Here is a 53,695-nt window from a genome sequence, read left to right as displayed (position 1 = left end):
GCCCCCGTCTCGGCGGTGTTCTTTTTTGTGTTCGCTCAGGGGGGAGCGCCCTCCGCGGATTTGTTGGGTTTCCCGGAGGGGTTTTTTTTGTCGGACCGGCCGACTTCCCACTCCGCGCCACCCGCGCCCCCGGCCTCAGCGGCCGCCGACCGCCTGCTTGACCAGCGTCCGCCCGAAGTCCCACATCAGCCCGCTCCCCCGGTGGGCCTCGTCCATGATCTCGGTGAAGGCGTCCACGAACCGGTCCACATCGCGCTCGGTGACGATCAGCGGCGGGATCAGCTTGATCACCTCCAGGTGGTCCCCGGACACCTGGGTCAGGATCCGGTGCCGCTGCAGCAGCGGCACGACCACCATCTGCGCGAACAGGCCCTTGCGCGCCGCCTGGAGCGCGGTCCAACCGGTGCGCAGCTTGAGCGACTTGGGCCGGCCGAACTCGATCCCGATCATCAGCCCGCGCCCGCGCACCTCGGCGAGCAGCTCGTACCTGTCGACCAGTGCGGCCAGCCGTTCGCGGAACTGGTCGCCCACCTTGCGCGCGTTCTCCACCACCTGCTCGTCGCGCATCACCTCCAGGGTCGCCAGACCGGCCGCCATGGCCTGGGCGTTGGACCCGAAGCTGGCCGAGTGCACCAGCACCCGGTCCATCGAGGAGTACACCTTCTCGAAAATCCAGCTCTTGCCGAGCGTCGCCCCGACCGGCACGTACCCGCCGGACAGCGCCTTGGCCGCGCAGACCAGGTCGGGCAGTACGCCGTCCTCGTGCTGGTAGGCGAAGAACTCGCCGGTGCGGCCGATGCCGGTCTGCACCTCGTCGCAGATCAGCAGCGCCCGGTGCTCGTGCAGCAGCGCCTGGGCCGCCCGCAGCCAGCCGGGCGGCGGCGCCTGGACGCCCTTGCCCTGGATCGGCTCGACGATCAGCGCCGCGACGTCGCCGCGCTTCAACTCCTTGGCCAGCGCGCCGAGATCGCCGAGTGGGATGGCGGTGTCCGGCAGCAGCGGGTCGAAGCCCTTGCGGAACCCGCTCTCCCCGTTGACCGACAGCGAGCCGGTGGTCAGCCCGTGGAAGGCGTGGTCCGCGTACAGCACCCGCTTGCGCCCGGTGGCATACCGGGCGAACTTGAGCGCGGTCTCCACCGCCTCGGTGCCGCTGTTGCCGAAGAACACCCGCTCCATTCCCGGCGCTTGGGCCAGCAGCCGCTCGGCCAGCAGCCCGGGCAGCGGCGAGCAGTCGAAGCGGACCAGGTCCGGCAGGTCGAGGTCCATCACCTGCTGGATCGCCGCGCGCACCACCGGGTGGTGGCGGCCGAGCGCGAAGATGCCGAAGCCGGCCAGCATGTCGAGGTACTCGTTGCCCTCGGCGTCGTAGAAGTACTGCCCCCGGGCCCGGTCGTAGTACTTGTCGAAGCCGATGGTGTGCAGCATCCGCGGCAGCTGCGGGTTGAGGTAGCGGCTGTGCAACTCGTAGCGCTCGCCGCCGCGTTCGGCGAGCAGCGCGGCGAGGTCGAAGGCGGGGCGGTCTGGTTCAGCCGGCATGGCGCGGGTTCGCTCCTCGGGTCGGTAGCAGGTTCTTGGCGAAGACGGCGGTCTGGGCGGCGACGCCGGTCCCGGTCAGCCCGGCCTCCTCCAGGATCTCCCCGCGCGAGGCGTGGCCGAGGAACTCCTGGGGCAGGCCGAGCACGCGCACCGGTACGCCCACGTCGGCGTCACGCAGCGCCTGGGCGACGGCCGAACCGACGCCCCCGGTACGGCCGTTGTCCTCGACGGTGACCACCAGCCGGTGGGCGGCGGCCAGTTCGGGCAGCACCGGGTCGACCGGCTTGACCCAGCGCGGGTCGACCACGGTCGCGGTGAAGCCCTCGGCGAGCAGCAGCCGGGCCGCGTCCAGGCAGGCGGAGGCGGTGGTGCCGACCGCCACCAGCAGGATCTCCGGCGCCCGGCCGGTGCGCAGCAGCACGTCCACCCCGCCGATCCGCTCGACGGCCGGCACCGCGGGCCCGACGTTCCCCTTCGGGAAGCGCACGACGGTCGGGGCGTCCCCGACCTCGACGGCCTCGCGCAGCTGGGCGCGCAGCTGTTCGGCGTCGCGCGGCGCGGCGAGCCGCAGTCCGGGGACGACCTGGAGGATCGACAGGTCCCACATGCCGTTGTGCGAGGCGCCGTCGGGCCCGGTCACCCCGGAGCGGTCGAGCACGAAGGTGACGCCCAGCCGGTGCAGGGCGACGTCCATCAGCACCTGGTCGAAGGCCCGGTTGAGGAAGGTCGCGTAGACCGCGACCACCGGGTGCAGCCCGCCGGTGGCCAGCCCCGCCGCGCTGGTGACGGCGTGCTGTTCGGCGATCCCGACGTCGAAGGTCCGCTCCGGGTAGGCCTTGGCGAACGGGGCCAGCCCCACCGGCTGGAGCATGGCCGCGGTGATCGCCACCAGGTCCGGCCGCTCGGCCCCGAGGGCGACCAGCTCGTCCCCGAACACCGAGGTCCAGGAGACGCCGCCGCTGGGCGAGATCGGCAGGCAGGTGTACGGGTCGATCGGGTTGACGGCGTGGAAGCGGTCCGCCTCGTCCTGCTCGGCCGGGCGGTAGCCGCGGCCCTTGACCGTCAGGCAGTGCACGATGACCGGCCCGCCGAAGTTGCGGGCCTGGCGCAGCGCCTGTTCCACCGCGCTCAGGTCGTGGCCGTCGATCGGGCCGAGGTACTTGAGGCCGAGGTCCTCGAACATGCCCTGCGGGGCGAAGGCGTCCTTGAACCCCTTCTTCGCGCCGTGCAGCGCGTCGAAGATCGGCTGGCCGACCACCGGGGTGCGCTGGAGCGCGTCCTTGCCCCAGGACAGGAAGCGCTCGTAGCCCCGGGTGGTGCGCAGGGTGGCCAGGTGGTTGGCCAGGCCGCCGACGGTCCTGGCGTAGGAGCGCTCGTTGTCGTTGACGACGATGACCAGCGGCCGGTCGCGCGCCTCGGCGATGTTGTTGAGCGCCTCCCAGGCGAGCCCGCCGGTGAGCGCGCCGTCCCCGATCACCGCGACGGTGTGCCGGTCGTGCTGGCCGAGCAGCTGGGCCGCCTTGGCCAGGCCGTCGGCGTAGGAGAGCGCGGTGGAGGCGTGCGAGTTCTCGACCAGGTCGTGCTCGGACTCGCTCCGCGAGGGGTAGCCGGAGAGCCCGCCGCGCATCCGCAGCCGGCCGAAGTCCTGGCGGCCGGTGAGGAGTTTGTGGACGTAGCTCTGGTGGCCGGTGTCGAAGACGATCCGGTCGTAGGGCGAGTCGAAGACCCGGTGCAGCGCGATGGTCAGCTCCACCACGCCGAGGTTGGGCCCGAGGTGGCCGCCGGTGCGGGTGACGGCTTCGATCAGGAAGTCGCGGATCTCGTCGGCGAGCAACGGGAGTTCGACCGCCGGGAGCTTGCGCAGCTCGGCCGGGGACGTGACGCGGGAGAGCAGTGACATGGGTACACCTCACGACTCGGAGCGGTGCGGTGGTGCCTCCGCGCGGGCCGGGCACGAGGCCCGGCCCGGTTGCGGATTCCGGCCCGGCTCGGGGCCCGGCCCGGTTGCGGGGGCCGGACCCCGGGCCGGGGGTGCCGGCCCGGGGATACCGGCCCGGAGGTACCGACCCTGGGGTGTCGACCCGGGGGCCAACTCCCGGCTCAGCGGCCCTTGTTGCCGCTGACGGTCTCGGTGATGGCGCGCAGCGACTGCTGGAGCGAGCCCATCGTCGCGAGGACGGCGGTCGGCTCGTAGCCGCAGTGCGCCATGCAGTTCTCGCAGCGCGGGTCCCTGCCGCGGCCGTACTTGCTCCAGTCGGTCTTCTCGACCAGTTCGCGGTAGGTCGGCACGTAGCCGTCGGCCATCAGGTAGCAGGGCCGTTGCCAGCCGAACAGCGAGTAGTTGGGGATGCCCCAGGGGGTGCACTCGAAGTCGGCCTTGCCCTCCAGGAAGTCCAGGAAGAGCGGGCTGTGGTTGAGCCGCCAGCGCCTGCGGTTGCCGCCGGCGAAGGCCTTGCGGAAGAGCTCCCTGGTCTGCTCGACGCCGAGGAAGTGCTCCTGGTCGGGGGCCTTCTCGTAGGCGTAGGCCGGCGAGATCATCATCTCGTCCACCTTGAGCTCGTCGTTGAGGTAGTCCAGCACCTCGATGACGGTCTGCGGGGTGTCGGTGTTGAAGAAGGTGCTGTTGGTGGTGACCCGGAAGCCGCGCCGCTTGGCCTCCTTGATCGCGGCCACCGCCTCGTCGAAGGTGCCCTCCTTGGCCACCGACTGGTCGTGCCGCTCGCGCAGGCCGTCGATGTGCACGGCGAAGGTGAAGTACGGCGAGGGCTTGAACTTGTCGATCTTCTTGCGCAGCAGCAGCGCGTTGGTGCACAGGAACACGTACTTGCGGCGCTCGACCAGCTGCCGGACGATCTCGTCGATCTGCGGGTGCATCAGCGGCTCGCCGCCGGCGATCGAGACCATCGGGGCACCCGACTCCAGGACCGCGCCGACCGCCTGGGCTACGGGCATCCGCTGCTTCAGCACGCCCGCCGGGTGCTGGATCTTGCCGCAGCCCTCGCAGGCGAGGTTGCAGGCGAAGAGCGGTTCCAGCTCCACGATCAGCGGGAACTTGTCCCGGCGCTTGAGCAGCTTCTGCTGCATGAGGTAGGTGCCGACCCGCACGGTCTGGCGCAACGGCATGGCCATGGCTAGCTCGCCTCCTGGGGGAGCGTCGAGGATGTGGGGTGGTGCAGGTCCACGGAGCGGGGCGAGCGCTCCTGCCGGTACCAGTCGACGAGGGCCGGGACCGTCGCCCGCAGGGTCCGCCAGGCGCGCACCCCGGCCGGGAGGGTGCCGAAGCGCAGCAGCTCGTGCTCGGGGGTGTCCACCACCACCCGCAGGACGGCCGCCGGCAGCGCGGGCCGCACCTCGCGCAGCGCGGCCAGGACGGCGGCGGCCTCCATGTCGACGGCGAGCGCGCCCTGGACGTGCAGCGCCCGCCGCTCGATGCCGCGCACCACGTGGTCGGCGGTGTGGTGCACCCCGGTGTGCACGGTCAGGCCGCGCTCCTTCAGCACCCGGGTGAGCTCCGTCCCGGAGTCGAGCGGGTACAGGTGGCCCTCGGCGTCGCGCACGCCGTCGGCGGCGACCACGTCGCCGGGCAGCACGCCCGGGCCGAGCGCGGCGCCGAAGCCGGCCACCACCACGGCGCCGTAGCCGGTGGGCGCGGACCCGAGCAGCCGCCGGACGGCCAGCCCGGCGCGCCGCCGGCCGACCCCGGTGCGCACCAGCTCGGGGGGCCCGCCGGCCGCGCCGCGCCAGTCACCGCCGCGCAGGGCCCAGACCTCGGGGCCCAGGGCGCAGAGCACCAGCAGGGGCGCGGTGGTCACCGCGACGCCCCGATCGCCGGGGCGCCGTCGGCCCGGCCCGTGCCCGGGGCGCCCTCGAGGTAGCGGCCGAGCGCCGTGACCGGGAAGACCAGCCGGTACAGGTGGTAGTTGATGGAGAAGTCCCACGGGAAGCCGGTGCCGGTGAACTGCGGCTCGTCCCAGGTGCCCTCGGGCAGCTGGGTGCGCACCAGCCACTGCACGCCGCGCTCGACCGCCGGGTTGGCCCGGCCCTGCGGCCCCTCGCCGGCCGCGAGCAGGGCCATCAGCGCCCACGCGGTCTGCGAGGCGGTGGAGTCGCCGCGCCCGGCCCAGCGCGCCGGGTCGTCGTAGGAGCGCATGTCCTCGCCCCAGCCGCCGTCGGCGTTCTGCCGGTCCTCCAGCCAGCGCACCGCCCGGCGGATCGCCGGGTGCTCGTCCGGGACTCCGGCCGCCACCAGGGCGGGCAGCACCGAGCCGGTGCCGTAGATGTAGTTGGTGCCCCAGCGGCCGAACCAGGAGCCGTCCGCCTCCTGGTTGCGCAGCAGCCACTCGATGCCGCGCCTGGTCCGGGGGGCGCGGGCGCGGCCGGTCTCGGCGAGCATCTCCACCACGTGCGCGGTGACGTCCGCGGACGGCGGGTCGACCACCTCGCCGAAGTCGCAGAACGGCAGCTTGTTGGGCAGCGTGCTGGTGTTGTCCACGTCGAAGGCGCCCCAGGCGCCGTTCTTGGACTGCATGCCGAGGTTCCACAGCACGCCCCGGTCCACCGCCGCGTCGACCTTGGCCGGGTCGGGGTGGGCGACCCTCCGCAGCGCGAGCACCACCTCCGCGGTGTCGTCGATGTCGGGGTAGGTGTCGTTCTCGAACTCGAAGGCCCAGCCGCCGGGGGCGAGCCCGGGCCGCTGGACGGACCAGTCGCCGCGCTTGCGGATCTCCTCGCCGAGCATCCAGTCGACGGCGGAGACCAGCGCCGGGTGGTCGGCCGGCACCCCGGCGTCGACCAGCGCGATGGTGGCCAGGCAGGTGTCCCAGACCGGGGACTGGCAGGCCTCCAGCCAGCGCTTGCCGTCCTCGGTGTGCACGGTGAAGCGGTCGAAGGAGGCGAGCCCGGCCTTCATCACCGGGTGCTCCAGCTCGTAGCCCTCCAGGTGCAGGGCGATCAGCGAGTAGACGGCGGGGGGCTGGATGCCGCCCCAGCAGCCGTCGGCCTCCTGCCGTTCGACGATCCAGCGGCAGGCCTGCGAGACGGCCAGCCGGCGCAGCGGGCGGAAGGCCCGGCGGTGGTAGGCGTGCAGCGCCTTGTCCAGGCGCTCGAACAGGCCGTCCCAGGTGGTGGCGGGGGCGAGCGGCCGCTGGGGGTACGGGTCGTTCGGGTCGGTGTGCAGCTCGGTGAGCGCGAAGGGGGCCGGACGGACCGGGCGGTGCGACGAGACGACGGTCAGCGGGACGATCGTCTGGCGGGCCCAGCAGCCGAAGGCGTAGATGTTCAGCGGCAGCCACTTGGGCAGGAAGATGATCTCGGGCGGCATCTCGGGCAGCCGTTCCCAGGGCCACCAGCCGAACAGGGCGAGCCAGATCCGGGTGAACACCCGGGCGGCCGCGATGCCCCCGGCGGAGCGGACGTAGCGCGCGGCGGACAGCATGTGCGGGGCGTCCGGGTCGTCGCCGGCCAGCTTGAGCGCGACGTACGCCTCGACGGTGGTGGAGAGTTCGGGCGGCCCGCCGTGGAAGGTGGACCAGGTGCCGTCCTCGCGCTGCTGGGAGCGGATCCACTCGGCGGTGGCGCGGGTCTGCTCCTCGGTGCGGATTCCCAGGAACTGGCGGAGCAGGAGGTCCTCGGCGTCCATGGTGACGTTGGTCTCCAGGTCGCCCTTCCACCAGCCCTCGGACGACTGCAGCGAGAGCAGGTGGGTGGTGGCGCGGGCCAGGGCCTCCCGCGCGTCGGCCGGCCGGAGGTCCGCCTCACCGGCCGGCCGTAGCTGGTCGGTGTCCTCGGGCTGCCACCGCCCCGTACCCAGCAGGGCCGGGGGGCGGTCGCCCACCGCGACCGGCTCGGAATCGTACTCAGGGTCGAGCCGGCCGTCCGCGGTTGCTGTCAACGTAACGTCACCTCTCTCGTACCACCACGAATTCGGCGAGTGCGACGAAGTGCTCGCGCACCTCGTCGGCCATGGGCACCTCGTCCAGCGCGGCGAGGGCAGTCGTGTGCTGGCGGCGGGCCTCCTCCTGGGTCCAGGCGCGGCCGCCGGCCTCCTCGATCAGCGCGGCCCGGGCGGCGAGCTCGGGCTCGCTCTCCTCCCCGCGTCCCTTCGGGTCGGCCAGCTGCTCGGCGAGCCGGCGCGAGGCCGCGCCGCCCTCGGCCAGGGCGGCGGCCACCGGGAGGGACTTCTTGCGCTGGCGCAGGTCCCCCCAGTGCGGCTTGCCGGTGACCTCGGTGGCGCCCCAGATGCCAAGCAGGTCGTCCACCGCCTGGAAGGCCAGGCCCAGGTGGTGCCCGTAGCGTTCGAGCGCGTCGGAGACCTTGTCGTCGGCACCGGCCAGGACGGCGCCGATCGCCGAGGCGGCGGCCAGCAGGGCCGCCGTCTTGCCGCCCTCCATCTCCAGGCACTCCGCGACCGTGACGCTGTCGCGCTGTTCGAAGGCGACGTCCCTGGCCTGGCCGTCGATCAGCCGGCGGGTCGCCGTGGTGAGCAGCCGGACGGCGCGCGCGGCGTCGGTGGCGCTCGCACCGCCGGTCACCGCGGCGTCGAGCAGCACCTCCGTGCCGAGCGTCGCCAGGGCGTCACCGACCAGGATCGCCTGGGCCGGCCCGAAGACCGTCCAGGCGGTGGCCCGGTGCCGTCGGGTCTCGTCACCGTCCATCAGATCATCATGGAGGAGGGAGAAGTTGTGCACCAGTTCAACCGCGACCCCGCCGGGCACCCCCACCTCGGCCGCCGCGCCGGTGGCCCGGGCGGACAGCAGCGCCAGCGCCGGGCGCACGGCCTTGCCGCCGTCCCCCGTCACCGGGGTGCCGTCCCGGTCGATCCAGCCGAAGTGGTAGGCGGCGACGGTGTCCATCGGTGCGGCCAAACGGGCGACGGCGGCCCGTAGCGGCGGGGTGCAGAGCGTACGGCTGCGGGCGAGCAGCTCCGGCACCGAGACCGGTTCGGCGTGTGCCGTGCCTCCGACGGCGAAGCCGGTGCGTGACTCCACGTGCGTTCCCTCTCCCTCGTGGTGCCGGACCGCCCGGGGCGTCCGGGTGCTGTCGGTGCGGCTGGGGTCGAATCCAGTGCCGGTGGTGCCGGAGCGGCCGCCCGGGCCGTTCCCGGTGGTCGCGCCGATGCGCTCGACGGTACGCCCGTCGGCTCTGGCGGGCTCTCCGGCGGCGGGGCCCGCCGTCACCGGGGCCACCTCCCGTCGCCGCGGTCCACCGGCACCCGGGTGCCGGCCGCGGCGAGCGCGGCGTCGGCCGCGGCGTGGCCGCTGCGCACGGCCCCCTCCATGGTCGCGGGCCAGCCGGTGGCCGTCCACGAGCCGGCCAGCAGCAGGCCGGGGACCTCGGTGCGGGCCGAGGGGCGCAGTGCCCCGTTGCCCGGCGCCGGGTCGAAGGTCGCGGTGCGCTCCCGGGTGACGAAGAAGTCCAGCACCTCGGCCCGGGCCGCGGCCGGCAGCAGCCGGCCGAGCTCGGGCAGGTAGCGGCGGCGCAGCTCGGCGACCGGCAGGTCGATCTCGTCCTGCGCGGCGGACTGGGACAGCGCCAGGTACTGGGCTCCCGGGTGGGCCCGGCCCAGCGCGGTGGCGGCCAGGCCGGAGTGCGCGGTGCGGTCGAAGACCCACTGGACCGGGGAGCCGAGCGCGGCGAAGAACGGCCGGCGCAGCACCTCGCGGTCGTAGACCACGTGCACGTTGAGGATCGGCGCGGTGCCGAAGCCGGCCAATCGTTCCTGCCCGGGGACCGCGTTCGGCGGCAGCAGCGCGGCCGCGCTGTCCTGGGCGCCGGCCAGCACGACGGTGTCGGCGGTGAGCAACTCCCCGTTCCCCGGCTGGCCGCCCTCCAGCCGGACGGCGTGCTGCGGCGCGGCCGGCTTCAGCTCGGCCACCCGGGCCCGCAGCAGCACCCGGACGCCGGCCCGCTCCAGCTCGGCCAGCGCCCGGTCGTGGTGGATCGTGCCGAGCGGGACGGCGGAGATGCCGATGTCCGAGGCGCCCGGGTCGGAGAGCAGGCCGGTCTTGAACACCATCCCGGCGAGCGCCATCGACACCTGGTCGGCCCGGCCGTTCAGGGTGGCGACGCCGACCAGGTCCCACAGGGCCGCCTGGGTGGCGGCGTTCTGCCCGTTGCGGCGCAGCCACTCGCCGAAGGAGACCCGGTCCAGCGCCGGGTCGGCGAGGTCGAGGCCCCGCAGGGCGAGCGCGCCGCGGACCACCCGGGCGCGGTCGGCCGCGGACAGGTGCGGGTAGCGGGCCAGGCTGCCGGCCAGGTGCAGCGGGACGGGCAGGCCCGCGCGGCGCAGCCGGCCGAGGGTGCGGACCGGGGCCGCCTCGGGCCCGGTGACGGAGAGTACCGGGATGTCGAGGCGGTCCTGGAGGTGGACCAGCCGGGTGGCGCCGAGGCGCTCCAGCAGGCCGCGGTAGGCGGTGCAGCAGCGCAGGTAGACGTGCTGGCCGTTGTCGACGGTCAGGTCGCCGCGCTGGAAGGAGAAGGCCAGGCCGCCGAGCCGGGGCCGCCCCTCGGCGAGGGTGACCCGGTGGCCCGCCTCGGCGAGGCGCAGTGCGGCGGTGATCCCGGCCAGGCCGCCGCCGACGACGACGGCGGCCGGGCGCGCGGCATCGGCTCGCCCGGTCATCGGCGCTCCCCCTCGCAGTCGGTGGACCGCCCGCAGGCGGTCACGGAAGCCGGTACTCGTTCGGTCGACGCGGACCCGCCCGCACGTGATTCCGCGCTGACACAGCGTGACAGAACTGTCGCGAGAATCAAGAACGCCCCCCGGCGAGCCCGGAAAGCGCCACGTACGCCTTCTCCCAGCCCGGAAGCGAGACCCGGCCGCGCAGCACCGACTCCGGGTCGGCGGCGATCCGGCCGAGCAGCCGGTGGTAGATGCCGGCCATCGCGGCGGTGCAGGCGCGGCTGCGGCGGTCGAGCATCGGCAGCAGCCGCAGGCCCTCCTCGAAGGCGGCCTGGGCGCGGGCGGCCTCGAAGGCCACCAGGCCGGTGAAGTCCGCGCCGACCGGCGGCTCGGGCAGCGCGAAGCCCTGCTGGCAGCCGAACCGGACCAGGTCCTCGGCGGGCAGGTAGGTACGGCCGTTCAGGGCGTCCTCGCGCAGGTCGCGCAGGATGTTGGTGAGCTGCAGCGCCAGGCCCAGGGTGTCCGCGTAGCGCGACCCGAGCTCCGGGTCGTCGCAGCCGTAGACGCCCAGCGAGAGCCGGCCGATCGCGCCGGCCACGCAGCGGCAGTAGACCTTCAGCTCCTCGTACGTCTGGTACTCGGCGCCCTTGAGGTCCATCTCGACGCCGTCGATCAGCTCGTCGAAGCCGCCGAGCGGGATCGGGAAGCGCCGGGCCGCGTCGGCCAGGGCGACCTTGATCGGGTCGGTGTCGTCCTCGGCGACCACCCCGGAGCGGACGTCGTCGACCAGTTCCCGGGTGCGCAGCAGCGCCTCGGCCTTGCGGTCGTCCGGGAGGTCGCCGTCGCCGATGTCGTCCACCCGGCGGGCCAGGGCGTACAGGGCCGACATGGCCAGTCGCTTGGGTTCGGGCAGCAGCCGGATGCCGTAGCTGAAGTTGCGCGCCTGCAGTCCGGTGACTGCCTCGCAGTACCGGTACGCCGCCATGACCTGGGCCGACGCCAGTGGTGATGCCGCCACTCGGGCGTTCACCTTCCCTTCGCGAAGATTGCCGCCGCCTTCGCTGCGAGGCGGCGCTTGTCCGGCTTCGCCTGCCGGGCGAGCACGTCGTACCCGGCGTCCTCGACGGCCGCCAGGGCCGCGTAGCCGCCTGCGGTGAATCCCGCCAGGAGCAGTCGAAGCCTCCCCCGAACCGTACCTACCAATGGTGCGCCGCGATCGAGCAGGGTGCGGGCCCGCTCGGCCTCGAAGGCGATCAGCTCGCGCACCGCGCCACTGGCGGAGGGGGCGGCCAGGTCGGCCTCGGTGACGCCGAAGCGGGCCATGTCCTCGGCGGGCAGGTAGATCCGGCCGTGGGCCAGGTCCTCGGCCACGTCCTGGAGGTGTTCGACCACCTGGAGGCCGGTGCAGACGGCGTCCGAGAGCTCGATCCGCTCGGGGGTGGAGACGCCGGCGATGGCGAGCACGAGGCGGCCGACCGGGTCGGCGGAGAGGGTGCAGTAGCCGACCAGGTCGTCGTAGGTGGCGTAGCGGGAGGTGGTCTGGTCCACCCGGTTGGCCTCGATCAGACGGCGGAACGGCTCGGGGGTCAGGCCCCGGCGGTCGACCAGCGGGACGAGGGCGCTCAGCAGCGGGTGGCGGGGGCGGTCGGCACCGGCCCCGGAGCCGCCGGCGGAGCGCAGGGCGGTCTCGAAGACCCGGTCGAGGTCCTGCTCCAGTCCGTCGAGCAGCGCGAGCCGGAAGGCGGTCTCCCGCGCGGTCGGCGGGCCGGGCTGGTCCGAAGGGGTGGCGGGGGGCGGCTGCTCGACCCCGAGCAGCCGGGCGGTGGCGGCCGGGTCGGCCAGGTCGCCGTCCCCGGCGTCGTCGACCAGGCGGGCGAAGCCGTACACCGCCATCAGGTCGTCGCGCCAGGCCGCGGGCAGGAAGAACGGGGCCACGGGGAAGTTCTCCGCGCCCGCCTTCTCCAGGGTCTGTCCTGCGGAATCGTTCACCGGCGTATCTCTGGGCTGGGCCGAAGCCGACACTGCTGTCACTCCCCCGTTCTACACCGCTTGGCACGACCGGCCCGACTCGGACACGCGTCCGAGCCCGGGGGCCACGCACGGCACACCGCCCCCGAGACCACCAGGCTGGCACGCCGGGGCGCGCCGGGAAAGACCGCCCCGCCCGGGGCACCGGGTGCTCACCCGGGCGGACGGCGGCGGGGAAGGCGAAGGGCCGGCCCCGGAAGATCCGGAACCGGCCCCTGCGCGTGTGACGGAGACTACGGTCGCTCGCCGCGCTCGTAGCGGCTCACGACCTCCTCGGTGGGTCCGTCCATGACCAGCTCGCCGGCCTCGATCCATATCGTCCGCTCGCAGACCTCGCGGATCGAGTTGTTGTCGTGGCTGACCAGGAAGACCGTACCGGCGGACTTGCGCAGCTCGTCGATCCGGCGCTTGCTGCGCTGCTGGAAGGCCTGGTCGCCGGTGGCGAGGGCCTCGTCGATCAGCAGCACGTCGTGGGTCTTCGCGGCCGCGATCGAGAAGCGCAGCCGGGCGCCCATGCCGGAGGAGTAGGTGCGCATCGGCAGGGAGATGAAGTCGCCCTTGTCGTTGATGCCGGAGAAGTCGACGATGTCCTGGTAGCGCGCCTTCACCTGGGCCGGGGTCATGCCCATCGCCAGGCAGCCGAGGATGACGTTACGCTCACCGGTGAGCTCGTTCATCAGCGCGGCGTTGACGCCCAGCAGCGAGGGCTGGCCGTTGGTGTAGATGCCGCCCTTCTCGGTCGGCAGCAGGCCGGCGATGGCGGCCAGCATGGTCGACTTGCCGGAGCCGTTGGAGCCGATCAGGCCGATCGCCTCGCCCTTGTACGCGGTGAAGCTGATGCCCTTGACCGCGTGCACCTCGCGCACGCCGGCGGCGCGCTTGCGGCTGATGATGCGGCTCAGCGCCGAGGTGGCGCTGCCCTTGCCGGAGCCGGCGCCGTGCACCTTGTAGACGATGTGCACGTCGTCGACGACGACGGTGGGCTCGCGGGCCACGTCCGCGTCCTGGACGGTGTCGGTGGTGCTCAGGTCGGTGTCAGCCACGGCCGTACTCCTCCTCGGCCTTCCAGAAGAAGACGTATCCGATGACGAACATACCGATGCCCCAGGCGATGCCGTACTCCCACAGGTGCGCCGGGAGCTCCTGGTGCACCGGCTGGTGCGGGTTGTAGATGACCGGCGCGAAGGCGTGCCGGAGCAGGTCCATGTAGACCGACGCCGGGTTGGCCGCCATCAGCGTCTGGATGTAGTCCGGCCAGTGGGTGATCTTGTCCTGGATGCTGAACATCACACCGGACAGGAACATCCAGGCGCGCATCACGAACGGGATCAGCTGGGAGATGTCGCTGGTCCGGGAGCCGATCCGGGCCATCACCAGCGAGATGCCGGTGTTGAAGAGCGTCTGCAGCAGCAGCGCCGGGATGATCAGCAGCCAGGTCCGGCCCGGGGTGATGCCGGCGGCGAGCACCGTGACGACCAGGACCACCATGGAGATCAGCAGCTGCTGGAGCTGGATCACGGTGAAGGCGATCGGGAGGCTGGCCCGGGGGAAGTGCAGCGCCCGGATCAGCCCGAGGTTGTCGGAGATCGCCCGGGTGCCGGACTGCACCGCGTTCTGGGTGAACTGGAAGACGAAGACGCCGATGCAGAGCCAGGCGATGTAGGTGTTGTCCGGGAAGCCCTGCTTGCTGGACAGGATCACGCCGAAGACCAGGTAGAACACCGCGCAGTTGAGCAGCGGGGTCACCACCTGCCAGAGCTGGCCGAGCTTGGCGTTGGTGTACTGGGCCACCAGGCGGGCGGTGGCGAAGGCCCAGATGAAGTGGCGCCGGGCCCAGAGCTGCTTGGAGTAGGCGAACAGGCCGGGACGGGCGCCGCTCACCGCCAGACCGTACTTGTCCGCAAGCTGCTTGGGGGTCAGGCCCGCGTCCGCCCCCCTGGGGGCCGAGAGGCTGACGGGTTCACTCACTGTCGACACATTCGTCCTTCACGCGGGATCGGTCGGGGCGGCCGGTCGGCGGGGTCCGCCGGCGGTGCGCCGAGGGGGATCCACTGGGATCTCGGGGGAGCCGGCCGGTGTGTGGGCACCGGCCGCAGCGATCGATCATTCGATGCGGTTGCCATCGGATGCGATCAGATGATCGGTGGACGGCCCAGCCTGGTCAGTCGCCAGACGGTACGCCACCGCATGGGCCGCCGCGGACCGCAGGGTTCGCGCCAGCCCGCCCGGAATCCGCCCCACCAGGCCTTCAGCGCCTCCGGGGAGGGGCGGCGGGCCAGGGTCAGCAGGAACCAGGTTCCCAGATAGAGAGGCACCAACAGGGCCGGAAGGTTCCGCCTCGCGAGCCAGACCCGGTTGCGGGCCACGTTGTGGAAGTAGCTCGCGTGGCGGGCGGGCGAGGTCGTGGGGTGGTGCAGCACCACGTCCGCCCGGTAGTCGATGGCCCAGCCGGCGTCCAGCGCGCGCCACGCGAGGTCGGTCTCCTCGTGGGCGTAGAAGAACTCGGCGGGCAGCTGCCCGGCCTGCTCGAACACCTTGCAGCGCACCGCGCTCGCGCCGCCCAGGAAGGTGGTCACCCGGGACGAGCGCAGCGGGTCGCTGGCGCGCAGCCGGGGGACGTGCCGGCGCTGGGTGACACCGGTCTCCGGGTCGGCGATCCGGAAGGAGACGATGCCCAGCTCCGGGTCCGCGGTGAAGGCCTCGCGCAGCAGGCGGGCCGAGTCGGTGCGCGGCAGGTTGCCGTCGTCGTCCAGGAACAGGACGGCGTCGACCTCCGCGCCGTCCCGGCCGAACAGCTCGATGCCGACGTTGCGCCCGCCCGGGATGCCGAGGTTCTCCGGCAGCTCGACGCTGCGCACGCCCTCCGGCAGCGGGGGCAGCGCGACGCCCTGGCCGACCACGGCCAGCTCGACCGCCGGGCCCTCCTGGGCGCGGACGGCCTCGATCAGGGCGTTGAGCTCGGCGGGCCGGTTGCCCATGGTGATGATCACGGCGCCGAGGCGGAAGTCCTCCGCGTTGCCCGCCGCGCTCATCGCAGCCTGCTGGAGAGGACGATGCTCAGCAGGTGCAGCACGGTCTGGAGCATGGCGATCGCCGCCAGGACGACCACCGCGAGCTGGGTGAAGAGCAGCCCGCCGTGCACGGCGTCGGCGACGCCGGCGGCCAGGATGAACAGCGAGGCCTCGACCGCGCCGACCAGGCGGTGGAACTTCAGGAAGGAGGCCGCCCGGCGGGCCTTGGCGACGGAGGCCGAGCGCGGCACCGAGGCGCTGTCCTCGACCGCCGTCAGGCCGCTGCGGGCCCGGGCCACGTCCACCAGGTCGGTCTCGGACTTGATCAGGATCGCGCCGAGCGCGGCCAGGGTGCCGAGGAACGCCCACTCCCAGTGCGCGCCGGTGCCCTCGCGGTGCAGCAGGTCGGTGGCGCGCAGGCCGAGGCCGGTCAGCAGGGCCGCCTCGGACATGTAGTGGCCGACCCGGTCCAGGTAGACGCCGGTGAGCGAGGTCTGCCGGCGCCAGCGGGCCACCTCGCCGTCCACGCAGTCCAGCAGCAGGTAGACCTGGATCAGCAGGGCGCCCAGGACGGCGCCCGCGAGGCCCGGCAGGACCAGCGCGGCACCGGCCAGGACGCCGGTGAACATCATCAGGTACGTCAGGCCGTTGGGCGTGATCGCCGTCATGGTGGAGAGCACGCGGGTGATCCGCAGCGAGATCTTCCGCATGTACAGGCGGCCGGCCCAGTGCTCGGCGCTGCGGCGCTGGAGCATCCCCTCCGGGTGGATCACCGCGCGCAGCTCCTCGATCGAGGGCCGGCGGGTCAGGTCCACCGGGGGGCGCCCGGCGCCCGCGGTGGAGGGGTCAGCTGTTGACGGCTTGGACATAGTCGGCGTACGCGTCCCTGATTGCGGAAGGGGAGAGGTCGAGGTGTTCGAGGATGGTGAAGCGCCCCGGGCGGGTGTTCGGAGCGTAGTGCACCGCTTCGGTGAACTCCGCCTCGGTGAAGCCGATCTGAGCCGCGGTCACCGGCAGTCCGTAGCTCGCCAGGCGCTCCACGATCAGACCGGTCAGCTCGCGCTCGCCCCGCAGGAAGCTGGCGAAGGCGGCACCGAGGCCGACCTGCTCGCCGTGCTGGGCGGACCGCTTGGGATACAGCACGTCCAGGGCATGCGAGATCTCGTGGCAGGCACCCGACGAGGGCCGGGTGCTGCCCGCGATGTTCATCGCGATGCCGGACAGTACCAGGGCCTCGGCCAGCGCTGTAAGGAGGTCCTGGTCCTGGGTGCTCCCCGGGTGCCGGAGCAGGTTCTCGCCCGCCGAGCGGGCCATCGCCACGGCCAGCCCGTCCACCGGCTCGCCGGTCACGGCGTGCGACAGCTCCCAGTCCGCGCACGCGGAGATGTTGGAGACGACGTCGCCCACGCCGGCCGCCACGAAGCGCGGCGGGGCCTGCCGGATCACGTCCAGGTCGACCACGATGCCGATCGGGCTGGGCACCCCGTAGGAGCCGCGGCCGGCGTCGTTGTCCAGGGTGGAGACCGGCGAGCAGATGCCGTCGTGGGCCAGGTTGGTGGCGACCGCGACCAGCGGCAGGCCGACCCGGGCCGCGGCGTACTTGGCGGCGTCGATGATCTTGCCGCCGCCGAGGCCGACGATCGCGTCGTAGTGCCCGCCGCGCATCGCCTCGGCCAGCCGTACCGCGCTGTCCAGGCTGCCGTCGTCCACGTTGTACCAGTCGGCGCCGGGCAGGGCCGGCTCCAGGCGGCGGCGCATGGCCGAGCCGGAGCCGTTGCTGATCGCGACCGCGATCCGGCCCGAGGCCGACAGCCGCTGGTCCGCCAGGATGCCGCCGAGCGCGTCCAGCGCGCCCGGGCGGATCTCGACGAACAGCGGCGACGGGACCAGTCGGGTCAGTACCGGCACGCGATCTCCCGCGCCTTCGCCAGGTCGTCGTGGTTGTCGACCTCGACCCAGGAGACCTCGCCGATCGGCTGCACGTCGATCCGCAGGCCGCGGTCGACCATCTCCTGGTAGCCGTCCTCGTAGTACAGCTGCGGGTCGCGCTCGTAGGTGGCGCGCAGCGCGTCGGTCAGGTCGGCGGCGGCGGACGGGTTGATCACGGTGACGCCGATGTACTCGCCGGTCGCCTCGGCCGGCTCCATCAGCTTGGTGATCCGGCGCATGCCGGTGGCCGGGTCGACGACGACCTTCATCTCCTCGTCGGCGAGCTTCTTCACCGTGTCGAGGGCGAGCAGGATGCCGGGGGCGGCGCCGGCCTCGGTCAGGCGCCGGTTGCCCTCCAGCATGGTGCGCTGGACGGAGGCCGGGTGGACGGTGTCGCCGTTGGCGAGCAGCAGGCCCTCGGCGAACAGCTCGCGGGCGCACCAGAGCGAGTAGGCGTTGTTCCACTCCTCGGCCTTGTCGTTCTCGACCAGGTGGAGCTTGACGCCGTACTTGCTCTCCAGCGCGTCCTTGCGGTCGTACACCGCCTCCTTGCGGTAGCCGACGACGATCGCGGCCTCGCGCAGTCCGACCTCGGCGAAGTTGCCGAGGGTGAGGTCCAGGACGGTCCGTTCCCCGTCGACCGGCACCAGCGCCTTGGGCAGGGTGTCGGTGTACGGGCGCAGCCGGCGGCCGGCGCCGGCTGCCAGAACGAGGCCGATCATGCGGGTCTCCTGATCCGTCGTGCTGTGCGCGGGGCCGTGCCGGGGGTCGGCGGCGCCACTGGTGCGCCCGGACCGGTGGTCGGCCGGGCGGGGCGGCGGCGCGCCGGTGCCGGTACGGATCCGGGCACCGTGTCGTATGTGATGGTAGGCGACCGGGGCGACCGGCCAGAACGCGCCCGTGGGGCCGGGGGCGGTGGCCGCGGCGGCGGGCGGGCGGTGGTCCCGGCGGCGGAGCGGCGGCGGGCGGGCGGTGGTGGAGCGGCTCGGGGGCCGTGCCGGGCCCGCCGGGGGGAGGCGGCGGGGCGGTCGAACGGGCTCCGAACGCCCGCCGAACGGTTCTGCGAATTTCGTGACCCTTACGAGGGTTTCCCTGATCCTTCTCCGGCCGGTTTCCGACTCCTCCGGGTCATGATCCGCCCGGTTGTGCGTGGGACCCCTGCCGAGTGCCACCCATACGGCAGACTGGAGCCCGACGCCGGCGCCGGTGCCCCCGCTGTGTCCGCCGCACTCCACCCGGTGCGTCGGAGACACCCGATGCTCCCGTTGCTCCCGCTCCCGAAAGAGGCCCCATGCCCCAGAGTCTGCCGACCGACCCGACGCACTTCGCCGCCGAGATCGACACCGGTCTCGACGTGGAGACCGATGTGTCGGTCGACCCCCGGGCCACCGGATCCGCCCCCGCCGGTGCCGAGATCCTGCTGGAGCTGGTCGACGACGAGGGCGTCACGATCGGCACCGGCGAGAAGCTCTGGGCCCACCAGCAGCCGGGCCGGCTGCACCGGGCGTTCTCGGTCTTCCTGTTCGACCGCCAGGGCCGGCTGCTGCTCCAGCGCCGGGCCCTCGGCAAGTACCACTCCCCCGGCGTCTGGTCGAACACCTGCTGCGGCCACCCGTACCCGGACGAGCCGCCGTTCGTCGCGGCCGCCCGGCGCACCGCCGAGGAGCTGGGCGTCGCACCGGCGCTGCTGTGCGAGGCGGGCACCGTCCGCTACGACCTGCCGGACGAGGCGTCCGGGCTGATCGAGCGGGAGTGGAACCACCTGTTCGTGGGACTGGTCACCGCGAAGGTCGAGCCGGACCCGGAGGAGGTGGACGACTTCGCCTTCGTGACCGCGCAGGAGCTGCGGGAGCTGCGGGCGGAGCGGCCGTTCTCGGTCTGGTTCGAGACGGTCTTCGAGGCCGCGCTGCCGGGCATCCGGGAGATCGCCGGGCGGGACTGGTAGTCCGGCCGCTCTTCCGTCCGGGCCCTTTCCGGTCCGGGCCCTTTCCGGTCCGGGCCCTTTCCGGTCCGGCTCCCGGCCGCTGACCGGTCGGCCGCCGCGCCGGGCCCGACCGGTCAGCGGCCGGGCTCCTGGGGGACGGGCAGCGAGGCCCAGATGACCTTGCCGCCCTCCCCCGTGTGTTCGACGTCGCACACCCCGCCGGCCTGCAGGGTGACGCTCTTCACCAGCAGCAGGCCGCGCCCGCCGGTTCGTCCGGTGTCGTTCTCCAGCGCCTTCGGCCGGTACGGGTCGCCGTCCTCGACCGACACCCGTACCCAGGCCCGGCGCACCGACAGCTCGGTGACCACCTCGGGCGACAGCTCGGCGGCGTGCGTCACCGCGTTGCTCACCAGCTCCGAGACGATCAGCAGCAGGTCGTCCACCAGCTCCTGGTAGCGCACCCCGGTCATCCCCTGGGCCAGCAGGCGGTCGCGCACCGCGTGCCGGGTGAGCGGCACCGAGGCCTCGGTGGCGGGCACCGGGAAGCGCCACACGCCCTCGGCGGGGCCCGCGGCGGCGGTGGCCGCGCCCGGGGTCTCCTTCCGCCTGCCGCGTCTCGGTTCGGCCTTCGCCGCTCCGCTGATCTGCTCCACGTCCAGCCGCCCTTCGTCCGCGACCCGGGAATCAGGCGATCCGCTCATGGCGCCCTCGGTCCACAGAGGCTAGGAGAGCCGTCGGGGCGACCGCGGCACCGTCGACAAGTTGCCCGTGTCGGACCGGTTCCGGCCGCAACCGACCACGGACGGGGCGGAAGTCGACCGTTTCCTTCGCGGACGCCACCGGTTCGGGCCGGATTCGAGCGCGTTCACAGGCCGTACCAACCTGTGCGGACGGGGTGCGGGTGCCGCGCGGGCCCGCTGCGGCGGCCCGGCGGGCCCCGGAAGCCACCTTCGGGAGGTGCCGGCGGCGCGGCTCCGAGGAAGCGCAGGTGAGAAGCACTCCAGAACCCTGGTAATGTTCTCTCTGTCGCCGAGGGGGCGAGGAAAAAGCCCCCGAAGCACACACCCGGTCCGGGTGGCGGAATGGCAGACGCGCTAGCTTGAGGTGCTAGTGCCCTTTATCGGGCGTGGGGGTTCAAGTCCCCCCTCGGACACAGCCGAATTCCCCGTGGGAGCCGAAAGGCAGCCACGGGGAATTTCGTTTTTCGGGCCGCCCCTTTTCCGCGGGCCGGCCCCGGTCGCCGTCCCCGGCACCGCCCGTCGGCGCTGTGGCGCCGGTCTCCTCGCCGGTCCGCATCGGCCCGGACGCCGGACACGAGATGGCAACAATCGGACGGTTTGAGCTTCCTCTGAGGTATTCGCCCGTTTTCGGACCATAGGCTGCTCTCCGTTTGCCCGAAATAGCGATGCAAAATCACACAAACACCGACACCACCCGATGAACCACGAGCGAGAGGACCGATACGTTGAGTGAGCCCGAATCGTCGACGGCATCACACCAGAACTACCGCCGATCGCTCGGCACGATCAGCCTGACGGCGGTCGGACTGGGGTCGATCATCGGCTCCGGGTGGCTGTTCGGTGCCGAGCGGGCGGCCAAGCTCGCCGGCCCCGCCTCGATCCTCGCCTGGGTGATCGGTGCCGCGGTGGCGCTGACCATCGCGCTCACCTACAGCGAGCTGGGCTCGATGTTCCCCAAGGCCGGCGGCATGGTCCGGTACGGCCAGTACTCGCACGGCTCGCTGGCCGGCTACCTCGCCGCCTGGGCCAACTGGATCGCCATCGTCTCGGTCATCCCGGGTGAGGCCACCGCCTCCGTGCAGTACATGAGCTCCTGGCACTTCGGCTGGGCGCAGGGGTTGTACGACGGCAAGGAGCTGACCCTCAGCGGGGTGGCGCTCGCCAGCGTGCTCCTGGTCGTCTACTTCGTCCTCAACTGGTTCGCGATCACGCTGTTCGCCAAGACCAACACCGCGATCACCGTCTTCAAGGTCATCGTCCCGACGGTGACCGCCGGTGCGCTGCTCTTCGCGCACTTCGACTCGGCGCACTTCACCGACCACGGCGGCTTCGCGCCGAACGGCTGGAGCTCGGTGTTCACCGCCGTCGCGGTCTCCGGCATCGTCTGGGCCTTCAACGGCTTCCAGTCCCCGCTCAACCTGGCCGGCGAGGCCCGCAACCCCGGCAAGTCGCTGCCGAAGGCCGTCATCGGCTCGATCCTGATCGCCCTGGTGATCTACGTCGCGCTCCAGATCGCCTTCCTCGGCGCCATCCCGGGCGGCGACCTGGCGAACGGCTGGAGCAACCTCTCCTACACCTCGCCGCTGGCCGACCTGGCCATCGCCTGGGGCCTCAACTGGCTGGCGATCCTGCTCTACGCGGACGCCTTCATCTCGCCGTCCGGCACCGGCATGATCTACGCCGCGACCACCTCGCGCATGATCCACGGCGTGCAGGAGAACGGCCACCTGCCGAAGATCTTCGGCAAGGTCGACGCCAAGACCGGCATCCCGCGCCCGGCGCTGCTGCTCAACCTGGTGGTCGCCTTCCTGTTCCTCGCGGTCTTCCGCGGCTGGGGCTCGCTGGCCGAGATCGTCTCGGTGGCCACCGTGATCTCGTACATCACCGGCCCGGTCGCCGTGATGGCGCTGCGCCGGCTGGCCCCGGACCTGCCCCGGCCGGTCCGGCTGCGCGCCATGCCGGTGATCGCCCCGGTCGCGATGGTCTTCGGCTCGCTGGTGCTCTACTGGGCCCGCTGGCCGCTCACCGGCAAGGTCATCCTGCTGATGGCCGCCGGTCTGCCGATCTGGGCCTGGTACGAGCTGCGCAAGCCCTTCGCCGAGCTGAAGCCGCACCTCAAGGCGGGCGCCTGGATGGTCGCGTACCTGTTCGTGATGGCCGGCGTCTCGTGGGCGGGCAGCGAGGACTTCGGCGGGCAGGGCTACCTGCCGGAGGGCTGGGACCTGCTGATCGTCGCCGCGATCGGGCTGGCGTTCTACCGCTGGGGCGTCGCCAGCGCCTGGGCCAACCCCTCGCTGGCCGAGGTCCGCAAGGAGATGGCGCAGGCCGAGGGCGCCGAGGCGGCCGAGGCCGCGGAGCCCACGCGGGTCTGAGTCCCGTCGCCTGGACGCCCGTCACACGGTGAAGGGCCGGTCGGAATCCTCCTGGGTTCTAGGAGTTGTTGCAACACCCCAGTTCAGGGGATGCATTGGACTTCGAGATCCGTGAGGACCGGACGGCTCAGGGGCCCGTGAGGCTGAGCAGGGAGCGGGCGGCATACTCCCGGCTCATGCAGCAGGGCTACAGCAACGCCGAGGCGTGCCGGATTGTGGGCATCGATCAGCGGACCGGCCGCAAGTGGCGCAATGGCCGCGGCGCCGACCGTCGGCAGAAGGCGGCACCACCGATCCACTCGGTGGTGCCGCCTTCCGGTGTCTCCCGGTACCTGGGCGAGGACGAGCGGATCCACATCGCCGACCGGCTGCGTGAGAAGGCCACGGTCCGACGGATCGCCGCCGAACTGGGCCGCAGTCCCTCCACGATCAGCCGGGAGATCCGCCGCAACCGCACCGACGACACCCGCGGACAGTGGCACTACCGCCCGCACGCCGCCCAGGCCCGCGCCGACGCCCGCCGGCCCCGCCCCAAGCCCCGCAGGATCCTCTCGAATCCGGAGCTGCGGGAGGCGGTCCAGGCGATGCTGGACGAGCGCTGGAGCCCGGAGCAGATATGCCACGCTCTGCGGGTCCAGTTCCCCGACCGGCCGGAGATGCACGTGGTCCACGAGACCGTCTACCAGGCGCTCTACATCCAGGGCCGCGGCGAGCTTCGCCGCGAACTGGCCGGCGCACTGCGCTCCGGACGCGCCCGCCGGATCCCCCACCGGCAGGCCAACTGCCGCAAGCCGCGCTTCATCGACCCGATGGTCATGATCAGCGAACGCCCCGCCGAGGCCGAGGACCGCGCGGTGCCCGGGCACTGGGAAGGCGACCTGATCATCGGCAAGGACGGCGCCTCGGCGATCGGGACCCTGGTCGAGCGCCACACCCGCTACGTGAACGGCCTGCTGCGGCAGTACTTCCCCAAGGGCACCGACCTGTCCACCCACACCGCCGAGTGCCTGACCGCCGTCGCCGATCAGCTCAACCGCCGTCCACGCAAGACGCTTGGCTGGGAAACCCCAGCCGAGCGTCTGCATAAACTCATCGCGGCCTAGACAACCGACCACGTGTTGCAACGACCGTTAGAAACCACCCCGCGGGACCGGCCCTTCGGCGTTCCTGGGGAGCGTGCGCGGTACGCTCCGTTCCCGGTGTGCATCCATTCTGCCGTGGGCGGCGGTGCCGGGTCACCCCCTTCGGGGATGATCTTCGTCGCGGATTCCGGGCCTAGCGTGGTGGCGGGCGGCCCTCGGTGGGAGGGCCCGGGCGCGGAGGAGCGCTGACGACGTGGCGGAAGCACGGCAGGACGGTCGGGCACAGCAGGACGGTCGGGATTCGGCCCTCGCGCGGGAGCTGACCGGGATGATGGCCGAGGACGGCGCGGCCGCCCGGCTGGCGCACAGCGCCGACCTGGCCGAGCAGGCGGTCTGGCGGCGGCTCACCGCCCGGCACGGGGACCGGCTGGCGGAGATCATGGCGGCGCACGGCTGGCCCACCGAGCGCACCGTCGGCCCCGAGGCGGCCCGGGCGGCCTGGCTGGTGGCGCAGCACGCGGACCGGCAGCTGGACGTCCAGCGGCGGGCGGCGGAGCTGATGGGCGAGGCCGTCGCCCGGGGCGAGGCGAGCGCCCGCGACCTGGCCTTCCTCCAGGACCGGCTGGCCGTCAACGAGGGCCGGGAGCAGCGCTACGGGACGCAGATCGGCGCGGTGGCGGACGGCCGCCCGGTGCCGTGGCCGTGCGAGGAGCCGGAGCGGCTGGACGAGCGGCGCGCGGCGGTGGGCATCGAGCCGTTCGACGAGTACACCGCGCGGTTCGCCCCGAAGTAACCGTCAGGCCCACCGGTCCGGATTGGCTCTTGCGCGCGGCCGCCCGCGCCGCATTGACTGACCTTCGACTAGCGCTGCTAGTTAAAGGCGGCTGGACGAGAGGACGACCGGTGGGGCAGTACGCGGAGCACAGCGACCAGTACATCGACGGCGAGTGGCAGCCCTCCGGGGACACCGGGTCGATCACCGTGCTGAACCCGGCGACCGAGCAGGTGCTGGCCACGGTGCCGGCCGGTGGCGCGGGCGACGTCGACGCGGCGGTGACGGCGGCCCGGCGGGCGGCCCGCGGCTGGGGCGCGACCACCCGTGAGGAGCGGCTGGCGCTGCTGACCCGGCTGCGGGACGGGATCGCCGCCGCGCAGAACGAGATCACCGAGACGGTCGTCGCCGAGCTGGGCTCGCCGGTCGGCTTCACCGGGGCCGTGCACGCCGGGCTGCCGCTCGCCGTGGCGACCTCCTACCTGACCCTGCTCGCCGAGCACCCGTTCGAGGAGCGGATCGGCAACTCGGTGGTGCACGCCGAGCCCGCCGGAGTGGTCGCGGCGATCACGCCGTGGAACTACCCGCTGCACCAGATCGTGGCCAAGACCGTCCCCGCGCTGGCGGCCGGCTGCCCGGTGGTCCTCAAGCCGGCCGAGGACACCCCGCTGGTGGCCCGGCTGTTCGCCCGGCTGGTGCACGAGGCCGGGTTCCCGGCGGGCGCCTTCAACCTGGTGACCGGCACCGGCGCGGTGGCGGGTGCGGCGCTCGTCGGGCACCGGGAGGTGGACCTGGTCTCGTTCACCGGTTCCACCACCGTCGGCCGGCTGGTCGCCGAGACGGCCGGCCGGGGGCTGAAGCGGGTCTCCCTGGAGCTGGGCGGCAAGTCGGCCAACGTGGTGCTGCCGGGCGCCGACCTGGCCCGCGCGGTGAAGGCGAACGTCGCCAACGTCTTCGCCAACTCGGGCCAGACCTGCAGCGCGCTGACCCGGCTGCTGGTGCACGAGGACCAGTACGACGAGGCGGTCGCCCGGGCCGAGGAGGTCGCCGCCCAGTACCGGCCGGGTGACCCGACCGACCCGAAGACCCGGATCGGCCCGCTGGTCAACGCCCGGCAGCTGGAGCGGGTGCGCGGCTACATCGACGGCGCGCTGGCCGAGGGCGCCCGGCTGGTCGTCGGCGGCTCGGAGCCGCTCGCCGAGCTGCCCACCGGGTACTACGTCCGCCCGACCGTGCTCGCGGACGTGACCCCGGAGATGACGGTGGCCCAGGAGGAGGTCTTCGGCCCCGTCCTGGCGATCCTCCGCTACCGGGACGAGGACCACGCCGCGGAGCTCGCCAACGGCACCCCGTACGGCCTGGCCGGCGGCGTCTGGGCGCGCGACACGGACACCGCCGCCGCCTTCGCCCGCCGCCTCGACACCGGCCAGGTGGACCTCAACGGCGGCCGCTTCAACCCGCTCGCGCCGTTCGGCGGCTACAAGAGCTCGGGCCTCGGCCGCGAGCTGGGCCGCCACGGGCTGGAGGAGTTCCTCCAGTACAAGTCCCTGCAGTACTAGGGCCGGTGCCGGGGGGCGGGGGCGCGCGGAGGCAGCTGACGGCTGACAGATTTCAGCGAACAGATGACAGATGACAGATTTCGAAATCTGTCATCTGTTCGCTGTCTGCCGTCACCCGTCCGCGCCCCCTGGCCGTCAGGCCAGGTCGACGCCCGGGTAGAGCGGGTACGGGGCGAGCAGGTCGGCGGCGCGCTTGGCGGTGGCGTCGCGGAGGGCCGGGTCCAGGGCGTAGGCGGCCTTGGAGGGGGCGCCCTTGGCGGTGGTGGTGGGGGTGGTGGCGCCCAGGACGGTGTGGATCAGGTCGGCGATCTCGTCCATCTCGGCGGTGCCCAGGCCGCGGGTCGTGAGGGCCGGGGTGCCGAGGCGGATGCCCGAGGTGTACCAGGCGCCGTTCGGGTCCTGCGGGACGGAGTTGCGGTTGGTGACGATGCCCGAGTCGAGCAGCGCCGCCTCGGCCTGGCGGCCGGTCAGGCCGTAGCCCGAGACGTCCGCGAGGACCAGGTGGTTGTCGGTGCCGCCGGTGACCAGCTTGCCGCCGCGGCGCAGCAGGCCCTCGGCGAGCGCCTGGGCGTTGGTGACGACGGCGCGGGCGTAGGCCTGGAACTCGGGGCGGCGGGCCTCGGCGAGGGCGACCGCCTTGGCGGCCATGACGTGCGAGAGCGGGCCGCCGAGCACCAGCGGGCAGCCGCGGTCGACGTGCTCGGCCAGTTCGGACTGGCACAGCACCATGCCGCCGCGCGGGCCGCGCAGGGACTTGTGGGTGGTGGTGGTGACGATGTGGGCGTGCGGGACCGGGTCGTGGTCGCCGGTCAGCACCTTGCCCGCGACCAGGCCGGCGAAGTGCGCCATGTCGACCATGAGGGTCGCGCCGACCTCGTCCGCGATCTCGCGCATCTTGCGGAAGTTCACCAGGCGCGGGTAGGCGGAGTAGCCGGCCACGATGATCAGCGGGCGGAACTCGCGGGCGGTCTCGCGCAGCGCGTCGTAGTCGATCAGGCCGGTGGCCGGGTCGGTGCCGTAGCTGCGCTGCTCGAACATCTTGCCCGAGATGTTGGGCCGGAAGCCGTGGGTGAGGTGGCCGCCGGTGTCCAGCGACATGCCGAGCATCCGCTGGTTGCCGAGCTCCTGGCGCAGCCGCGCCCAGTCCTCCTCGGTGAGGTCGTTGACGTTGCGCACCGCGGCGCGCTCCAGCGCCGGGCTCTCGACCCGCTGGGACAGGACGGCCCAGAAGGCGGTCAGGTTGGCGTCGATGCCGGAGTGCGGCTGGACGTAGGCGTGGTCGGCGCCGAACAGCTCGCGGGCGTGCTCGGCGGCGATGCCCTCGACGGTGTCGACGTTGCGGCAGCCCGCGTAGAAGCGGCGGCCGACGGTGCCCTCGGCGTACTTGTCGCTGAGCCAGTTGCCCATGGTGAGCAGGACGGCCGGGGAGGCGTAGTTCTCGCTGGCGATCAGCTTGAGCGAGGCGCGCTGGTCCGCCAGCTCCTGGCCGATGGCGGCGGCGATCCGCGGTTCGACGCCGGCGACCACGTCGAGGGCGCTGCGGAAGGCGGTGTCGGCCGCGACGGAGGCGGCGGTGTGGGGCTGCTGGGCCATGGCGGTCTCCTGGTGGGGATTTGCGGGGGCCCAGGCGCTCGGCAGACGTGCACGTGAGGATTCACGGGGCCGCTTCCCGATGGTTGATTCCATCCCTACGCGCCAGTCGCGGCCCACCGGGATCGTACCAACACCGGAGGGACTGTGGCGGAGGTCTCAGAATGCGGAACGCGCTGCCCACTACGTCCGCTTATGTCCGTTCTTTTGCAACGCGGATGTTGCGGCGAAATGAAGCCGCCACAATTCCCGAAACAGTCCGGCAGGAATGGCCGGAACGCCCTCCGAAGGTGATTTGCGGAACCTCGGAAGAATCCGGTCCAATGGCGTTCGAACGGCTGCCGGGAAACCCCCGGAGGCCGTACCGGAAATGCACACCAGCGCACCCTCACCCATGGGGCGGCGGAGAATTCGGAGGTTACGCCTCATGGCAGTGGTCGACACCGTCCCAGGCAGCACGGCCGGGCCTGCGGCCGCCGCGAACCCCGGACCGCTCCGCCGGATCCTGCGGGACCGGGTCGGCGCCGCCGCCCTGGCGGTGGTGGTGCTGTTCCTGCTGCTCGCCCTCGGCGCCCCGCTGGTCGCCGCGCTCTACGGGAAGAACCCGGTCGACCACTACGGCCAGAACATCCCGGGCCTGCTCAGCGACGGCGGCCTGCCGATGCTGCCGAACGGCGGGATCTCCGGGGACTTCTGGTTCGGCCTGGAGCCCGGCCTCGGCCGGGACGTGTTCACCCAGCTGCTGTACGGCATCCGCACCTCGCTGCTGATCGCCTTCGCGGCCGCCGCGGTGACCACCACGCTGGGCGTGCTGGCCGGTGTCGCGGTCGGCTACCTGGGCGGGATCGCGGACCGGCTGTTCGGATTCCTCGCGAACGTGCTGCTGGCCTTTCCCACGCTGCTCCTGCTGCTCGCGCTCAGCCCGGTCATTCAGTCCCGGCTGGTCGATCCGGGCACCGCGGAACCGGAGTGGATGCAGTTCCTGGTACTGATCCTGGTTTTCTCGGCGTTCGGCTGGATTCCGCTCGCGCTTTCCCTGCGGGCCACCGTCCGCTCGCTCCGGGAAAGGGATTTCGTGCAGTCCGCGCGGGCCCAGGGCGCGAGCCGGTTCCATGTCGTCGTCCACGAACTCCTGCCGAATGTGCGCTCGCAGCTGCTGGTGCACGCCACCATGGCGGTGCCGACCTTCGTCGCCTCCGAGGCCGCGCTGTCCTTCCTCGGCGTCGGCATCACCGAGCCCGTCCCGGACTGGGGGCGGATGATCGCGCGCGGCTCCGAGGTCTTCCAGGCCGACCCCACCTACATGGTGTTCCCGGGCGTGGCGCTGCTGCTGTTCGTCATCGCCTTCAACCTGCTCGGCGACGCCGTCCGGGACGCGCTGGACCCGCGCGCCGGCACGGCCCGCTGAAACCTTTCGCCCCCTTCTCGTCGGCACCCCGCCGACCCTTCCCCACCATCAACCCGAGCCCGTCCCGGCACGAGCCGCCGGGACAAGGAGAGATCCGCCATGCGCTGGACCAGACCGTCCCTCGCCGTCATCGCCACCGCCCTGCTGGCGACCTCCTGCTCGGCCGGCGCGGGCAGCACCGCCGGCTCCGGCGCCGCCGCCGGGGCCTCCGCCAAGGAGACCTCCCCGCTGACCGCCGTGCTCGGCAGCGAGCAGGAGAGCGCCGGCCCGGCCCCGGCCGTCCAGGGCGCCCGGGCGGGCGGCACCGTGAACGTGTACAACAGCGTCGAGTTCCGCCACCTCGACCCGCAGAAGGTCTACGCCGGCGCCACCTACAACGCCTCGCTGCTCTGGGGCCGCCAGCTGACCCAGTACCAGGTCGTGGACGGCAAGGCCAAGCTGGTCGGCGACCTGGCCACCGACACCGGCACCCCCGCCGACGGCGGGCGCACCTGGACGTACAAGCTCAAGCAGGGCGTCGCCTGGGAGGACGGCCGGCCGATCACCGCCCAGGACGTCAAGTACGGCATCGAGCGCACCTTCGGCAAGGGCTACGAGGTCGGCCCGCCGTACTGGCCGCAGTGGCTCACCGGCGAGGCCAGCTACGAGGCGGCGCGCGCCAAGTACGCGGGCCCGCAGGCCGGCGACCTGGACGCGATCGAGACGCCCGACGAGCGCACCATCGTCTTCCACTTCCCGCAGCCGCAGGCCGACGTCCCGTACATGGCCGCGCAGTCCTCCTCCTCGCCGGTGCGCCGGGACAAGGACACCGGGACGGACTACGACCGCCTGCCGTTCGCCACCGGGCCGTACCGGATCGTCGAGCACGTCCAGAACACCCGCATGGTGCTGGAGCGCAACCCGGCCTGGAAGCCCGAGACCGACCCGATCCGCAACCAGTACCCGGAGAAGTTCGTCTTCACGTACGGCAAGGAGTCGCTCAACCTCAACCAGGAGATCCTCTCCGGACGGGACGGCGGCGCCAACGCCACCACCGCGTCCGACACGCTCTCCGCCGAGCTGTACCAGACCACCGACACCGACCCGAAGGCCAAGGAGCTGGTCGTCTCCGGCCGGCAGGGCGCCTTCGTCACCCAGCTGATGATCAACAACCAGCGGGTGCCGGACGTCGAGGTCCGCAAGGCGCTGCACCTGGCCTATCCGCGCCAGCAGGCCCGCCAGGTCCAGGGCGGCGCCCGGACCGGCGAACTGGCCACCACGCTCAGCTCGCCCGCGCTGATCGACTGGCAGAAGTACGACCTCTACCCGGTCAAGCCCGAGGGCGACCCGGAGGCCGCCAAGGCCCAGCTCGCCAAGGCCAAGCAGGCCCCCGCCAGCCTGACCTACGGCTACCGGAACACCCCGGTCGGGCAGCGCGTCGCCCAGGTGCTGGTCGAGGGCTTCGGCAAGGCGGGGATCACCGTCGTGCCCAAGCCGATCGACCCCAAGGCCTTCCTGGACGAGGTGCACCGCGCCGACTCGCCGTACGACCTGTTCGAGGAGACCAGCTCGGTCGACTGGCCGACCCCGTCCACCCTGATCCCGTTCTCCTTCGACGGCCGGGCCGGCAGCGACATCAACTCCGCGCTCTACCGCAACCCGGAGGTCGACAAGGAGATCGACCGGATCAACCAGATCGGCGAGCCGCGCGCCAAGGCCAAGGAGCTGTACGCGCTGGAGCAGACCGTGATGAAGGACGTGCCGGTGCTGCCGTTCGCCTACCCGACGGTCAACCAGCTGCGCGGCAGCAACGTCGGCGGGGCGTTCATCCACCCGATCTACGGGACCGTCTCGCTGGCCTGGCTGTACCTGAAGTCCTGAGTGCCGGGGCCCGTCCCCCGTTCCCCTCGTCCCCCGGTTCACCGGTGGGACGGGGGGCGGGCCCCTCCCGCCTGCCCTGCCCTGGCGGCCCTGACCTGCCTGCCTGCCTGCCTCCTGCCTGCCTGCCTGCCTGCCTGCCTGCCCCGTAACGCCCTCCCCGTCACGTCGACCCCGGATCGGCCATGCTCTCCTTCGTCCTGCGGCGGACCGCCCAGGCCCTCGCGGTCCTGGTCGCGGTCTCCGCCGCCGCCTTCGCCCTCTTCTACGCCGCGCCCGCCGACCCGGCCCGCGCCGCCTGCGGCCCGCGCTGCGACAGCGGGCAGGTCGCGGCGGTGCGCCAGAGCATGGGCCTGGACCAGCCGCTGCTCACCCAGTACACCGACTACCTGGTCGGGGTCGTCGCCGGGCGGGACATCGGCGACGTGGACGGCTCGACCATCCACTGCGACGCCCCCTGCCTCGGCTACTCCTACCGGCTGCACCAGCCGGTCAGCGAGGCGCTGGCCGACCACCTGCCCGTCACCCTCTCGCTGACCGCCGGAGCGCTCGTCGTCCTGCTGGTGTTCGGCCTCGGCACCGGGTTCGTCTCCGCGCTGCGGCACGGGCGGCGGACCGACCGGCTGCTGTCCGGTTTCACCCTGGTCGGCGCCAGCGTGCAGATCTACTTCCTCGGGTACGTCGCGCAGTGGCTGCTGGTGTACTCCACCGGGCTGCTGCCGCTCCCCTCCTACACCCCGCCGGCCGACGACCCGGTCGCCTGGGCGGGCGGGATGCTGCTCCCCTGGATCGTCCTCGGCTTCGTCAACTCGGCTGTGTTCGCCCGGCTTTCGCGTTCGCAGCTGCTGGAGACGATGAACGAGGAGTACGTCCGCACCGCCCGCGGCAAGGGCCTGGGACGGCTGCGCGCCCACCTGAAGTACACCTCGCGCGGCGCCGCCGGACCGCTGGTGCAGCTGATCGGGCTGGAGGCCGGGGTGCTGCTCGGCGGAGCCGTGATCACCGAGACGGTGTTCGGGCTGAACGGGGTCGGGCGGTTCGCCGCCGAGGCCGTCGGCGGGCAGGATCTGCCCGCCGTGGTCGGCGCGGTGCTGCTGGCCGCCTGCTTCATGGTGCTGTTCGTCGCGCTGGCCGACCTCGCGGTCGCCTGGCTCGACCCGCGTGTGCGGCTGAGCTGATGGGGAGTCCTGCGATGAAGTCCACTGTTCCGGGTGCCGAGGTGAAGGCCGCCGAAGCGCGGGCCACCGAAGCGCCGACCGCCGCCGCGCGCGCCGCCGAAGCGCCGACCGCCGAGCCGGTGTTGAGCGTCCGCGACCTGACCGTCACCTTCGCCGACCCGCGCGGCGGCGCGCCGGTGACCGCCGTCCGGGGCCTCTCCTTCGACCTCGCGCCGGGTGAAGTCCTGGGCCTGGTCGGCGAGTCGGGCTCCGGCAAGTCCACCGTCGGGCTCGCCGTCCTCGGCCTGCACGACCCGCGCACCACCACCGTCACCGGCTCGATCCGGCTGGGCGGGCAGGAAGTGGTCGGCGCCGAGGAGTCCGCGCTGCGCGGGGTGCGGGGCGGGACGGCGGCGCTGGTGTTCCAGGACGCGCTCACCTCGCTCAGCCCCTTCCACGGCGTGGGCGCCCAGCTCGCCGAGATGTACCGGCTGCACCACCCGGGCGCGGGCCGTGCCGAGGCGGGCCGGCGGGCGGCCGATCTGCTCGACCGGGTCGGCATCCCGGCGGCCCGGTCCCGCGACTACCCGCACCAGTTCTCCGGCGGCATGCGCCAGCGCGTGATGATCGCGATGGCGCTGATGAACGACCCCCGGCTGATCATCGCGGACGAGCCGACCACCGCCCTGGACGCCCGCGTCCAGCGGCAGGTCCTCGACCTGCTCGGCGAGTTGCAGCGCGAGCACGGCACGGCGGTGCTACTGGTCAGCCACGACCTGGGCGTGGTCGCCGGGACGACGGACCGCACGCTGGTGCTGCGCGGCGGGGTCGAGATCGAGTCCGCGCCGACCGCCGAGCTGCTGTCCGCACCGCGCGAGCCGTACACCCGGGCGCTGGTGGGCGCGGCACTCCGGCTCGACTCGGTGCCGGGCACCGCCCTGCCGACGGTCGACGAGCCGGAGCCGTCACGGACGTTCCGGCCGCGGACGGTCGAGCGTCCCGAGCGGTGGCTGGTCGAGGTGGACGACCTGTCCGTGCACTTCCCCGGGCGCCGGCGCTTCCCCGGTCTGCGGGCCGAACCGGTCCGGGCGGTCGAGGGCGTCGGCCTGCGGATCGCGCCCGGCGAGACGCTCGGGCTGGTCGGCGAGTCCGGCTCCGGCAAGTCCACCACCTCGCGGGTACTGGCCGGGCTGCAACGGCCCACCGGCGGAACGGTGCGGTACGACGGGCAGGACGTCACCCGGCCGGACCAGGAGCTGCGGAAGCGGCTCAGCCGGGAGATCCAGCTGGTCTTCCAGGACCCGTACGCCTCGCTCAACCCGCGCCGGACCATCGCCCGGACCCTGGACACCCCGCTGCGCCTGCACACCACGCTGGGCCCGGCCGAACGGCGGGAGCGCGCCGCCGAACTGCTGGAGCAGGTCGGGCTGGAGGCCGGGCACCTGGACCGCTACCCGCACGAGTTCTCCGGCGGGCAGCGCCAGCGGATCGGCATCGCCCGGGCGCTGGCCCCGCAGCCGCGCCTGATCATCGCCGACGAGCCGGTCTCCGCGCTCGACGTGTCGGTGCAGGCCCAGGTGCTCAACCTGCTGATGGAGCTGCGCGAACGGCTGGGCGTCGCCTTCCTGTTCGTCTCCCACGACCTCGCCGTCGTCCGGCACTTCTGCGACCGGGTGGCGGTGATGCACCGGGGCCGGCTGGTCGAGTCCACCGACCGGGACCAGCTGTTCGACGCGCCGCACACGGAGTACACCAGGGAGCTGCTGGCGGCGGCGCACTGAGCCAGCGGTGCGCTGAGCCAACGGCGCACCGAGACGGTCGAGGCCCGTCCGGAACGACCGGCCCGGCGGGCGGCGGCGTCGGAGGTCGCGGCGTACGGGTGAAGCGGCAGGTCGTTCGCGGTTCGTTCGGCTGCGCCGGTCAGGCTCGAGGCGCTAGCGTGCAGGCGACGTGACGCAGCAGACCCGGGCAAGGAATCACCAACTGAGGGGGCACAATTGTCGGACGACCTGCTCATCGCAAAGATCAACCACGGTTTCGACCACCTCGACGCCGACGGCGACGACGTGCTCACCGAGCGGGACCACGTCCTGATGGGCCTCTCGGTGGCCCGCTCGCTCGGCCACCAGGAGGGCTCCGACGCGGAGGCCGTGATAGTCCGCGCCTACCTGACGATCTGGCACGACCTGCACCTCGCCCGGCTGCCCGCCGGCACCCAGGCGATCACCCGTGAGCAGTTCGTCGCCTCGACCGGCGCACTCGCCGACGACCCGGAGGCCGCGCGCGAGATCTTCGGCGCGCTCGCGGCGGCCTTCCTCGCCGTCGCCGACACCGACCGCAGCGGGACGGTGGACGCGGGCGAGTTCTTCGTCTTCCAGCGCGGCCACTTCGCCGACCTCTCCCGCGACGACGCCGACGAGGCCTTCCGCCACCTCGACACCGACGGGGACGGCGTGCTCTCCGCGGCCGAGTTCACCGACGCGATCATCGAGTTCTGGACCAGCCGCGACCCGGACGCGCCCGGCAACTGGTGGACGGGCAAGCCGCCGCACAGCTTCTGAGCCGTCACGGCCGACCGAGCCGTCACGTCCAGCGGGCAGCGTGGGCGTAGCGGCAACGTCGGCGTAGCGGCAGCGTGGGCGTAGCGGCAGCGTGGCCACCGGCCGCGGTCCCAACGACAGCGGACGTGCGTGTCCGCGGCCCCGTGGCGGGGATCGTCCCGGTCGGGCGGCCGGGACGATCCGTCCGGACGACGGTTCAGCGCGGTGCCGGCGGCCGCGGCGCGCTCACCTCCGGACGGACGGCGCCTTCGCCGGACTCCCGGCGCGCGACGAGCGGCCCGGGCGTCGGCTGACGCTCACCACCAGACAGACGCCCGCCACCACGATCGCGCCGCCCGCGACGGTCGGGCCGGTCAGCGGCTCGGCCAGGATCAGCCAGCCCAGCAGCACCGCGACCACCGGGTTCACGTACGCGTAGGTGGCCACCAGGGTCAGCGGGGCGGAGCGCAGCAGCCAGGCGTAGGCGGTGAAGGCGAGCAGCGAGCCGAACGCCACCAGGTAGCCGAGGGCCAGCCAGGACCGGCCGGAGATCGCCCCGAGGTCCAGGCCGTGCTGCTCGCCGCGGCCCAGTCCGACCAGCAGGTTGCCGAGGCCGCCGGCCAGCATCTGGTAGGCGCTCGCGGCGAGCACGTTGCCGGGCATCGGGATCTTCTTGCTCACGAAGGAGCCGGTCGCCCAGAGCAGGGTGGCGCCGATGATCAGGATCACGCCGCCCGGCTCGATCGACCCGCCGATGGCGGGGGCCGACAGGACGCCGAGGCCGACCAGTCCGAGCAGCACCCCGGCCAGCTCGGCCGGCCTCGGGCGGTCACCGCCGACGGCCGTCAGCACCACCATCCAGAGCGGGACCGCGGCCACCAGCAGGGCGGCCAGGCCGGAGGGGACGGAGGTCTCGCCCAGGACCACCATGCCGTTGCCGCCGGTCAGCAGCAGCACACCGACCAGGGCGGAGGAGGCCAGCTGCCGCCGGGTCACCTTCAGTCCGGCCGGGCCCTGGCGCACCAGGAGGTAGCCGGCCAGCAGCAGGCCGGCGGTGACGAAGCGGGCGGCGGCGGAGAGGAAGGAGGGCATCGTCTCCACCGCGACCCGGATCGCCAGGTAGGTCGAGCCCCAGACGACGTAGACCACGAGGAGGGCCAGCCAGACCGCGCCGCCGAGGCGGGAGGCGGGGAGGGCGTCGGCCGGCGGGGGCGGGGCAGGGATCGCGTCGGCCGCGGCCTCGGTTCTGGCGTCGGTTTCAGGAGCGGGGGTCGGGGTGTCGGGGGCTGAGCCGGGGACCTCGGCCGGTTGGGACGGTGAAGTGGACCATGTCATGCGTGTCCCCCTTGGACGGTGCTGGCCGAACAACCGACATGAGAGCGCATGGACGGCCCGGTGCGCCAGTCGGTATCAGGAATCGGACCGCAGGACGTACGGTGGGCGCTCCCCAGCGAGGAGGTCGAACCCTTGTCCGCACCCGAGGAGGCGCTGCCGTTCTTCGTGTACGGCACGCTGCGCAGCGGCGGCCGCAATCATGCCGTCCACCTGGCCGGGCGCTGCGCCGACGTCCGGCCGGCGGTACTGGAGGGTGCCGCGCTACACGAGGGCCCCGGCTTCCCGTACGCGGTCCCGGACCCGGCGCCGGGGCGCCGGATCCTGGGCGAGCTCGTCACCGTACGCCCGGGCGCGTACGCCGGAGCCCTGGCGGCGCTGGACCGGCTGGAGGACTGCCGGGCGGACGGGACCGGGCTGTACGTGCGGCGGCGGACGACGGTGCGGACGGCGACCGGCGAGCCGCGGCAGGCCTGGGTCTACTTCGCCGGGCCGCGGGCCGAGGCGCGGTTGCGGGAGCAGCCGGCGCTGATCGAGTCGGGGGTCTGGGAGGAGGAGGGGTGACGGATGACGGGTGACGGGTGACGCCGAAGCGCTCACGGACCGCCAGGTAGGCTGCCCCGGCTAGTCGGTTTTCCCTACACATCGGCCTATCGACTCATGGGCCCATCGAACGACGAGGAGCCACCCGGTGCCCGAGCTGCCACCCCCGATCACCGTCGTCGGGATCGGGGCCGACGGCTGGCCCGGCCTCGCCGTCGGCTCCCGGGCCGCGCTGCGGGCGGCCGAAGTCGTCGTCGGCGGCCCCCGCCAGCTGGACCTGCTCCCCCGCGACGAGGTCGCCGCCGAGCGCGTCCCCTGGCCGTCCCCGCTGCGCCCGGCCGTCCCCGGACTGCTCGCCGCCCACGCCGGCCGCCGCATCGCCGTCCTGGCCAGCGGCGACCCGATGTTCTACGGCATCGGCCGCACCCTCGCCGAGACCGTCGGCGCCGAGCGCCTGCGCGTGCTGCCGCACCCGTCCTCCGTCTCCTACGCCTGCGCCCGGCTCGGCTGGCCGCTGGAGGCCACCGAGGTGGTCAGCCTGGTCGGCCGACCGCTGGACACCCTCTCCCTCGCCCTCCACCCCGGCCGCCGCCTGCTGGTGCTCAGCGCCGACGCGGCCACCCCGGCCGCCGTCGCCGAGCTGCTCACCACGCGCGGCTACGGCACCGCCCGTCTGCGGGTGCTCGAACAGCTCGGCGCCCCGGCCGAACGCCGGCTGGACGGCCCCGCCGACGGCTGGCCGCACCCGCCCGGCGACCCGCTGAACGTCATCGCCGTCGACCTCCGCGACGGCCCCCGCACCTCCCTCGTCCCCGGCCTGCCGGACACCGCGTACGAGAGCGACGGCCAGCTGACCAAGCGCCACGTCCGCGCCGCGACCCTCGCCACCCTGGCCCCCTCCCCCGGCGAACTGCTCTGGGACGTCGGCGGCGGCTCCGGCTCGATCGCCATCGAGTGGCTGCGCGCCCACCGCGACTGCCGGGCCGTCAGCATCGAGCGTGACCCGGTGCGGGCCGGTCGGATCGCCCGCAACGCCGCCGCGCTCGGCGTCCCCCGGCTCCGGGTGGTGACCGGCCCCGCCCCCGCCGCGCTCGCCGAACTCCCCACCCCCGACGCCGTGTTCATCGGCGGCGGCCTCACCGCGCCCGGCCTGCTGGACAGTTGCTGGGCCGCGCTGCGCCCCGGCGGCCGGATCGTCGCCAACACCGTGACGCTGGAGTCCGAGGCGCTGCTCACCGAGTGGTACCGGCGCCACGGCGGGGAGTTGGTCAAACTCGCCGTCGCCCACGCCGTCCCGGTCGGCGGTTTCACCGGGTGGCGCCAGGCCATGCCGGTCACCCAGTGGTCCGCCGTCAAGCCCGCTGTCGATGAGCCGGATGCCGCTACGGTCGGCGCAGGCAAGGCCGACACCCAGAAGTCCGCGACCCCCCAGGAGAACGCCTCGTGACCGTCCACTTCATCGGAGCCGGCCCGGGCGCCGCCGACCTGATCACCCTGCGCGGCCAGCGTATCCTGGCCCGCGCCGAGGTCTGCCTGTACGCGGGCAGCCTGGTCCCGCGCGAGCTGCTGGACGAGTGCCCGCCCGGCGCCCGCCTGATCGACACCGCGCAGCTCAACCTGGACCAGATCACCGCCGAGCTGGTCGCCGCGCACGAGGCCGGCCAGGACGTGGCCCGGCTGCACTCCGGCGACCCGTCCGTCTTCTCCGCCGTCGCCGAGCAGATGCGCCGCCTGGACGCGGCCGGCGTGCCGTACGAGGTCGTCCCCGGCGTGCCCGCCTTCGCCGCCGCCGCGGCCGCGCTGAAGCGGGAGCTGACCGTCCCGACCGTCGGCCAGACCGTCATCCTCACCCGGATCGCCAAGCGCGCCACCCCGATGCCCGAGGGCGAGGACCTCGCCACCCTCGGCCGCAGCGGCGCCCTGCTGGTCCTGCACCTGGCCGCCGGGTACGTGGACGACGTGGTCGAGCAGCTGCTCCCGCACTACGGCGCCGACTGCCCGGCCGCCGTGGTCGCGATGGCCAGCCGCCCGGACGAGCTGGTGCTGCGCGGCACCGTCGGCGACATCGCCGGGCAGGTCAAGGCGGCGGGCGTGGTCCGCACCGCCGTCATCATCGTCGGCCGGACGCTGGCCGCCGACCAGTTCCGCGACAGCCACCTCTACTCGGCGGACCGCGAGCGCCCGCACGAGCCCTGCGGGGCGTGATGCGGCACGTCCTGATCCTCGGCGGGACCACCGAGGGGCGCCTGCTGGCCGCCGAACTCGCCCCCACCGCACTCCGGGTCACCAGTTCGCTGGCCGGCCGGGTCGCCCAGCCCCGGCTGCCCGCCGGGGAGGTGCGGATCGGCGGCTTCGGCGGCCCCGAGGGCCTGGCCGACTGGCTGCGTGCGGAGGGCGTGGACGCGGTGGTGGACGCCACCCACCCGTTCGCCGCCGGCATCTCGCACAACGCCGCGCTCGCGGCCGCCGCCACCGGTGTCCCGCTGCTGGTGCTGCGCCGCCCCGGCTTCACCCGGGTGGACGGGGACCGCTGGCTCCCCGTCCCCTCGCTCGCCGCGGCGGCCGACCTGCTGCCCCGGCGCGGCGAGCGGGTCCTCCTCACCACCGGCCGGCAGAGCGTCGCCGCCTTCGCCCACGTCGACGGGGCGCACTTCATCGCCCGCTCGGTGGACCCGCCCGAGCCGCCGTTCCCGCCGTCCTTCGAAGTCCTGCTGGACCGCGGCCCGTTCACCGTCTCGGGCGAGGACGCGCTGCTGCGCGAGCACGACATCGACGTCCTGATCACCAAGGACAGCGGCGGCGCCGCGACCGCCCCCAAGCTGACCGCCGCCCGGGTGCTCCAACTGCCCGTCATCGTCGTGGAGCGCCCGCCGCTCCCGGAGGGCGTCCCGGTCGCACCCGACGTCCCGGGCGCGCTGCGCTGGCTGGAGCGGCTGGGGTAGGGCGGGCGCCCGGCGGCTACGGCTCCCCGCCGTAGCCGCCGTGACCGCCGCCATGGCCGTGGTGACCGCCGGAACCGTGGTGGCCGTGGTGACCGCCCGCCGCGTCCTCCATGCGGTGCTCCGCCCGCAGCTCCTTGCTCAACTGGCTGTTCAGCTCCCTGACCCCGGTGCTGACCGCCTCGGATATCGCCGCGGCGAGTTCCGCGTCCCCGGGCACCAGCGCCGCCACCGCGCCGAGCGCGAGCGGGGCGCTCTCCGCGAGCCGCGCGAGCCGACGGCGGAGCGGCCGCCGGTGCGGGCCGCGGTAGAGCCGGCGGGACAGGCCCGCGGTGTTCACCAGCGCGGCCAGCGCGTGGTCGGCGGCGGTGCGCTCCGGATCACCGGCCGCCCCGGCCACCCGCCTCCTGAGGTCGGCGCGCCGGGCGCGGTCCAGCAGGGTGATCGGCGCCGGCGACCCGGCGTACCGCTTCGCCCGCCGGTCGACCGTGAGCGCCCCCTGGCCCTCCAGCCGGGACAGGTACGAGAGCGTCGTACCGCGCGAACTCCGCTTCAGCCACTCCCCCACGGTCGGCGCGGGCGAGGCCTCACCGAGCAGGCGGAGCACCGTGTCCAGCCGCCGGTCGGCCGTGGGCGCGGCGCTCTCGACCACGATCCGCGGACGGCCGGAGGTCACCCCGATCCGCCCGGCCAGCAACAGTTCCAGCAACTCCGCGGCCCGCAGCACGAGATCCATCCGCTCGGGCCGGTGGACCCGCCCCGAGCGCGGATGGACGGCGAGCAGCAGCAGATCGTCCCCCAACGTCACGGGGAGGAGCGTACGGCCCGAAGCGGGCCCCGTCGAGCGCCGGTCGACGACTCTCGGCTCGCCGGCACCGGGGGTGGCCCGTGCCGGTACGCCCGGGGAAATCGCGGGCGGGCCGGGCGGATGACGGGCAGGATGGCCCGATGACCGATGACCAGCGCACCCGGACCCCTCGTACCGCCGACGAACGCGCCACGCTGGCGGGCTTCCTGGACCATCAGCGCGACACCCTCGCGATGAAGTGCGCGGGGCTCACCGTGGAACAGCTCCGCGCCCGCGTGCTGGAACCCTCCGGTCTCTCGCTGCTCGGGCTGGTCCGCCACCTCGCCGAGGTGGAGCGCAGCTGGTTCCGCAACGTGCTCAACGGCGAGGACGTGCGGGGCTTCTGGGGGCGTCCCGACGGTTCCTTCGCCGAGTTCGACGTCGAGACCGCCGACCCGGACGAGGCCTTCGCGATCTGGCGCCGCGAGTGCGACCACGCCAGGGAACTCGTGGCCGCCGCCGAGTCGTTGGACGTCCTGGGCCACTACGGCGATGAGGTCTTCTCGCTGCGCTGGATCCTCACCCACATGATCGAGGAGTACGCCCGCCACAACGGCCACGCCGACCTCCTCCGCGAGCACCTCGACGGCACCACCGGCGAGTAGCCCCGGAGACCACCGGACACGGCCGGAGCGGCACCGACAGCGAGGGAGCGAGCAGACCCGTGCGGACCCGCCAGAAGGAACGCGAGACCCCCGGGCCCTCGGAGCCCTGGAACGAGATCGTCCCCGGGCTCTGGATGGGCGGGCACTACTTCACCCCGCCCGGCGGCGAGCTGGAACTCGCGGTCGTGGGCACCGAGTTCGACCTGGTGGTCAGCCTGTTCACGCTCCCCGGGCACGGCCCGGCCCCGGAGGTGGAGCACGTCGTCCGGGAGGTGCCGGACGCCCCGCTCTCCCCCGGCCAGCTGCGCGCCGTCCAGGAGGCGGCCGAAATCACCTCGGCGGCTGCCCGTCGGGGGCGGCGGACGCTGGTGCGGTGCCACTCCGGGTACAACCGCTCGGGCCTGGTGGTGGCACAGGCGCTGGTCGGTCTCGGGTGCGGAAGCGGTGAGGCGGTCCGGCTGGTTCGGCAGCGGCGTTCGCCGTGGGCGCTGAACAACCCGGTGTTCGTGGACTACCTGGACACCGGGCTGGACGTCGCAATGCTGCTGAGCGGCCTCAACGGGTGAGGCCGCTCAGTGACATGACGTTTCGTCAGATGTCGCGGAAGGTCTCGATCCGGGCGCCGATCGAGTTGAGGCGCTCGGCCAGGTCCTCGTAACCGCGGTTGATGACGTAGACGTTGCGCAGGACGGAGGTGCCCTGGGCGGCGAGCATGGCGAGCAGGATGACCACAGCGGGGCGCAGGGCCGGCGGGCACATCATCTCGGCGGCACGCCAGCGGGTGGGGCCCTGGACCAGCACGCGGTGCGGGTCGAGGAGCTTGACGTCGGCGCCGAGACGGGTCAGCTCGGTCAGGTAGATCGCACGGTTGTCGTACACCCAGTCGTGGATCATCGTGGTGCCGTGCGCGGCCGCGGCGATGGCGGCGAAGAACGGCACGTTGTCGATGTTGATGCCGGGGAACGGCATCGGGTGGATGGTGTCGATCGGCGCGGTCAGCTTGGACGGGCGCACGGTGAGGTCGACCAGCCGGGTGTGGCCGTTGTGGGCCGGGTACTCCGGGGTGCGGTCGTAGTCGAGGCCCATCCCCTCCAGCACCGCGAGCTCGATCTCCAGGAACTCGATCGGCACCCGGCGGATGGTCAGCTCGGAGGAGGTGACGACGGCGGCGGCCAGCAGGCTCATCGCCTCCACCGGGTCCTCGGCCGGGGTGTAGTCGACGTCGCAGGTGATCTCCGGGACGCCGTGCACGGTGAGGGTGGTGGTGCCGATGCCCTCGATCCTCACGCCCAGCTTCTCCAGGAAGAAGCAGAGGTCCTGGACCATGTAGTTGGGCGAGGCGTTGCGGATGACGCTGACGCCGTCGTGCCGGGCGGCGGCCAGCAGGGCGTTCTCGGTGACGGTGTCCCCGCGCTCGGTCAGCACGATCGGGCGGTCCAGCGGGGCGCCCGGCTCGACCGAGGCGTGGTAGGCGCCGCCGGTGGTGGCGACCTCCAGGCCGAAGCGGCGCAGCGCGGTCAGGTGCGGCTGCACGGTACGGGTGCCGAGGTCGCAGCCGCCCGCGTACGGGATGGCGAAGTGCTGGGCACGGTGCATCAGCGGGCCGAGGAACATCAGCACGCTGCGGGTGCGGCGGGCCGCCTCGACGTCCATCGCGGCGAGGTCCAGCTCGGCGGGCGGAGTCAGTTCGAGGTCGCGGCCCTCGTTGATCCAGCGGCTCTTGACGCCGATGCTGGTGAGCACCTCGAGGATGCGGTAGACCTCCTCGATCCGGGCGACGCTGCGGATCGTGGTGCGGCCGGTGGTCAGCAGCGAGGCGCAGAGGATCGCCACGCAGGCGTTCTTGCTGCTGCGGACGTCGATCGCGCCGGAGAGCCGGGTGCCGCCGGCGACGCGCAGGTGCATCGGGCCGGAGTACCCGAGGGAGACGATCTCGCTGTCGAGGGCTTCGCCGATGCGGGCGATCATCTCAAGGCTGACGTTCTGCTTGCCCTGTTCGATGCGGTTGACCGCGCTCTGGCTGGTTCCGAGGGCCTCTCCGAGCTGCGCCTGGGACCAGCCGCGGTGCTGGCGCGCGGTACGGATGAGGGTGCCGATACGGGTGAGGTAGTCGCCTGTCACTCGCCAGACGATATCTCATGACTGAGATGACGACAGAACGGGGGCCCGGCGCAGTGCTCCATTTGTCCGTTTCTCACCCCGTATGGGCGTCAGTTCTTCACATCACCGGGTGATGTTGTCACGCCGTCGTGACACTCGTGACAATGTCACGGCCCCAGCGGCTCCGCCCGGCCGACGACGGTGCCCGCGCGGTCGATGCAGATGACGTCCACCGCGACCGGCGAGCCCAGCAGCACGCCGAGCGCCGTCGCCCGGGCCGCCTCGGCGACCAGGTCCCCGAGCGGCACCCCGGCCGCCCGGCACAACTGCACCGCCTCCAGTGCGGTGTTGGCGCCCGCGACCGCCCCGGCCAGCGCCTCGTCCGCGCCGCCCCGCCGGGCCAGTTCGGCCAGGTACCCCTTGTCCACCTGGGAGCGCGCCGAGTGGAGGTCGAGGTGGCCGGCCGCGAGCTTGGACAGCTTGGCGAAGCCGCCGGCGATGGTCAGCCGGGGCACCGGGTGGCGCTTGAGGTACTTGAGCACGGCGCCGGCGAAGTCGCCCATGTCCAGCAGCGCGTCCTCGGGCAGCCCGTGCTCCGCGACCGCGACCTTCTCCGAGGTCGAGCCGGTGCAGCCGGCCACGTGGGTGCGCCCCGCCGCCCGGGCCACGTCCACCCCGCGGCGGATCGAGTCGATCCAGGCCGAGCAGGAGTAGGGGACGACCACCCCGGTCGTGCCGAGGATGGAGAGACCGCCGAGGATGCCGAGCCGGGGGTTCCAGGTGGACCGGGCGATCTCCTCGCCGTGGTCGACCGAGATCTCGACCACCACGTCCCCGCTGCCGCCGTGCGCGGCCGCCACCTCGGCGACGGCGTCCCGGATCATCTGGCGGGGCACCGGGTTGATCGCGGGCTCGCCGACGGGCAGCGGCAGGCCGGCCTTGGTGACCGTCCCCACCCCGGGACCGGCCCGGAACACCACGCCGGTGCCGGGCTCGCCGGAGCGGACGGTCGAGCGGATCAGCGCGCCGTGGGTGACGTCGGGGTCGTCGCCCGCGTCCTTGACCACCCCGGCCATGGCGGTGGCCGGCCGGCCGGCCGCAGCGGCGGACCCCCCGGCGTCGGCCGGCCCCTCGGCGGTCAGCTCCTCGGCGGTGGCCGGCCCCGCGGCGGAGGTCAGCTCCTCGGCGGCGAGGGCGAAGGCGGGCTGCTGGCCCTTGGGCAGGGTGATGACCACCGGGTCCGGGAACTCGCCGGTGAGCAGCGCGGTGTACGCGGCCTTGGTGGCGGCGGTGGCGCAGGCGCCCGTCGTCCAGCCGGGCCGCAGACCGCTGCTCTTCAGCTGGCCGGCCCGGCCGCCCGCTCCCGCCCCGGCTCCCGCTGCGGCCACCTGCGCCCCGTTTCCGACGGCGCCAGCGCCGTCCTGCTCCGTTCCGGCGGCCGCACCGGCCGCCGTCGCCGATTTTCCCCCACCGGCACCGGCTGGACCCGACCGGGGTGGCGGCCGGACCCCCGCTGGGGTGGCGGCGGCCGCGTTGTGCGCGGTCCGGCGGGACCTCGTGCACGGGGTGCGCAGCAGCGCCGCCCCGCGTTCCCGAAGAGTTCGCCGCACGGGCCTCGCCCGCCGTGCCTACCAGTGAGTAATCTGGCGGTCCGCCAGAAGCGGGTTCATGACACACGTGGGCCCGGCCGGGGCCGACTGCCCCGCCGGGCCATCAGTATGTGGGGGTTTTTGTGGCAGGGATGAGTCGGCGCACGTTCCTCACGGGTACGTCGGTGGCCGCCGCCTGGTCGGCCTTGTCGCTGGGCGGCGCGCAGTTCGCCTCGGCCGCGGCGCGCGACCGGGCGCTGGCGACGACGGCCGCGCGGGCGGTCACGATCGGCGGGACCACGCTGGAGCAGGTGGCCACGCCGGTCGGCACCGGCGACTACAAGCGGCTGACGGCCGGACCGGGCTGGCCGCTGGTGGTGCGCGGCGACCTGGCCTCGGCGAGCACCGGGCGGGACGACCGCCGGACCGGCCTCGCCAGCTTCGTCCAGTTCAGCGACCTGCACCTGGTGGACACCGAGTCCCCGGTGCGCTTCGAGTACCTGGCCAAGCTCAACGGCAGTGCGTACCGGCCGCAGGAGGCCCTGAACGCCCGCGGTGTGTCGGCCCTCGTCGAGCGGGTCAACTCGCTCGCCGGAGGCCCCTACACCGGGATGCCGTTCAGCATGGTGATGGCCACCGGCGACAACACCGACAACCACGAGCTCGCCGAACTCGACTGGTACCTCAAGGTCATGGGCGGCGGTCGGCTGGCCCAGAACACCGGCGACCCCACCCGCTACGAGGGTGTGCAGAACTCCGGCAACGCCGCCTACTGGAACCCCGAACTCGCCTACACCGACGGCTACAAGGCGAAGGGCTTCCCGCAGATACCCGGCTTCCTGTCCGCGGCCGGCCGCCCCTTCGACGCGCCGGGCCTGCGCACGCCCTGGTACACCACGGTCGGCAACCACGACGACAGCATCGAGGGCTCGCTCCCGGACTTCGGGCTGCTGAACGACCTGTACACCGGCCGGTACAAGCTGGAGGGCTGCGACGACGCCACGGCCGCCCAGCTGGCGGACTCGCTGCGCCGCGACCCGGCGGGCGCCGTGCTGCTGCTGGCCAAGCTGCTCGCGGACGGCGACCTGGTGCGCACGGTCACCCCGGACGAGCGCCGCCGGCCGTTCACGCTCAAGGAGTTCGCCAAGGCCCACCTGAACCCGGCGGTCACCGGCGCCGGCCCGTACGGGCACGGCTTCACCTCGGACATGGTGAACAGCGGCAAGCTCTACTACACCTTCCGCATCTCGGAGAAGGTGGTCGGCATCAGCCTGGACACCACCAACCAGGCCGGGTTCGCCGACGGTTCGCTGGGCACCACGCAACTGCGCTGGCTGGAGCAGCAGTTGCAGGCGCACAGCGGGCACTGGTACGACGCGGACGGGCGCCGGGTGACGGGCGGGAGCACGGACGAGCTGGTCCTCGTCTTCAGCCACCACACCAGCGGCACGATGGGCAACCTGCTGCCGGACCCGCGCAACATCTTCGAGGGACGGCACGACGGCAACGAGCTGGTGGCGCTGCTCCAGCGCTACCCGAACGTGGTCGCGTGGGTGAACGGGCACACCCACATGAACAAGATCACGCCGCACGGCCACGCGGTGCCGGAGCGGGCGTTCTGGGAGATCAACACCGCCTCGCACATCGACTACCCGCAGCACGGGCGGATCATCGAGATCGCGGACAACGGGGACGGCACGCTCTCGCTGTTCACCACGCTGATCGAGTCCTCGGCACCGTACGGGACGGACTTCGGCGGCACCTCGGACGCCAACCTGGCGGCGCTCTACCGCGAGCTGTCGTACAACGACCCGAACGGCCGCCCGACGGCGCTGCTCGGCGCGGGCGGGGACCACAACACGGAGCTGCTGATCACCAAGCCGACCCGGTAGCGGCTGACGGCGGGCCGCTGACCGCTGACCGCTGACCGCTGACCGCCCGCGGCCTACAGGGAACGGCGGACAGCGAACAGATGACAGATGACAGCGAACAGATTTCATCATCTGTTCGCTGTCATCTGTTCGCCCGTCACTCCTCCGGGTACCGCCGCGGCGTCCAGACGACCTCCACGCCGCCGCCCCGCTCGACCGCCCGGGTCTGCGAGGAGCCGATCAGCAGGATGGTCCGCATGTCGACCAACGCCGGGTCCAGCTCGCCCAGCCGGACGATCCGCACCCGCTCGGTCGGGCCGCCGACGTCGCGGGCCATCACCACCGGCGTCTCCGGCGCCCGGTACTCCAGCAGCAGGTCCCGGGCGAGCCCGACCTGGGTGGTCCGGGACTTCGAGCCCGGGTTGTACAGCGCGAGCACCAGGTCCGCCTCGGCCGCGGCGCGCAGCCGCTTCGCCACCACGTCCCAGGGCTTGAGCCGGTCCGAGAGCGACACCGTCGCGTAGTCGTGGCCGAGCGGGGCACCGGCCCGGGAGGCGGCCGCGTGGGCGGCGGTCATCCCCGGGAGCACCCGTACCGGGACGTCCCGGTACGCCTCCTCGCAGGCGACCTCCAGCACCGCGGTGGCCATCGCGAACACCCCCGGGTCACCCGAGGAGACCACCGCGACGCGGTGCCCGCGCCGGGCGAGGTCCAGGGCGAACTCGGCGCGCTCCGACTCCACCTTGTTGTCCGAGCCGTGCCGCTGCTGCCCCGGCCGTTCCGGCACCCGGTCCAGGTAGGTGGTGTAGCCGACCAGGTCGGTGGCCTCGGCCAGCGCGCCGCGCGCCTCGGCGGTCAGCCAGAGCGGTCCGGCCGGCCCGGTGCCGACCACGGTCACGCTGCCGACGCCGTCCGACAGCCGGACCTCCGGCTCCAGCGGCGCGACCTTGCTCGGCAGCACCGCGACCGAGAAGTACGGCACCGTCTCCTCGTCGACCTCGGCGAGCGGCGCGATGCGCTCCCCCGCCATGAAGGCCCGCTCCACGTACTGCGCGTCCGCCAGCCGCCCGGCCCGCTCCAGGGCCCGGCGGACGGTCGGGAAGGTCCGCCCCAGCTTCATGATCACGGCCGAGTCGGCGGCCGCGATCCGCGCCGTCAGCTCCTCCTCGGGCAGCGTGCCGGGGATGACGGTGAGCGTCTCCTCGGCCTCGGTCAGCGGCTGCCCGAGCCGGGCGGCGGCCGCGCTGAGCGAGGTCACGCCCGGCACCACCTCGGTCGGGTAGCGGTGCGCGAGCCGCTTGTGCATGTGCTGGTAGGAGCCGTAGAAGAGCGGGTCGCCCTCGGCGAGGACCACCACGTCGCGGCCGGCGTCCAGGTGGGCGGCCAGCCGGGCGGCGGCCTCCTGGTAGAAGTCGTCCAGCGCGCCGCGGTAGCCGCCCGGGTGGTCGGTGGTCTCGACGGTGAGCGGGTAGACCAGCTTCTCCTCGATCTGACCACCCGTCAGGTAACGTTCGGCGATCGAGCGCGCGATGGACCGGCCGTGCCGGGCGCTGTGGTAGGCCACCACGTCGGCCTTGCCGATGAGTTCGGCGGCGCGGACGGTCACCAGCGACGGGTCGCCCGGGCCGAGCCCGACCCCGTACAGCCGGCCCGTGGTGGTGTTCTGACGGTCCGTCACTCTTCCTCGCTCGCAATCGCGTTGATGGCGGCGGCGGCGATCGCGCTGCCGCCGCGCCGGCCGCGCACCACCAGGTGCTCCAGGCCGGACGGGTGCTCGGCCAGGGCCTGCTTGGACTCGGCGGCGCCGATGAAGCCGACCGGGACGCCGATCACCGCGGCCGGTCGCGGCGCGCCCGCCTCGATCATCTCCAGCAGCCGGAACAGCGAGGTCGGCGCGTTGCCGACGGCGACCACCGCGCCCTCCAGCCGGGGCAGCCACAGCTCCATGGCCGCGGCGCTGCGGGTGTTGCCCATCGCGCGGGCGAGCTCGGGCACCGACGGGTCGGTGAGGGTGCAGATCACCTCGTTGTCGGCGGGCAGCCGCTTGCGGGTGACCCCGCTCGCGACCATGTTGACGTCGCAGAGGATGGGCGCACCGGCGTGCAGCGCGGCGCGCGCGGAGGCGACCACGCCGGGCGAGTACACCAGGTCCTCGACCAGGTCGACCATCCCGCAGGCGTGGATCATCCGCACCGCGACCTGGGAGACGTCCGCCGGGAGGGCGGCCAGATCGGCCTCCGCGCGGATGGTGGCAAAGGACTGGCGGTAGATGGACGCGCCGTCCTTCTCGTACTCGATCACTTCGTGGTCCTCCTGGCCTCGGCGACCGCCTCGGCCATCTCCTCGTTCGTCACGTCGACGCTCGCCGCATTGACGTCCGTCGCATCGGCGGCGGTCGCACCGGCCGCCGGTCGGCCCGCCGTCCCGTTCACCGTCACCCGGTAGCCGTGCCCGGTGGCGAGCACGTCCACCCACCGCCCGGCCGGATGGCCGCAGCGCCGCTCACAGCCCGACCAGTGGACGGGCAGCCCACCAGCGGCGCCTTCCGTGGCGGCACCGGCGTCCAGCGCCCGGGCCGCGTCCGCACGGACGTCGGCCAGCGACTTGGCGCAGCCCGGCAGCCCGGTGCAGGCGGTGGCCCGCTCCCAGGCCGAGCCCGGCTCGGTCCGGAAGCCGGCCGCGGCGAGCGCGGGCAGCTGGTCGGCCGGAGCGCCGGGCAGCACCGCCCCGCGCCAGGGGGTCAGCCGCAGCTCGCCGGCCGAGGCGTCGACCAGCGTCCGCCACTGCCCGGCGCTCGCCCGGCCGAACCGCAGGCCCACCGAGAGCCCGCCCGGCAGCGCACCGACCGCGGGCGCGGCACCGGCGAAGGCGGGCAGCGGCACCGAGCCGGCCGGCAGCAGGTCGGGGACCTCGCGCAGGTGCCAGGCCTTGCGCCCGTTCGTCCGCAGCGCCGCCAGGAAGGAGCGGGCCGCGTCCAGGACGGCGGCGACCTCCTGCCCGGCCTCGACCGGGTGCCCGTGGCCGTCGCGCCCGAGGCGCAGCAGCCGGGTGCCGTCCGGGCCTGCGATCAATGTCACATCGGCGTCGAGCGCGGCGACGTCGCCCCGCCCGTCGTCCAGCGCGAACAGGAACTTGCCGGAGAGCCCGGCCGCCCAGTCGCTCGCGCACAGGCGCGCGTCCAACTCCCGCACCCAGGCCTGCACATCGGCGTGGCCGGGGGCCCCGGCCGGGTCCAGTCCGGCGGTCGGCGAGGCGACGATGTTGCGGACCCGCTCGTGGGTGTCCGAGGGCAGCAGGCCGACGGCGCGCAGCCGGTCGGCGAGCTCGGCGGCGCAGTGCGCGGCCAGGCCGCGCAGCTGGACGTTGCCGCGCGAGGTGGTCTCCAGCTCGCCGTCGCCGAGGGCCTCGGCCGCCTCGGCCAGCGCGAGCGCCTGACGGTCCGTCAACAGTCCGCCGGGCAGGCGGATGCGGGCCAGGGCGCCGTCGTCGGCCGCATGCAGACGAAGCGCTCCGGGGCAGGCGTCCGCACGCCCCCGGTCGGGCACCTCCCGGTCGGGTCCTGCGGCGCCCGGCGCGGTGGCGTCGGGTGTCGGTGGCATGGCGGCGAGCATACAGATGATCCGATCGCTTGCCTCCGTCCGCTGCATCACACCCGGCCCGCCACGCCCCCGGTGCCGGACGTCCGAAAGCTCACCCTCCCCCAGCTCAGCCGCACCCCGTACGATGCTGGCGGGCGGTCCCTACGGGCCGTCCGCACGCCAGCGACGGCGCAGGGGAGGAAACCGGTGCGAACCCGGTGCGGTCCCGCCACTGTGACCGCGGTTCACCGGTAGACCGGTCGGCCGCGGGAGCCAGGAACTCCTGCCGTCCTCCACCGGCCCGGGGCGCGGACCCCGAGGAAGGCAGAAATGTTCCAGCGCTGTCGCATGCCCGCGCCCGCGTCACCGGCCGCCCGCGCGGCCGTCCCGGTCCAGATCCCGACCCAGATCCCGGCCGCCCTGGCCACCCACGAGGCCGGGAGGGCCTTCGCATGATCCTGCTGCTGTCGACGTCCGACACCGACCTGCTCAGCGCCCGCGCCTCCGAGGGCCCGGTGCGCTACCGGCTCGGCAACCCGGCCCGGCTCACCCCCGAGGACCTGCCCGCGCTGCTGGAGGGCACCGAGCTCGTCGTGGTCCGCCTGCTCGGCGGCCGCCGCGCCTGGCAGGAGGGCCTGGACGCACTGCTGGCCGGCCCCCGCCCAGTCGTGGTGCTGACGGGTGAGCAGGCCCCCGACGCCCAGCTGATGGAGCTGTCCACCGTCCCGGCCGGCATCGCCGCCGAGGCCCACGCCTACCTGGCCCACGGCGGCGCGGCCAACCTGGCCGAGCTGGGCGCCTTCCTCTCCGACACGGTGCTGCTGACCGGCCACGGCTTCGCCCCGCCCGCCTCCGCCCCCGCGTGGGGCCCGCTGGAGCGCGAAGCCCGTACGACCGAGGGCCCGACCGTCGCGGTGCTCTACTACCGCGCCCACCACATGAGCGGCAACACCGCGTTCGTGGAGACCCTCTGCCGGGCCGTCGAGGACCAGGGCGCCCGGGCCAAGGCGTACTACTGCGCCTCGCTGCGCGGCGCCGAGCCCGAGCTGCTGGCCGCGCTCGGCGAGGCCGACGCGATCGTCACCACCGTGCTCGCCGCCGGCGGCACCCGCCCGGCCGACGCCCAGGCCGGCGGGGACGAGGAGGCCTGGGACGCGGGCGCGCTGGCCGCGCTCGACCGCCCGATCCTCCAGGCGCTCTGCCTCACCTGGTCGCGCGCCCAGTGGGAGGGCAGCGACGACGGCCTGTCCCCGCTGGACACCGCCACCCAGATCGCGGTGCCGGAGTTCGACGGCCGCCTGATCACCGTCCCGTTCTCCTTCAAGGAGCTGGACGAGGACGGCCTCACCGTCTACGCCGCCGACCCGGAGCGCGCCGCCCGCGTGGCCGGCACCGCCGTAAAGCACGCCCGGCTGCGGCACGTACCCGCCGCCGAGCGCCGCCTCGCCCTGGTGCTGTCCGCCTACCCGACCAAGCACGCCCGGGTGGGCAACGCCGTCGGCCTGGACACCCCGGCCAGTGCGGTGCGGCTGCTGGAGCGGCTGCGCGCGGAGGGCATGGACCTCGGGGACGACCTGCCCTCCTTCCACGACGAGGACGGCGGCCACGAGGGCGACGCGCTGATCCACGCGCTGATCGCGGCCGGCGGCTACGACCAGGACTGGCTCACCGAGGACCAGTTGGCCCGCAACCCGGTGCGCATCCCCGCCGCCGACTACCGCCGCTGGTACGCCACCCTCCCGCAGGGCCTGCGCGAGCAGGTCGAGGAGCACTGGGGCCCGGCCCCCGGCGAGCTGTACGTCGACCGCTCGCAGAACCCGGACGGCGACATCGTGCTGGCCGCTATCCGCTCCGGGAACCTGCTCGTGCTGATCCAGCCGCCGCGCGGCTTCGGCGAGAACCCGGTCGCCATCTACCACGACCCCGACCTGCCGCCGAGCCACCACTACCTGGCCGCCTACCGCTGGATCGAGGCCGCCCAGGAGGACGGCGGTTTCGGCGCCCACGCCGTCATCCACCTCGGCAAGCACGGCAACCTGGAGTGGCTGCCCGGCAAGACCGCCGCGCTGTCCGCCGAGTGCGGCCCGGACGCCGTCCTCGGCGACCTGCCGCTGGTCTACCCCTTCCTGGTCAACGACCCGGGCGAGGGCACCCAGGCCAAGCGCCGCGCCCACGCCACGCTCGTCGACCACCTCGTCCCGCCGATGGCCCGCGCCGACTCCTACGGCGACATCGCGCGCCTGGAGCAGCTGCTGGACGAGCACTCCAACATCGCCGCGATGGACCCGGCCAAGCTGCCGGCGATCCGCGCCCAGATCTGGACCCTGATCCAGGCCGCCAAGCTCGACCACGACCTCGGCCTGGACGAGCGCCCCGAGGACGACGGCTTCGACGACTTCCTGCTGCACGTCGACGGCTGGCTCTGCGAGGTCAAGGACGCCCAGATCCGCGACGGCCTGCACGTCCTCGGCCAGGCGCCGACCGGCACCGACCGGATCAACATCGTGCTCGCCATCCTGCGCGCCCGGCAGATCTGGGGCGGCGTCAGCGCACTGCCCGGCCTGCGCGAGGCGCTCGGCCTGGACGAGGCGGCGCTGACCCTGGGCGCCACCGACGCGGCCGAGGCCGAGGCCCGCGCCCTGGTCGAGGCGATGGAGGCGGAGGACTGGGCGCCCGAGGCGGTCGAGAAGGTCACCGCCGGGCTGCCGGAGGCCGTCCGGGAGGCGGTCCGCGCGGTGCTGGACTTCGCCGCCACCCAGGTGGTGCCCCGGCTGGCCGCCACCACCGACGAGCTGGACGCCGTGCTGCACGCGCTCCAGGGCGGCTTCGTCCCGGCCGGCCCGTCCGGCTCGCCGCTGCGCGGCCTGGTCAACGTGCTGCCGACCGGCCGCAACTTCTACTCCGTCGACCCGAAGGCCGTCCCCAGCAAGCTCGCCTGGGAGACCGGCCAGGCACTCGCCTCCTCGCTGGTCGAGCGCTACCGCGCGGACAACGACGGCGCCTACCCGCCCTCGGTCGGGCTCTCGCTCTGGGGCACCAGCGCGATGCGCACCGCCGGCGACGACATCGCCGAGGCCTTCGCCCTGCTCGGCGTCCGTCCGGTCTGGGACGACGCCTCCCGCCGGGTCACCGGCCTGGAGCCGATCCCGCTGGACGAGCTGGGCCGCCCGCGCATCGACGTCACGCTGCGCATCTCCGGCTTCTTCCGGGACGCCTTCCCGCACGTCGTCGCCCTGCTGGACGACGCGGTGCGCCTGGCCGCCGCCCAGGAGGAGGCCCCCGAGTCGAACTACGTGCGCGCCCACGTCCAGGCCGACCTCGCGGTGCACGGCGACGAGCGCAAGGCCACCGTCCGCGTCTTCGGCTCCCGCCCGGGCACGTACGGCGCGGGCCTGCTCCAGCTGATCGACAGCCGGGACTGGCGCACCGACGCCGACCTGGCCGAGGTGTACACGGTCTGGGGCGGCTACGCGTACGGCCGCGGGCTGGACGGGCGCCCGGCGCGCGAGGAGATGGAGACCGCGTACAAGCGGATCACCGTCGCCGCGAAGAACACCGACACCCGCGAGCACGACATCGCCGACTCGGACGACTACTTCCAGTACCACGGCGGCATGGTGGCCACCGTGCGCGCCCTCACCGGCAAGGCGCCGACCGCCTACATCGGCGACTCGACCCGCCCGGAGACGGTCCGCACCCGCACCCTGACCGAGGAGGCCGCCCGGGTCTTCCGCGCCCGGGTGGTCAACCCGCGCTGGATCGAAGCGATGCGCCGCCACGGCTACAAGGGCGCCTTCGAGATGGCCGCGACGGTGGACTACCTGTTCGGCTACGACGCCACCACGGGCGTGGTCGCGGACTGGATGTACGAGAAGCTGACCCAGGAGTACGTCCTCGACCCGGTCAACCGGGAGTTCCTCGCGGGCGCCAACCCGTGGGCGCTGCACGGGATCAGCGAGCGGCTGCTGGAGGCGGCGAGCCGGGGGCTGTGGGAGCAGCCGGACCCGGAGCTGATCGAGCAGCTGCAGGCCGCGTTCCTGGAGACCGAGGGGGACCTGGAGGGCGACGAGGGCTGAGGCCTCGCGCGGTGGGCCGGGGCGGCTCCTGAGGGCCCGCCAATGAGTGGCCTAGCTGGGGAGAGCGGCGGCGGGAGCTGATCAACGCCG

43 protein-coding genes, 1 tRNA gene and 2 riboswitches are annotated in these 53,695 nt (G+C 73.5%); of the genes, 20 read left to right on the top strand and 24 right to left on the bottom strand.

Going from position 1 to position 53,695, the window contains the following annotated elements:
- Window positions 1-135: 135 nt before the first annotated feature.
- The 15 genes from ABZW03_RS02960 to ABZW03_RS02890 form a co-directional block, all read right to left on the bottom strand.
- Window positions 136-1,536, bottom strand: a complete 1,401-nt coding sequence (locus ABZW03_RS02960) for an aspartate aminotransferase family protein (RefSeq protein ID WP_355251210.1) — start codon at window positions 1,534-1,536, stop codon at window positions 136-138.
- Window positions 1,526-3,436: a 1-deoxy-D-xylulose-5-phosphate synthase gene (gene dxs / locus ABZW03_RS02955; protein WP_355251207.1), complete on the bottom strand. Its 1,911-nt coding sequence runs from the start codon at window positions 3,434-3,436 to the stop codon at window positions 1,526-1,528. The genes ABZW03_RS02960 and dxs overlap by 11 nt, the downstream gene beginning before the upstream one ends.
- A 200-nt stretch (window positions 3,437-3,636) precedes the next feature.
- Entirely contained in the window at window positions 3,637-4,665 is a 1,029-nt protein-coding gene (gene hpnH, locus ABZW03_RS02950; RefSeq protein ID WP_355251204.1) for an adenosyl-hopene transferase HpnH, read from the bottom strand.
- Between the two features lie 2 nt (window positions 4,666-4,667).
- Window positions 4,668-5,348: a 1-hydroxy-2-methyl-2-butenyl 4-diphosphate reductase gene (locus tag ABZW03_RS02945; protein ID WP_355251201.1), complete on the bottom strand. Its 681-nt coding sequence runs from the start codon at window positions 5,346-5,348 to the stop codon at window positions 4,668-4,670.
- Window positions 5,345-7,426 (bottom strand): squalene--hopene cyclase, encoded by a 2,082-nt coding sequence (gene shc, locus ABZW03_RS02940; RefSeq protein WP_355251199.1) that lies wholly within the window; start codon window positions 7,424-7,426, stop codon window positions 5,345-5,347. Before shc ends, ABZW03_RS02945 begins: the two co-directional genes overlap by 4 nt.
- 7 nt (window positions 7,427-7,433) lie before the next feature.
- Window positions 7,434-8,465, bottom strand: coding sequence for a polyprenyl synthetase family protein (locus ABZW03_RS02935; RefSeq protein WP_355251225.1), 1,032 nt, complete (start codon window positions 8,463-8,465; stop codon window positions 7,434-7,436).
- Between the two features lie 242 nt (window positions 8,466-8,707).
- Entirely contained in the window at window positions 8,708-10,156 is a 1,449-nt protein-coding gene (hpnE, locus tag ABZW03_RS02930) for a hydroxysqualene dehydroxylase HpnE (RefSeq protein WP_355251196.1), read from the bottom strand.
- A 127-nt stretch (window positions 10,157-10,283) separates the two neighbouring features.
- Window positions 10,284-11,141 carry a presqualene diphosphate synthase HpnD gene (hpnD, locus tag ABZW03_RS02925; protein WP_355251222.1) on the bottom strand — a complete coding sequence of 286 codons (858 nt, stop codon included), beginning with the start codon at window positions 11,139-11,141 and terminating at the stop codon, window positions 10,284-10,286.
- 41 nt (window positions 11,142-11,182) lie between these two features.
- Window positions 11,183-12,145 carry a squalene synthase HpnC gene (hpnC, locus tag ABZW03_RS02920; RefSeq protein WP_355251193.1) on the bottom strand — a complete coding sequence of 321 codons (963 nt, stop codon included), beginning with the start codon at window positions 12,143-12,145 and terminating at the stop codon, window positions 11,183-11,185.
- Between the two features lie 272 nt (window positions 12,146-12,417).
- On the bottom strand, window positions 12,418-13,227 hold the full coding sequence (locus ABZW03_RS02915) for an ABC transporter ATP-binding protein (RefSeq protein ID WP_355251190.1): 810 nt from the start codon (window positions 13,225-13,227) through the stop codon (window positions 12,418-12,420).
- Window positions 13,220-14,161, bottom strand: a complete 942-nt coding sequence (locus tag ABZW03_RS02910; protein WP_355251188.1) for an ABC transporter permease — start codon at window positions 14,159-14,161, stop codon at window positions 13,220-13,222. The genes ABZW03_RS02915 and ABZW03_RS02910 overlap by 8 nt, the downstream gene beginning before the upstream one ends.
- A gap of 155 nt (window positions 14,162-14,316) precedes the next feature.
- Window positions 14,317-15,216 carry a glycosyltransferase gene (locus ABZW03_RS02905; RefSeq protein WP_355251185.1) on the bottom strand — a complete coding sequence of 300 codons (900 nt, stop codon included), beginning with the start codon at window positions 15,214-15,216 and terminating at the stop codon, window positions 14,317-14,319.
- Window positions 15,213-15,950, bottom strand: coding sequence for a CDP-alcohol phosphatidyltransferase family protein (locus tag ABZW03_RS02900; RefSeq protein ID WP_355251219.1), 738 nt, complete (start codon window positions 15,948-15,950; stop codon window positions 15,213-15,215). Before ABZW03_RS02900 ends, ABZW03_RS02905 begins: the two co-directional genes overlap by 4 nt.
- A gap of 91 nt (window positions 15,951-16,041) precedes the next feature.
- The gene (locus ABZW03_RS02895) at window positions 16,042-17,103 is read right to left on the bottom strand and encodes an iron-containing alcohol dehydrogenase family protein (RefSeq protein ID WP_355251182.1); all 1,062 of its coding nucleotides are present in this window, start codon (window positions 17,101-17,103) and stop codon (window positions 16,042-16,044) included.
- Entirely contained in the window at window positions 17,091-17,846 is a 756-nt protein-coding gene (locus ABZW03_RS02890) for a phosphocholine cytidylyltransferase family protein (RefSeq protein ID WP_355251179.1), read from the bottom strand. The genes ABZW03_RS02895 and ABZW03_RS02890 overlap by 13 nt, the downstream gene beginning before the upstream one ends.
- A gap of 569 nt (window positions 17,847-18,415) precedes the next feature.
- Here ABZW03_RS02890 and idi point away from each other — a divergent pair.
- Window positions 18,416-19,069 (top strand): isopentenyl-diphosphate Delta-isomerase, encoded by a 654-nt coding sequence (gene idi / locus ABZW03_RS02885; RefSeq protein WP_355251176.1) that lies wholly within the window; start codon window positions 18,416-18,418, stop codon window positions 19,067-19,069.
- A 113-nt stretch (window positions 19,070-19,182) separates the two neighbouring features.
- On the opposite strand, the gene ABZW03_RS02880 is transcribed toward idi, so the two are convergent.
- Complete coding sequence (locus ABZW03_RS02880; RefSeq protein WP_355251173.1) at window positions 19,183-19,749, bottom strand: ATP-binding protein; 567 nt, start codon at window positions 19,747-19,749, stop codon at window positions 19,183-19,185.
- Window positions 19,750-20,116: 367 nt separating this feature from the next.
- Here ABZW03_RS02880 and ABZW03_RS02875 point away from each other — a divergent pair.
- From ABZW03_RS02875 to ABZW03_RS02855, 5 genes are all read left to right on the top strand, one after another.
- Window positions 20,117-20,201: transfer RNA gene (locus ABZW03_RS02875), tRNA-Leu, on the top strand.
- A 312-nt stretch (window positions 20,202-20,513) separates the two neighbouring features.
- Window positions 20,514-22,160, top strand: a complete 1,647-nt coding sequence (locus ABZW03_RS02870) for an APC family permease (protein WP_355251170.1) — start codon at window positions 20,514-20,516, stop codon at window positions 22,158-22,160.
- 95 nt (window positions 22,161-22,255) lie between these two features.
- Complete coding sequence (locus ABZW03_RS02865) at window positions 22,256-23,263, top strand: IS30 family transposase (protein WP_355251167.1); 1,008 nt, start codon at window positions 22,256-22,258, stop codon at window positions 23,261-23,263.
- A 307-nt stretch (window positions 23,264-23,570) separates the two neighbouring features.
- A complete protein-coding gene (locus ABZW03_RS02860) occupies window positions 23,571-24,035 on the top strand; it encodes a DUF6624 domain-containing protein (RefSeq protein ID WP_355251216.1) in 465 nt (154 codons plus the stop codon).
- Between the two features lie 110 nt (window positions 24,036-24,145).
- Window positions 24,146-25,573, top strand: a complete 1,428-nt coding sequence (locus tag ABZW03_RS02855; protein WP_355251164.1) for an aldehyde dehydrogenase family protein — start codon at window positions 24,146-24,148, stop codon at window positions 25,571-25,573.
- A gap of 135 nt (window positions 25,574-25,708) precedes the next feature.
- On the opposite strand, the gene ABZW03_RS02850 is transcribed toward ABZW03_RS02855, so the two are convergent.
- Window positions 25,709-27,166 carry a glycine hydroxymethyltransferase gene (locus ABZW03_RS02850; RefSeq protein ID WP_355251161.1) on the bottom strand — a complete coding sequence of 486 codons (1,458 nt, stop codon included), beginning with the start codon at window positions 27,164-27,166 and terminating at the stop codon, window positions 25,709-25,711.
- A 21-nt stretch (window positions 27,167-27,187) separates the two neighbouring features.
- A riboswitch (ZMP/ZTP riboswitch) is annotated at window positions 27,188-27,286 on the bottom strand.
- 304 nt (window positions 27,287-27,590) lie between these two features.
- Here ABZW03_RS02850 and ABZW03_RS02845 point away from each other — a divergent pair.
- From ABZW03_RS02845 to ABZW03_RS02825, 5 genes are all read left to right on the top strand, one after another.
- Complete coding sequence (locus tag ABZW03_RS02845; RefSeq protein ID WP_355251158.1) at window positions 27,591-28,571, top strand: ABC transporter permease; 981 nt, start codon at window positions 27,591-27,593, stop codon at window positions 28,569-28,571.
- 99 nt (window positions 28,572-28,670) lie between these two features.
- Window positions 28,671-30,431: an ABC transporter substrate-binding protein gene (locus ABZW03_RS02840; protein WP_355251156.1), complete on the top strand. Its 1,761-nt coding sequence runs from the start codon at window positions 28,671-28,673 to the stop codon at window positions 30,429-30,431.
- 182 nt (window positions 30,432-30,613) lie between these two features.
- Window positions 30,614-31,606: an ABC transporter permease gene (locus ABZW03_RS02835; protein ID WP_355251153.1), complete on the top strand. Its 993-nt coding sequence runs from the start codon at window positions 30,614-30,616 to the stop codon at window positions 31,604-31,606.
- A gap of 14 nt (window positions 31,607-31,620) precedes the next feature.
- Window positions 31,621-33,366: an ABC transporter ATP-binding protein gene (locus ABZW03_RS02830; protein WP_355251150.1), complete on the top strand. Its 1,746-nt coding sequence runs from the start codon at window positions 31,621-31,623 to the stop codon at window positions 33,364-33,366.
- Between the two features lie 216 nt (window positions 33,367-33,582).
- Complete coding sequence (locus ABZW03_RS02825) at window positions 33,583-34,146, top strand: EF-hand domain-containing protein (protein ID WP_355251147.1); 564 nt, start codon at window positions 33,583-33,585, stop codon at window positions 34,144-34,146.
- 225 nt (window positions 34,147-34,371) lie between these two features.
- Here the strand turns inward: ABZW03_RS02825 and ABZW03_RS02820 are convergent, their stop codons facing one another.
- Entirely contained in the window at window positions 34,372-35,460 is a 1,089-nt protein-coding gene (locus ABZW03_RS02820) for an EamA family transporter (RefSeq protein WP_355251144.1), read from the bottom strand.
- A 132-nt stretch (window positions 35,461-35,592) separates the two neighbouring features.
- Here ABZW03_RS02820 and ABZW03_RS02815 point away from each other — a divergent pair, with 132 nt between their 5' ends.
- The 4 genes from ABZW03_RS02815 (at window position 35,593) to ABZW03_RS02800 (ending at window position 38,942) form a co-directional block, all read left to right on the top strand.
- On the top strand, window positions 35,593-36,021 hold the full coding sequence (locus ABZW03_RS02815) for a gamma-glutamylcyclotransferase family protein (RefSeq protein ID WP_355251141.1): 429 nt from the start codon (window positions 35,593-35,595) through the stop codon (window positions 36,019-36,021).
- 127 nt (window positions 36,022-36,148) lie between these two features.
- Window positions 36,149-37,447: a precorrin-6y C5,15-methyltransferase (decarboxylating) subunit CbiE gene (gene cbiE, locus ABZW03_RS02810; protein ID WP_355251138.1), complete on the top strand. Its 1,299-nt coding sequence runs from the start codon at window positions 36,149-36,151 to the stop codon at window positions 37,445-37,447.
- Window positions 37,444-38,205 (top strand): precorrin-4 C(11)-methyltransferase, encoded by a 762-nt coding sequence (gene cobM, locus ABZW03_RS02805; protein WP_355251135.1) that lies wholly within the window; start codon window positions 37,444-37,446, stop codon window positions 38,203-38,205. Before cbiE ends, cobM begins: the two co-directional genes overlap by 4 nt.
- Window positions 38,205-38,942: a cobalt-precorrin-6A reductase gene (locus ABZW03_RS02800; protein WP_355251213.1), complete on the top strand. Its 738-nt coding sequence runs from the start codon at window positions 38,205-38,207 to the stop codon at window positions 38,940-38,942. The genes cobM and ABZW03_RS02800 overlap by 1 nt, the downstream gene beginning before the upstream one ends.
- Window positions 38,943-38,958: 16 nt before the next feature.
- Here ABZW03_RS02800 and ABZW03_RS02795 read toward each other — a convergent pair whose 3' ends face one another.
- On the bottom strand, window positions 38,959-39,747 hold the full coding sequence (locus tag ABZW03_RS02795) for a GPP34 family phosphoprotein (RefSeq protein ID WP_355251132.1): 789 nt from the start codon (window positions 39,745-39,747) through the stop codon (window positions 38,959-38,961).
- A gap of 140 nt (window positions 39,748-39,887) precedes the next feature.
- On the opposite strand from ABZW03_RS02795, the gene ABZW03_RS02790 reads away from it, so the two are divergent.
- Window positions 39,888-40,391 (top strand): DinB family protein, encoded by a 504-nt coding sequence (locus tag ABZW03_RS02790; protein WP_355251129.1) that lies wholly within the window; start codon window positions 39,888-39,890, stop codon window positions 40,389-40,391.
- A 59-nt stretch (window positions 40,392-40,450) separates the two neighbouring features.
- The gene (locus tag ABZW03_RS02785) at window positions 40,451-40,957 is read left to right on the top strand and encodes a protein phosphatase (RefSeq protein ID WP_355251126.1); all 507 of its coding nucleotides are present in this window, start codon (window positions 40,451-40,453) and stop codon (window positions 40,955-40,957) included.
- A 25-nt stretch (window positions 40,958-40,982) separates the two neighbouring features.
- On the opposite strand, the gene ABZW03_RS02780 is transcribed toward ABZW03_RS02785, so the two are convergent.
- Together ABZW03_RS02780 and ABZW03_RS02775 are read right to left on the bottom strand one after the other, a co-directional pair.
- Window positions 40,983-42,512 carry a UDP-N-acetylglucosamine 1-carboxyvinyltransferase gene (locus ABZW03_RS02780; protein ID WP_355251123.1) on the bottom strand — a complete coding sequence of 510 codons (1,530 nt, stop codon included), beginning with the start codon at window positions 42,510-42,512 and terminating at the stop codon, window positions 40,983-40,985.
- A 146-nt stretch (window positions 42,513-42,658) separates the two neighbouring features.
- Complete coding sequence (locus ABZW03_RS02775; RefSeq protein ID WP_355251120.1) at window positions 42,659-43,879, bottom strand: cobalt-precorrin-5B (C(1))-methyltransferase; 1,221 nt, start codon at window positions 43,877-43,879, stop codon at window positions 42,659-42,661.
- 353 nt (window positions 43,880-44,232) lie between these two features.
- Between ABZW03_RS02775 and ABZW03_RS02770 the strand changes: the two genes are divergently transcribed.
- Window positions 44,233-45,972 (top strand): TIGR03767 family metallophosphoesterase, encoded by a 1,740-nt coding sequence (locus ABZW03_RS02770; protein ID WP_355251117.1) that lies wholly within the window; start codon window positions 44,233-44,235, stop codon window positions 45,970-45,972.
- Between the two features lie 136 nt (window positions 45,973-46,108).
- Here the strand turns inward: ABZW03_RS02770 and ABZW03_RS02765 are convergent, their stop codons facing one another.
- From ABZW03_RS02765 to ABZW03_RS02755, 3 genes are read right to left on the bottom strand one after another with little or no spacing between them, the layout of a single operon-like run.
- Entirely contained in the window at window positions 46,109-47,629 is a 1,521-nt protein-coding gene (locus ABZW03_RS02765; protein WP_355251114.1) for a precorrin-2 C(20)-methyltransferase, read from the bottom strand.
- Window positions 47,626-48,252, bottom strand: coding sequence for a precorrin-8X methylmutase (locus tag ABZW03_RS02760; RefSeq protein ID WP_355251112.1), 627 nt, complete (start codon window positions 48,250-48,252; stop codon window positions 47,626-47,628). The genes ABZW03_RS02765 and ABZW03_RS02760 overlap by 4 nt, the downstream gene beginning before the upstream one ends.
- Window positions 48,249-49,550 carry a cobalamin biosynthesis protein CobG gene (locus ABZW03_RS02755; protein WP_355251109.1) on the bottom strand — a complete coding sequence of 434 codons (1,302 nt, stop codon included), beginning with the start codon at window positions 49,548-49,550 and terminating at the stop codon, window positions 48,249-48,251. The genes ABZW03_RS02760 and ABZW03_RS02755 overlap by 4 nt, the downstream gene beginning before the upstream one ends.
- Before the next feature lie 176 nt (window positions 49,551-49,726).
- A riboswitch (cobalamin riboswitch) is annotated at window positions 49,727-49,812 on the top strand.
- A gap of 47 nt (window positions 49,813-49,859) precedes the next feature.
- Here ABZW03_RS02755 and ABZW03_RS02750 point away from each other — a divergent pair.
- Together ABZW03_RS02750 and cobN are read left to right on the top strand one after the other, a co-directional pair.
- On the top strand, window positions 49,860-49,985 hold the full coding sequence (locus ABZW03_RS02750) for a hypothetical protein (RefSeq protein WP_355251106.1): 126 nt from the start codon (window positions 49,860-49,862) through the stop codon (window positions 49,983-49,985).
- Window positions 49,982-53,605, top strand: a complete 3,624-nt coding sequence (gene cobN / locus ABZW03_RS02745) for a cobaltochelatase subunit CobN (RefSeq protein ID WP_355251103.1) — start codon at window positions 49,982-49,984, stop codon at window positions 53,603-53,605. Before ABZW03_RS02750 ends, cobN begins: the two co-directional genes overlap by 4 nt.
- Window positions 53,606-53,695 lie beyond the last annotated feature (90 nt).

This window comes from Kitasatospora sp. NPDC004799, assembly GCF_040609095.1.
Taxonomy (GTDB): domain Bacteria; phylum Actinomycetota; class Actinomycetes; order Streptomycetales; family Streptomycetaceae; genus Kitasatospora.
Note: the sequence above shows the minus strand (reverse complement) of the source record. Positions and strands in the feature narration are given on the sequence as shown.

What these genes read in the sequence shown, in the direction of transcription:
- ABZW03_RS02820 (WP_355251144.1), bottom strand. Translation starts at nt 35,460, where the DNA reads ATGACATGGTCCACTTCACCGTCCCAACCGGCCGAGGTCCCCGGCTCA.
- ABZW03_RS02790 (WP_355251129.1), top strand. Translation starts at nt 39,888, where the DNA reads ATGACCGATGACCAGCGCACCCGGACCCCTCGTACCGCCGACGAACGC.
- ABZW03_RS02860 (WP_355251216.1), top strand. Translation starts at nt 23,571, where the DNA reads ATGATGGCCGAGGACGGCGCGGCCGCCCGGCTGGCGCACAGCGCCGAC.
- ABZW03_RS02750 (WP_355251106.1), top strand. Translation starts at nt 49,860, where the DNA reads ATGTTCCAGCGCTGTCGCATGCCCGCGCCCGCGTCACCGGCCGCCCGC.
- ABZW03_RS02770 (WP_355251117.1), top strand. Translation starts at nt 44,233, where the DNA reads ATGAGTCGGCGCACGTTCCTCACGGGTACGTCGGTGGCCGCCGCCTGG.
- hpnE (WP_355251196.1), bottom strand. Translation starts at nt 10,156, where the DNA reads ATGACCGGGCGAGCCGATGCCGCGCGCCCGGCCGCCGTCGTCGTCGGC.
- hpnD (WP_355251222.1), bottom strand. Translation starts at nt 11,141, where the DNA reads ATGGCGGCGTACCGGTACTGCGAGGCAGTCACCGGACTGCAGGCGCGC.
- idi (WP_355251176.1), top strand. Translation starts at nt 18,416, where the DNA reads ATGCCCCAGAGTCTGCCGACCGACCCGACGCACTTCGCCGCCGAGATC.
- ABZW03_RS02905 (WP_355251185.1), bottom strand. Translation starts at nt 15,216, where the DNA reads ATGAGCGCGGCGGGCAACGCGGAGGACTTCCGCCTCGGCGCCGTGATC.
- ABZW03_RS02890 (WP_355251179.1), bottom strand. Translation starts at nt 17,846, where the DNA reads ATGATCGGCCTCGTTCTGGCAGCCGGCGCCGGCCGCCGGCTGCGCCCG.
- ABZW03_RS02755 (WP_355251109.1), bottom strand. Translation starts at nt 49,550, where the DNA reads ATGCCACCGACACCCGACGCCACCGCGCCGGGCGCCGCAGGACCCGAC.
- ABZW03_RS02830 (WP_355251150.1), top strand. Translation starts at nt 31,621, where the DNA reads ATGAAGTCCACTGTTCCGGGTGCCGAGGTGAAGGCCGCCGAAGCGCGG.
- ABZW03_RS02835 (WP_355251153.1), top strand. Translation starts at nt 30,614, where the DNA reads ATGCTCTCCTTCGTCCTGCGGCGGACCGCCCAGGCCCTCGCGGTCCTG.
- ABZW03_RS02900 (WP_355251219.1), bottom strand. Translation starts at nt 15,950, where the DNA reads ATGCTCCAGCGCCGCAGCGCCGAGCACTGGGCCGGCCGCCTGTACATG.
- cobN (WP_355251103.1), top strand. Translation starts at nt 49,982, where the DNA reads ATGATCCTGCTGCTGTCGACGTCCGACACCGACCTGCTCAGCGCCCGC.
- hpnH (WP_355251204.1), bottom strand. Translation starts at nt 4,665, where the DNA reads ATGGCCATGCCGTTGCGCCAGACCGTGCGGGTCGGCACCTACCTCATG.
- ABZW03_RS02850 (WP_355251161.1), bottom strand. Translation starts at nt 27,166, where the DNA reads ATGGCCCAGCAGCCCCACACCGCCGCCTCCGTCGCGGCCGACACCGCC.
- ABZW03_RS02845 (WP_355251158.1), top strand. Translation starts at nt 27,591, where the DNA reads ATGGCAGTGGTCGACACCGTCCCAGGCAGCACGGCCGGGCCTGCGGCC.
- ABZW03_RS02800 (WP_355251213.1), top strand. Translation starts at nt 38,205, where the DNA reads ATGCGGCACGTCCTGATCCTCGGCGGGACCACCGAGGGGCGCCTGCTG.
- ABZW03_RS02880 (WP_355251173.1), bottom strand. Translation starts at nt 19,749, where the DNA reads ATGAGCGGATCGCCTGATTCCCGGGTCGCGGACGAAGGGCGGCTGGAC.
- ABZW03_RS02960 (WP_355251210.1), bottom strand. Translation starts at nt 1,536, where the DNA reads ATGCCGGCTGAACCAGACCGCCCCGCCTTCGACCTCGCCGCGCTGCTC.
- ABZW03_RS02840 (WP_355251156.1), top strand. Translation starts at nt 28,671, where the DNA reads ATGCGCTGGACCAGACCGTCCCTCGCCGTCATCGCCACCGCCCTGCTG.
- dxs (WP_355251207.1), bottom strand. Translation starts at nt 3,436, where the DNA reads ATGTCACTGCTCTCCCGCGTCACGTCCCCGGCCGAGCTGCGCAAGCTC.